We start from the raw sequence: 42,022 nt of genomic DNA, 5'->3' as shown, positions 1-42,022 counted from the left end.
TCATCGCCCTGCGCGTGCTCCAGGGGGCGAGCGCGGGGGCGGCGACGATCGTCTCCCGTGTGATGGTCCGCGACATGTTCGCCGGGCGCGAGGCCCAGCGGCTGATGGCCGAGATCATGATGATCTTCTCCGTCGCCCCTGCCCTCGCGCCGGTCCTCGGCGGCTGGATCCTGCTGCTGGGCACGTGGCGGTTCGTGTTCGCGGCACTGGCCGTCTACGCCGCGCTCCTCATCGTCCTGACGGCCCGCCTGCCCGAGACCCTTCCGCCGGATGGCCGCATCCCCCTGCGGGTCCGGGCGATCCTCGGGGCGCTGGCCCGCGCGGGCCGGTCGTGGACGCTGTGGCGCCTGGCCCTGGCCAACGCGTTCGGCTTCGCGGCGCAGTTCGTGTTCATCGCCTCGGCGGCGATCTTCGTGACCGATCTGCTGCACCTCGGGGAGCAGGACTTCTGGGTGATGTTCGTGCCGCTCATCGTCGGGATGATGTCCGGCTCCTGGATCACCGGCCATGTGGCCGTCGACCGTCGCCGCCTCATCACCATCGGCTTCCTCGGCACCGTCGTGATGTGCCTGGTGAACCTCGCGCTCGTGGCGCTGGCGCCGACGCCGACGGGGGAGCTGGGCTGGCCCGTGGCCGCGGCCGTCATCGGCCCCGCGCTCATCGCCTTCACCGTCGCCCTGCTGTTCTCGCCCATCCAGCTCGAGGTGCTCGACGCCTTCCCGCACGAGCGCGGCTCCGCGTCGTCGCTGGCCACGTTCGTGCAGCTGGCGATGAACACGCTGCTCGCCGGCGTCGTGGCCCCGCTCGCGACCGCGAGCCTGACGACGTTCGCGCTGACCGCCCTCGGCTTCGCCGTCGTCGGGACGGTGCTGTGGGCATGGGACGCCCTGGCGACCGAACGGCCCGCCGCGAGCGCGTGAGTTCACGGAGATGGGGGCGGCCCGCTGATGAGGTGCGACGGCGCGGCCTACCGACGAGGCTCGCGTCAGGCGCGCCGACCGGTCCGGGCGAGAACGCGCTGCTGCGTGCTCGCATCTGCCCCCACCTCGAGGGCCGGGGCGAAGATGCCGGGAAGATACGCGGCGTCCCCGTAGCCGTCGATCGCGTCCTCCATCTCGACGAGCTCCTCGGCCGTGAACTCAACGTCCTCACCCTGCGAGCGTGCGAGGTCCCAGCGATGGACGAGCAGGTCGAAGCCGTAGAAGCGCAGCAGAGTCTCGCCGATCGTCGTCGGCCCGAAGAACCCGTCGAACACGGTTCCGATGAGCGCATCGTCCTCGATCACCCGGTCCATCGCCGCAGCGTGCTCGGCCCAGCGCGGCGTCGGATCCTCGGCCGAGATCGGGGCGAGGGGATGCCCATGATCGCTCAGGACGTCGCGCTGGGTGCCGATCACGTGCTCGAGGACATCCCGAGCGGACCAGCCCTCGCACGGGCTGGCTGCCTCCCAGTCGGTCACGATGGCGACGGTCTCGGTGAACGGTCGGATCTGTCGGAGCCAGGTCTGCTGGACGGTGCTCATGGGGTGCTCCCGGGTCGAAGGGACGATGCGCCGACGACGCTAGAACCGTGACCCACGGGCGGTCTTGTACTTTCCCGACAGCTACCCTGCGACGCATGGGGACCCGACCGACCGACGACATCGAGCCCGCACATCTCCGCGACGCCGCGGATCGCACGTTCTCGATCGCACGGTACGAGGCGCCGCCGCACCTGTCTGCCTGGTTGCGCCGCTTCTGGATCCCGGTCTGGGATGTGCCCGAGCAGCGCTCCTCCGTGCAGTCCGTGCTGCAGCATCCCGTGTGCATCGCCGTCACCACGCCCGCCTACTCGCGTCTGGCTGGACCCGACCGGGGGATCTCCCGCACCGAGCTGCGCGGTCGCTCGTGGGCCCTCGGCCTGCTGTTCGCGCCTGCCGCTGGCGTCCACCTCGCGGGAGGACCGGTCGGCGCCCTCACCGATGGATGGCGAGATCTCGATGATGTGCCGATCGCGACCGGCCTGACATCGCAGGTCCGGGATCTGATGACGGACGATCCGCTGGATGAGCAGCGCCACGCGCGGGTCAGGAGCCTGTGGGAGGAGCGTCTCGAACGCCTCGGCGATCCCGACGAGGAGTCCCTGTTCGTCAACGAGATCGTCGGCATCATCGAGACCGACCGGACCATCCGCTCGGTCGCGGCGCTGAGTCGTCGCCTCGACATCTCCGAGAGGTCGCTGCAGCGCCTGACGGTGCGTCGGCTCGGCCTGAGCCCGGCCTGGCTCGTGCGCCGCCGCCGACTGCATGAGGCCTCTGCCCGCCTCCGTTGGGGCAGCGAGTCGCTCGCGGAGATCGCCGCAGAGCTCGGCTACGCCGATCAGGCCCACTTCTCCCGGGACATCAGGACGGTCACCGGCATGACTCCCCGGCAGATCATGCGCCGGGGCAGAGCCGACCAGCAGACGGCGACCGAACGGCCTGCTGCGAGGGCGTAGGCTCTGCGGTGAGCACGGGAGCCCGGTGAGCCGGGCTGAGAGGGAGTTCTCCAACTCCGACCGTAGAACCTGACCCGGATCATGCCGGCGGAGGGAGCTTCGCCGGGCGATCGCCGCCCGCGCCCGTGCCGCCGCATGGAAGGCACCGCGTGGCCCCCGAACCCCGCCAGGAACAGGGCGCTCCCCGCCCCGAGCAGACTGACACTCGCTCCGAGCAGGGCGCTCCCGCGCCTGCTGACCCGACCTCCCAGCCCCTGACGTTCGGCGTGGGTGCCCGCGTGACCGCCTCGGTCATGGCCGACGACTACGTCTCCGTGATCCTCGGAGCCCTCGCCGACATCGACACCGCCGACCTCGTGATCGAGACCGGCGACGTGTCCACGTACGTCGGCGGCTCCGAGGCCGACCTGCTGCGGTACCTCACCGATCTCGGCGCGGGCCTCGGCGCGAGCGGCCGCCACGTGTCCCTCGCGGTCGCCCTGTCCCGCGGCTGCCCCGGCGAGGTCGTGTGCGCGCTGCCCGGCGGCGCCGGCCTCCGCGTGGTCGAGCCGCCCGCGGCCCGCCCCACCGGGATCCGCGCGAGCGCCGAGTGGGCGCTGTACCCGCTGGCCGATCCGGTCCCGGGCGCGAACGGTCCCGACCCGGACCACATGCGCGACATCTACGCCGCGATCGACCAGGCGAAGGACCGCGGCACGTTCCGGAAATCGGAGCACTTCGTGACCCGTCTGGAGGGCGACCTCGGCGATGTCCTGGCCACCGTCGTCGCCGGCTGGGTGCTCGCAGGCCGCAGCGTCCAGCACGTCACCAGCCACGTGACGATCTCCCTGAACAGCCCGTCGTGGGCCGATGCCGCCGCCACCTCGACCGATCCCCAGGAGCAGACCCGATGAGCACCGACCCCACCGCCACCGCGGGCGGCCCCGCCACCACCGATGCCGTCGCGACCGACGAGCGCCCCGCCCGCCGTCCCCTCGGGATGAAGGACATCGTCCTCATGGTGGTCCTCGGCGTCGTCTTCGGCTTCCTGTACTGGGTGTTCGTGCAAGCCTGGACGGCCCTGTCGGTCGCGATGGGCCCCGCCGGAGACTTCGCCCAGCACCTCCTGGCCGGCTCGTGGCTGCTGGTCGCGCCCATCGCGATCGCGATCCTGCGGCGCCCGTTCGTCGGGATCATCGCGGAGATCCTCGCCGCCGTGATCGAGGTCGTGTTCCTCGGCAGCCCCGTCGGCCCCCTCTTGCTGATCTCCGCGTTCCTGCAGGGCCTCGGCTCCGAGATCCCCTTCGCACTGGGTCGCTACCGCCGCTTCGGGTGGGCGCGCTACGCGCTCTCCGGCCTGCTCGGCGCCACCCTCGTGTTCTTCTGGTCCGCATTCCGCTTCGGCTGGTTCGGCCAGGACATCCTCATGCTGCGCCTGGTGGTGCAGGCGATCTCGGGCCTCGTGCTCGGTGGCGTCCTGGCCAAGGTGATCGTCGACGCTCTGGCCCGCACCGGGGTGCTCGCGAACTTCGCGATCGGGGACGACGGGACGCGCGTCGCGCGCCGTGAGCGCTGAGAGCGGAGCCGGCGCGACGGTCCGTTGCGAGGCGGCGGCCCCGGGCACGGGTACGACGACGATCCGCGCCCAGGCGCTCGAGATCGTCCTGCCCGGCGGGGATGGCGTGGGGCCCTGGACAGCGACCGTCGAGGCGGGGGAGTCGCTGCTGGTGGTCGCCCCGTCCGGGGCGGGAAAGTCCACGCTGCTGCGCGCGCTCGCCGGGGCGATCCCGCAGCATGTCCGCGGCCGCGTCACCGGGAGCCTGCACGTCGCGGCGGCGGACGGGACCGGCATCGACCCCGTCGCCGAGGGCGTCGCCGCGACCGCCCGTGCTGTCGCGATGCTCGGCCAGGATCCCGCCACCGGCGTGTGCCTGCCGACCGTCGCCGACGACCTCGCCCTCCCGCTCGAGTCCCGCGCCATGGACCCAGCGCTCATCGGCTCCGCGATCGCCAGCGCCCTGCGGGCGGTCGGAGCCGAGCACCTCCGCGACCGTGAGGCGGCGACCCTGTCCGGTGGGGAGTTGCAGCGTGTGGCCCTCGCGGGCGCGCTCATCGGCGAGCCGTCCGTGCTGCTGCTCGACGAGCCCACGGCGATGCTCGACGGGCACGGGATCGCCGCCGTCCGCTCGGCGCTCGCGGCGGTCCCGCCGCAGGTCGCCACCGTTCTCGTCGAGCATCGGCTCGATGAGTGGGGCGCCGATGACCTCCCCGGCCGCACGCTCGTCCTGGACCGCTCCGGGCGGGTGCTGGCCGATGGGCCGACCGCCGACATCCTCGCCGAGCACGGCGCTGGCCTCGTCGCCGAGGGCTGCTGGGTGCCTGTTGCCGACGAGCTCGCGGCCGTCGCGCCCGAGCTGCTGGAGGCCAGCGCCGACGGGGCGACCGGGGCCGGTGCCCGCGGCGCGGTCGACGGTGCAGGTGGCGGTGCGGGTGGCGATGGCGTGCCGGTTCCCGCCCGCGCTGATGCTCCGGTCGCGGGCGCGGCCGCAGCGCCGGCGGATCGTGCTCCGTCAGCGCCCTTGCTGTTGTGCGCCCGCGACCTGACGCTTGCTCGTGGCGGATGCGGCGCCCGTGGCGGCCGTGGCGGTCACGATGACCGTGGCGGCCGTGGCGGCCGTGGCGGCCGTGGCGGCCGTGGCGCCCGTGGCGCCCGTGACGTCCTGACCGGCGTCGACCTCGACCTCCGCGCCGGGGAGGTGCTCGCGATCATCGGCTGCAACGGCGCGGGCAAGTCCACGCTGCTCACGGCGCTGGCCGGACTCGAGGCCCCGCGCACCGGCACGGTGACGGGGGAGCGGGCCGGGTTCGTGCCGCAGAACCCCGAGCATCTGTTCATCGGACGCACCGTCCGCGATGAGGTCGCGATCGGCGACCCGGCCGCGACCGATGCCGCCCTCGCGCGCGTGCGCCTCGCCGACCTCGCCGACCGCAGCCCCTTCACCCTGTCCGGCGGTCAGCAGCGTCGCCTCGCGATCGCCGCGATGCTCGCCCACTCCCGCCGCGTTCTCCTGGCCGATGAGCCCACCATCGGCCTCGACCGTGCCGCCACGGCCCAGGTCATCGCGATGCTCCGCGGCGTCGCCGCCGACGGAGGGGCGGTCGCCATGACGAGCCACGACCTGCGGGCCGTCACCGCGTGCGCCGACCGCGCGGCCGTCCTCGCCGAGGGACGCCTGCAGGCCGTCGTCCCCCTCGAGGAGCTCGTGCGCGACCCCTGCCTGCTGGCCCTGGCCGGGATGCGGATTCCGCCGCTCGTCGCGCGCGTGATGGCCGCGGACCTTCCGCTGCGCGGCACCCTCGAGGACCTCGGACGCCGCGGGGCGAGGGCATGAGCGCCGCGCCCGCACATCGGAGGCACGGGCGGGCATCTGAGGCGCCGCTGCCACCCGCTGCCGCCGGTGCGCGAGGGGAGAGGGGACATGACTCGTGGCTGGGCCGACGCTGCCCGACCGTGGTCCTCGCCCTGCTCGTCGTGCTCTCGGCAGCGACTCTGCTCGTCCTCGACCCCGTGCCCCTCGCCGTCCTGTATGCGGCGCTTCTGGCCGGGATCCTCGCGACCGCCCGCATCGGGCCGCTGCGCCTCGCGCGCGCCCAGATCCCGTTCCTCCTGTTCGGCATCGGCGTCGTCCTCGTCAACGCGTTCACCCGCCCGGGCGTGGAGCCGTGGCCGCAGCTGCCCGTCCGCGTCACCGCCGAAGGGCTCGTGATCGGCAGCGCGCTCGCCCTGCGCACCCTCGTGATCGGGGCCGGTGCCGTCGCGTTCGCGCACGTCACCGAGCCGCGGCGCCTCATGGTCTCCCTCATCCGCCACGCCCGCCTGAGCCCCCGCTACGCCTACGCCCTGCTGGCCGGGCACCGCATGCTGCAGGACCTCCCCGCGCAGTGGCGCCAGCTCACCCGAGCCCGCATCATGCGCCGCCCTGAGCCCGCGCCGCTGCGGCGCGGCCGGTACCGCCTCACGCTGCGCGAGCAGGCGTCGTGCGCGTTCGCCCTGCTCGTCGGCGCGATCCGGGCCTCCGAGCGCATCGCCTTCGCCCTCGAATCGCGCGCCCTGGCCTCAGGGCCGCGCACCCTGTGGCGCCCTGTGCCGGTCACCTGGCGCGACGGGGCGCTCGCCGTCGTCGTGCTCGGGACGATCGTCGCGGTGCTCCTCGGCGGGGTGCTGTGTGCCTGAGCGTCAGCGGTACACATCGGCGCGGTGGTCGATCGCGATGATCGTGACCGTCTCGTCGATCCGGTAGATGATCCGGAAATCCCCGCGGCGCGCACTGTGCAGGCCCTGGAGCTCGAACCGCAAGGGTTTGCCCACCCGCGGAGGGTTCTCCGCCAGGGGACCGTAGATCACTTCGGTCACCGCGGTCGCGACCTTCTCGGGCAGGCGCTGCAGTGAGCGTTTCGCGGTCGGTGTCCAGGCGATCGCCCAGGCCATTGGCGTCAGTCCCGGAGCAGGGCGAGGGCGGCGTCCCGGTCGAGCACGCTCGCATCTCCGTCAGCGGCCTCGGCCGCCCCCGAACGAATGTCCTCGCACAGCCCCGGCCGGCTGAGAACGGCGAGAGTCTCCTCCAGTGAGGCGAGATCCTCGGGGCTGATGAGGACGGCAGATGGCCTGCCATGACGTGTGATCACGACACGATCATGCTCGCGCTCGACCTGGTCGACCACCTCGGAGAGGCGGTTGCGGACGTCGCGCAACGCCATGGATTCATCGATCGTCATGATGCCCACCCTATCGGTGTGGCCACAACTGTGGCTACAGAATCAGGCCGCCGCCTCGACCGCCGCCTTGAGCGACCCCGGGGTGTACAGGTCGTCGGCCTCATGGAGCTTCCCGTTGACCTCGATCGTCGGCGTGCCGTAGTCCTTGGCCTTCGCCTCGGGCTCGACGACATCTTCGAGGTAGGGGATGTAGGTGCCGTCGGTGATCTTCTGATCCACGGCGTCGGAGGCGCCCGCGGTGTGCGCGAGCTCGATGAGCTTCTCGTCGCTCAGCCCCTCCTCGCCCTCTCCGGGCTGGTTGGCGAACAGCTCCTCGTCCATCGCCCAGAACAGCTCCGGGTCCTCGTCGTACACGGCCAGCGCGGCGTTCGCGGCGCGGCCCGAGTAGCCCTGCGGCGAGCTCATCGTGTCGAGCATCGGGCGCACGTGCATGCGCACCGTGTACGCGTCGTCGTGCGCCATCGCCTTGAGGTCCTCGCCGTTGGCGTCGGAGAACTGCTTGCAGTAGGGGCAGAGGTAGTCGCTGTAGACGTCCACGATCGTGTCGGACTCCGCGCCGTCGCCGAACTGGATGTACGGCTGGCCTGCGGTGACGCCCGACGGGGTGGTGATGCCGCCCGCGGACTGCTCCTCGTGCTTGGCGAGGTTCGCGATCCCGGTCACCGCCAGGACCAGCGCGAGGATCGCGCCGAGGACGATCAGCAGGCAGCCGCAGCCCAGGACCCACGGCCACGGGGAGCGCTTCTTGGGCGCCGTGGCCGGTGCGGCGGGTGCCGAGCCCGGGGCGGGTGCGGCGGGCGCGGGGCTCTGCGCGGTGTCCGGGTGGGGGGCCGACGCCTGGGGCGCCTCCGCGTCGGAGTTCTCGGGCATCGGAGCAGGGCTGGTCGGGTCAGTCGACACGGGGTCTCCACGGGTCTCGATGGTCAGGTGGGCAAGCGCGTCGACGATTCCGGGCGAGAGCCGGAGGAGAGTTAGAGCCGACGGTGTGTCCGGACCCCATTGTCGCGGAGACACCGTCGGCGCGGTGCACCCGCCCCCGGGTGCGAACCTCTGCGGATGAATCTAGGGGCCCGGGGCCGGGCGTGCCCGGGACCAAGGTCTCGCGAGGTGTGCGATCGGTGCGCGACCAGGCCCGATGCCCCATGGATCGGTCGCCGGAACCTGTGGCGCGGGTGTCGGCAGCCCGATCCGGGGAGGGGGCGGCGGTGCGTTCGACGGTCTCGTCCGCGGCGCTCGGGGAATTAGCTTCTCGGGGGCGGTGCTCGGGGAGCGCGGCGGTGGGGTCGGCAGCCGGAGGCAGTCAGATGGGCGTGGCCGGCGGCGAGATCGTCGAAACGAACCAGAACGCGTCGCGAGACGCCCGAAACGAGCCACTTCCATGGCTCGTTTCAGGTGTCTCGCGGGGGAGGAGGGCGGGAACCGGACGCGGGCGGCAAGGGGCGGTCACCACTCACGGGCGGCAAGGGGCGGTCACCACTCACGGGTGAGGACGTCCCAGGAGTCGCCCGTCACGGCTCAGAAGCGACCGGAGAAGCCCGACGGGCGGTCCCCACCTGCGCCGTCGGCACCCGTGCGCCCGGCATCGTCCGTCCCCGGGCGCTTCAGTCCGACCCCCTTCGCCGCGGCGTCCTTGAGCCGGGCCGTCTTCGACGCTGTCCCCTCCGTCCCTTCCCCCGTCGACTCCGCAGCCCCTCGGGCCGCCCCCATGCGGGGTGCGTTCTTCGCCAGGCTCTTCCGCAGCGCCCGTACGGCCCCGGCGATGTCGCCGGCGGGTGCGGGGCCGCCGCCGGTCGGATCCGCGGAGCTCGGCGCTGGCGCGGACGCATTCCCGGCGGCAGAAGCATCGTTGTGCACGGTCGCGTCGGCGGCGTCGGCGGTTGCATCGTCCTGCCCGGACGAATCCCCGGCGTCGCCGCCTGCATCGTCCTTCGCGGGTGCCCCCGGGACGGCACGCGCCGCTTCCTGGACAGCGGCACCCGTGTCGGGAGCTACGGCGGTCGACGCCTCAGGGGCGACGGGGCGGTCGGCGGTGTCGGACATCGGAGTCTCCTTCCGGCCGACGGCGGCGTCGGCGCTCTCGGGGCCAGTCTCCCACCTGCGCCCCGCCTCCGTCAGTACCCGTACGCCCCGAACTCCGCCTCGATGCGCTCGCCCTCCGCGCCGTCGGCCAGGAGCACCTGCAGCAGCAGGCGGGCGGCGTGCGGCGAGAGGGCCCCGGCCATCACGCAGCCGTTGCGGATCAGATCCACCTCGCTGCCGGGGTAGTCGTAGTGGTTCATCGACGTCCCGCCGCTGACCACCCGGGTGGCGATGACCACCGGCACCCCGGCATCGGTGAGGCGGCGCAGGCGCGCGACCGCGAGCTCGGGCACGTGCCCCATGCCCACGCCCTCGATCACGAGGCCGTCGAACGCGCCCGCCGGGAGCAGGTCGAGGAGCTCGGCATCATCGCCCTGTCCGAGCGCGAGCACCGGCACGCGCGGCAGCGTCTCCGGGAGGTCGCCGCCGATCAGCGCGGAGCGCTCGGTGGGCCGGTAGACCAGGCGGATGTCGTCCTCGCCGACGATCGCGACCGGGCCCGACGGCTCCGAGGCGAAGGCGTCGACGCTGCGCGAGCTCACCTTCGACACGCGATCGGCCAGGTGCACGAGCCCGTCGAACACGACGAGCGCCCCGAGCCCGCGGGCCGACGGCGCGATCGCGGTGCGCACCGCGTCGTGGAGGTTCGCGGGCCCGTCGGCGCCGGGCGCGTTGGACGGGCGCATCGCCCCGGTCAGGACGATGGGTGCCTCCAGGTCCCAGCAGCGGTTGAGCAGGAACGCCGATTCCTCGAGCGTGTCCGTGCCGTGGGTGACGACCACGCCCGCGAATCCGTCGGCCACGGCCTCGCGCGCGAGGCGGAGCACGGTGGCGAGGTGAGCGGTGCGGATCGACGGCGAGCCCACGTTCGCGACCGCGCGGTGCGTGGCCGCCGCTCCCGCGAGCGACGTGGTGACGACGTCCGCGCCCGCCTGCGAGGTGGGGGTGGCGCGCAGGCCGGCCTCGTCCTGGGACATGGCGATGGTGCCGCCGAGGGAGAGGACCAGGACGCGCGGGGCGCCGGGGGCGGGTGAGGTCTCGGCAGGGCTCATGCGGGGCTCCCGATGCGGGTCAGGCGCACGACGACCTCGTCGTGGCGGGTGTGGGGGAACATGTCGACCAGGCGCGCCCGGTCGATCCGGTACGACGGCATCGCCGCGAGGTCGCGGGCGAGCGTGCGCGGGTTGCAGCTGGAGTAGACGACGTCCGGGACGCCCGACGCCTCGATCCACGCGGCGAGCTCGGCGGAGATCCCGCGGCGCGGCGGGTTCACGATCACCACGTCCGGCGCGCCGGTGCGCTCGGCCTCGGCGATCGCCCAGGCGGTCGCATCCTGGGCGTGGAACGTCGCGATGACGCCCGCGGCCTCGGCGGCCTCGCGGGCGGCGATGATGGCCTGCTCGGAGATCTCGACGCCGACGACCTCGCGGACAGGTGGTGCCGATGCGGGAGACGCGGCGTCCGTGTCCGTGTCCGTGTCCGTGTCCGGGCCCGTGCCTACGTCCAAGCCTGTGCCCGTGCGTGTGCTCGCGGGGCGCCCGGCGCAGGCGAGGGCGAAGCCGCCGACCCCGCAGTACAGGTCCCAGATGCGCAGAGGGTCGTCGCGCGGGGCATCGTTCTCGGCGACCTCGTCGACCCAGTCCGCGACCTGCGCGTACAGGCCGCCCGCGACCGCGGTGTTCGTCTGCAGGAACGACCGCGGGCGAGCGTGTAGCGTCACCGGGCCCATCGTCACCGGCAGGAACTCATCGCCCGCCAGGTGGATCTCCTGCTCGCCCTCGAGGGTGGCGACGTGCTCGGGGTGGATGTTGGCGGAGACGACGGCGACCTGCGGCTGCGCCTCCAGCAGGCGGGGGAGGTGCTCGCGGATGCGGTCGAGCGCGCGCTCGCTGCGCAGGACGAGACGCAGCATCATGCGGTCGTCGGCCCCGACGGTCACGTGCACGAAGCGGATCTCCCCGCGGTGCCGGGCCGCGTCGTACGGCGGGACCTGGGCGCGGCGGATGAGGGTGCGCACATGCTCGAGGAGCTCCTCGACACCCGGCGGGTACAGGGGGCAGTCGGCGAGGTCCTCGGTGCCCAGGAGGGCCGGGTCGGCGCCGACCTGCCCCTGCCCCTGGATGCCGAGGATCGGGGCGTTCGCGGTGCCCGTGACCACCATCTTCGCGCGGTTGCGGAAACCGGCGTCGGCGCTGGTCAGCGGTGCGCACCAAACGTCGTCGCGGGCGCGGTCGGCCTGGCGCGGCAGGACATCGGCGTCGGTCGCGACACGGGTGCGGTCCTCGGGGCGCCCGCTGCTGTCCCTGGTGCGCCCGCTGCTGTCCCCGTCACGCACGATGAGGAACGGCGCCAGGAGCTCTCGCAGCGCGGCATCGGCGTCGCGCACCTGCTCCCCGTGGGGCAGGTCGAGGAGCGTGCAGGACCGGCAGGTCCCGGCATCGAAGTGGTGGCAGCGCACGCGCCGAGTCTAGGGGGAGGGGTGCCGGACGCCGCGTCCCCCACTTGAGGAATTCCCCAGTCGGGGATATCGTCGCGCCATGACCCACGACGACCAGGAAGCGCGCCCTGCTGATCCCCGCGGTGCGCCTTCCGACGACGCGCCCTCCAGCGACGCGTCCTCCAGCGACGCGTCCTCCGACGACGCGCCCTCCGACGACGCGCATTCCCGTGGCCCCCGTTCCCGCCCCGCACGCCCCCAGGGCGCACCGCGCGACGCAGCGGGAGGCGCCCCGGCACCCCGCCCCACCGGACGACGACCCGGCGAGAGCGGCACCCGCGAGGCGATCCTCGACGCCGCCCTCGACCTGTTCGCCGCCAACGGCATCGACGCCACCTCGATGCGCGCCATCGCGGCCCGCGCCGGCGTCGACCCCGCCCTCGTCCGCCACTACCACCGCGACAAGGAATCACTGTTCGCCCAGGCCGTGGCCGACCGTCTCGAGCTCGCCCCCCGCGTGCGCGGCGCCCTCGCGGGTGATCCCGCCGGGCGCGGCGAGCGCGTCGCCGCCCTCTACCTCGGACTCTGGGAGGACCCCGACGTGCGCCCCGTGCTGCTCGCGCTCGTCCGCTCGGCCACCACCTCGGAGCACGCCGCAGAGATGTTCATGCAGACCATGGCCGCGCGCATCGGCCCCGCGGGCAGCCCGCCGATGACCGCGCAGCGCGGCATGATGCTCGCGGTCAGCCACCTGATCGGCGTCGCGATCGGCCGGCACATCATCCGCATGCCCGCCCTCGTGGACGCCCCGCTCGACGAGCTCGTGCAGGAGATCGCCCCCGCGATCCAGCACTACCTGGACGCCACCCTCGCCGACCACCCCACCGCCCGGACCGAGGCCCCGTCATGACCCATCGCCCCACCCACCGGCGCGACATCGAGGCCGACGCGGCCCCCGCCGCCGAGCCCGTCATCGAGACGCGCGCCCTGACCAAGAGCTTCGGCCGCTCCCCGGCGCTGCGCGGCCTCGACCTCGAGGTCGCCCGCGGCGAGGTCCACGGCTTCCTCGGCCCCAACGGCGCGGGGAAGTCCACCGCCATCCGCGTGCTGCTCGGACTGCTCAAGGCCGACGGCGGCACCGCCCGTCTGCTCGGCGGCGACCCCTGGAAGGACGTCGTCGCCCTCCACCGCCGTCTCGCCTACGTGCCCGGCGACGTCTCGCTGTGGCCGACGATGAGCGGCGGCGAGGCCATCGACCTGCTAGGCGGCCTGCGCGGCGGCCTCGACCCCGCCCGTCGCGCCGAGCTGATCGAGCGCTTCGAGCTGGACCCCACCAAGCGCGGGCGCCAGTACTCCAAGGGCAACCGGCAGATGGTCGCGCTCGTGGCCGCCCTCGCCTCCGACGCCGAGCTGCTGATCCTCGACGAGCCCACCAGCGGCCTCGACCCGCTCATGGAGAACGTGTTCCAGGAGGTCGTCGGCGAGGCGAAGGACCGCGGCGCGACCGTGCTGCTGTCCAGCCACATCCTCGCCGAGGTCGAGACCCTCGCCGACCGCCTGAGCGTCATCCGCGACGGCCGCATCGTCCGCACCGGCACCATCGCCCAGATGCGCGGCACCGCCCGCACGCACATCACCGCGACGCTGGACCGCGAAGCCTCGGCGGAGGCGCTCGCGCTGCTCGACGACGTGCGTCTCGACGGTCGTGCGCTCGCGGCGAGCATCCCCTCCGACCGGATCGGGGAGGCCATGGCCGCCCTCGCGCCGTCCCGCCTGAGCGACCTCGTCGTCTCCCCGCCCACGCTGGAGAGCATGTTCCTGCGCCTGTACGAGGACGCCGATGGGAGCGCGAGCGCGGAGGAGGGTGCGGACGCGGGCGACGCGCCCTCGCGGGCGGCCGAGCCCGACGTGCGACAGCGGGCCGTTGAGCCCGACGCGCCCTCGCGGGTGGCCGAGCCCGGCACGCGACAGCGGACTGCCGAGCCCGACGCGCGTTCGCGGACTGCCGAGCCCGACGTGCGCTCGCGGGTGACCGGGCCTGACGCACGTTCGCGGGCGGTCGAGCCCGACGCACTCTCGCAGGCGGCCGAGCCCGACGGGTCCGTCCGATGAGCGCCCCGCTCACGGGCGTCGGCCCCCTGCTCCGCGCCTCCCTCACGCACGACGGCCGTCGCTTCGCCCCCTGGGTCGCGATCGTGACGCTGCTGTCGGCGTCCTCGGTGCTGCTGTACCCATGGCTGTTCCCCGACACGGTCGACCGCATGGGCTTCGCGGCGGCGGTCGGCTCCAATCCCGCGATCAGCCTGATCTTCGGGCCCGCAGAGGACCTGCTGAGCACCGACGGCTTCAACGCCTGGCGCAGCCTGTCGCTCGGCGGCTTCGTCACCGCGCTCGGCGCGATCCTCGCGGTGGTGCGGGCCAGCCGCGCCCAGGAGGACTCCGGGCAGGCCGAGCTGCTGGCCTCCTCGGTCATCTCGCGCTCCGGGCGGTTGATCGTCGGCGTGCTCGTCGCGATGATCGGCTCCCTCGCCGTCGGGGTCGTCGCGGGCCTGGTCACCTGGGCCTGCGGCGGCGAGCCCGGGCCCACCGCCCTGCTGTGCGCGACGTTCGTGGTGACCGGCTGGATGTTCGCGGCGCTCGCCGCCGTGGCCGCGCAGCTCGGCGCCGAGACCCGCACCGCCACGTCGATCGCCGTCGGCGCCCTGGGCGTCGCCTTCATCGCCCGCGGTTTCCTCTACGCGATCGACGCGCCCGACTGGCTCGTCTGGCTGGACCCGCTCGCCTGGATGACGGAGACCTGGCCGACGGTGGAGGACCGCTGGTGGCCCCTCCCGCTCGGGCTCGGACTGACCGTCGTGCTGCTGGCGGTCGCGTTCGTCCTGCAGGCGCGGCGCGATTTCGGCGGCGGCGCGATCGGCCCGCGCCCCGGCCCGGCGACCGGCCGCATCCGCGGCGTCGCAGGTCTCGTGCTGCGAGCGCACCGCGGCGCGATCATCACCTGGCTGTGCGTGGCCGCGGGCCTCGGCATCGTCTTCGGCTACCTCGCCACATCGGTGAGCGACATCCTCGCGGGCGACTCCGCCGTCCAGCAGGTGCTCGCGGCGGGCGCCGCCACCCCCGATCAGCTCATCGGCCGCTTCCTCGTGACGATCCTGAGCCTCGTGGGCATCATCCTCGCGATTCCCGGCGTGCAGATCATGCTCGCCGTGCGCTCCGAGGAGCTGGCCGACCGGGCCGAGCCGGTGCTCGCCGCCGCCGTCGCCCGGCCCCGCTACTGGGGCGCGAGCGCGCTGCTGGCTCTGACCGTGACCGCCGCGTGCACGCTCATGGCGGGCACGGAGATCGCCCTGCTGGCTTCCTCCGCGGACATCGGCGCCGAGCTGGGCGACACCCTGCTGCAGGCGGTCGTGACCGTGCCCGCCGTGTGGGCCGTGGTCGCGGTGTCGATGCTGGTGGTCGGCGCACGGCCGCGCGTGCTGCCGGCCGCCTGGGTCGGCGTGATCGCCTCTTTCGGCCTCACGCTGCTGGGGCCCTCGTTCAAGCTGCCCGACTGGGCGCTCGGCATCAGCCCGTTCTGGCACGTGCCGTCGATCGCGGGCGACGAGGACGGATGGGGGCTGCTCGGCGTCGCCGCGGTGGCCCTGCTGCTCGCGGTCATCGGCCTGGGGGGCTTCCGGCGGCGGGACCTCGCGACGCGCTGACGGGCTCGGCCTGGTCCCGTTGCCGCCGCGCCCGCCCCCAGTCCTTCCCCGCGCCCTCCCGCTGTTCTGGTCAGTCGTGGTCGCTATCGGGCGTGGATGACGACAACGAGTGACCAGAACGCGGAAGAGGGCGCGCCCTCGAGCGGCCACTCGTGACCAAAACGCACCGGGGCCCTCAGCCCCCGTATCCCTGCGCGCCCGCGACGCCGCACACCTCATGGGCCAGACGCGTTCCCGCCCGGGCGGCGTCCCGCAGCGATGCCCCGGCGGCCAGGGCCGCGGCGGTCGCACCGACGAACGCGTCGCCCGCACCGGTCGTGTCCACGACGTCGGTGGGGATCGCGGGGACGGTCTCGGAGCCGTCGACATCGAGCACCACGCTGCCCTGCCCGCCGAGCGTGACCACCACATCGCAGCCGTGCATTTCGTGGAGACGGCGGGCCGGGTCCTCCGCGCGATCGCCGAGCAGCATCTCGGCCTCGGTCTCGTTGACCACCAGCACGTCCACGAGCGGCAGCAGGGCCGAGGCGTCGGCGGCCGGGGCCGCGTTGAGGATCGTGCGAGCGCCCTGCTCACGAGCCACGGCGAAGCCGGCCGCGATCGCGTCCTGCGGGATCTCGAGCTGCGCGACCACCACATCGCCTTCGCGGCACGGGGCCAGGGCCGCCGTCGCGTCCTCGGGGCCGACGGTGCCGTTGGCGCCCTCGAGGATCACGATGGAGTTCTCCCCGGCCGCGTCGAGCTGGATGATCGCGGTGCCGGTGTCGACGCCCTCGCGCCGGACGACCGCCGATCCCACGCCCCGCCGCTCGAGGGTCGCGGCGAGCATCGCCCCGCGGTCGTCGTCGCCGACGGCACCGATCATGACCGTCCGGGCCCCGGAGTGCGCGGCGGCGACGGCCTGGTTCATGCCCTTGCCGCCGGGCGACAGGGTGCTCGACGTCGCCGACAGCGTCTCGCCCGGGCGCACGATCCACGGCACCGCGAGGGTCATGTCGGCGTTGAGGGAGCCCAGCACCCAGACTCTCGGGGCTCCCTCGGCGGGCGGGGTGATCTGCGTGTCCGAAGCCGAGACCGAGTCCGGGACCGGGGCCGCATCTGAGGATGGAGCCGGAGCCGGAGCCGGAGCCGCGTCCGAGACCGAGACCGGGGCCGCGTCCGGAGATGGAGCGGGGGCCTCGCCGGGCGCCTGGGCGGTGGGGGTGGCAGAAGCGGCGGGAGCGGTGTCGTCGGAGCGCATGGGCGCGTCCTCCTCGTCATCGAGCGGAGCGGGGCGCCCGGCGTCGGTCGGGACGACGGGCGTCGGCCGGGACGACGGGCGGATCACCCGAGGCTACTGCCGTGCAGGGGCCGGCGGCAGGGACTCCCGGCGCCCGCCTCCTCGCCGGTCTCCGGTCGGAAGGACGCGTGTTCTGGTCAGCCGTGGCCGTCACGCACGGCGCATGGCGGCCACGGCTGACCAGAACACGCTGTGCAGCCCGGCTCTCCTCACCGCCGGGGCCGCGTCACCCGCGCCGTCGCCGGGGCCGTCCACGGGTCCTCGGGCCACGGGTGCTTGGGGTAGCGGCCCCGCATCTCGGAGCGGACCTGCTGGTACGGGCCCGACCAGAAGGAACGGAGGTCGTCCGTCACGGCCAGCGGCCGCCGCGCGGGGGAGAGCAGGTGGAACAGGACGCTCACGCGCCCGTCGACCAGGCGCGGCGTCTCGGCCAGGCCGAAGCACTCCTGCAGCTTGACCGCGACGACGGGCCTGCCCGCGGGATCGTCGAGGGCCGGGTACTCGATCCGGATCGCGGACCCGGACGGGACGGCCAGGCGCTCAGGGGCCAGCTCGTCGAGGCGCGCCGCCTCCGGCCACGGCAACAGGCGCCGCAGCGCGCTCACGACGTCGATCCGGTCCAGGCGGTCGCTCGGACGCATACGGGCCAGGTCCCCTCCCAGCCACTCCTCGAGGCGCTCCAGCAGGGCGGCATCGTCCATCGCGGGCCACGGCGCGCCCAGCTCCCGGTGGATCAGGGCGAGCCGGCCCCGGAGTGCTAGGGCGGCATCGGACCAGGTCAGGGCGGCCAGGCCGTTCTCCCGCAGATGCGCCGCGAGAGCAGGGCCGACGTCGGCGGGCTCGGCGGCGACCGGTGTGGAGGCCAGGGTGATGGCGCCGAGGGAGCGCTCGGCGCGCACGCTGATCCGGCCGGCATCGACGCGCGCTCGGCGCCGCTCGGAGGCGAGCGGCGCTCCCAGGCGCAGGGCCGTCTCCTCGTCGAGCGGTGCGGCGGCGCGGATCACGGCGCCGGTCCCGTCGGCGGCGCGCCCCTCGGCCCGTTGCACCTCCCAGACCGCCAGCCATGTGCTCTCGCGCAGCGGCGAGCCCTCGGGTAGGGCCGCGCGCGTGCCCGATGCCAGCAGGTAGGAGCGGGAGGCGTCGCCGGTGCGACGGGCGATCCGCTCGGGACGCGCCAGGGCGATGAGCGTCCCGGCGGCGTGCTCGAGCACGTCGTGCTCCCGTCGGGACGGCATGGACGCACGGTTCGCCGCGCCGGAGCCCTCCCGCCGACCGGGCGTGCCGGGTGGGCGCCCGCCCTCCGCGCTCATGCCCCCTGTCGGGAGCCCGGTCTCCTGCCCGCGCGCGATCCGCGCCAGGCGCTGGACCTCCCGCCGCCAGCGCTCCGCCCCCGGGGCGCGCCCGGACCGCAGGGCGACCAGCAGCGACGGCACGTCCGCCCCGTCGGCGCGATGATCGTCGGACAGCGCCGCGACCACCTCGGCCGCCCGCTGCGCGTCGCCCAGCTCCCGCGTCCCCGCGAGCAGGGCGCGGGCCTCGCGTACCCCGATCGGGAGCGTCGAGACCGCCCGCCCCTCCGCGGTCGCGCGGCCCTCCGCATCGACCAGCCCGAGGCTGCGCAGCGTCGCCTCGGCGTCGGCGATCGAGGCGGCGGGCGGCGGCGTCAGCAGGGGCAGGCCCTCGCCGCGCGGCGTGCCCCAGCAGGCCAGCAGCAGGGCGGCATCGGTGAGGTCGGCGGCCGTGATCTCCGGCGGGGCGCTCGGGGCCATGCGCGCCACGTCGGTCTCCGAGCACGCGCGCACCGCCGTGCCCGGTCCCTGGCGGGCGGCGCGCCCGGCCCGCTGCTCGATGCTCGCCCGTGAGGCGCTCACCGTGACCAGGCCCGTCATGCCCCGCGCGCGGTCGCGACGCACCTCCCGGGACAGGCAGGCGTCGATCACCAGGCGCACGCCGGGGACGGTCAGCGAGCTCTCCGCGAGCGCCGTCGACACCACGATCCGCGGCCCCTCGCCCTCGCGCCGGCCCGACGTCGCCCGGTCCTGCTCGCGGGCGGGCAGCCGCCCGTGCAGGGGGAGCACCTCGGCATCGGTGAGGGAGCGCAGGCGCCGCACCGTCTCGTCGACCTCGCGGGCACCGGGGACGAACACGAGCGCGTCGACGTCCCCGGCGTCGCGGTGCTCGCGGGCGGCGGTGCGAGCCAGGTGATCGAGGTAGTCGCGGGAGACGCCGCGGGCATCCAGACGGGGCCCGGCGGGCGGGGCATACCGGATCTCGAGGGGATGCAGATCGGAGGGCACGTCCACGATCGGCGCCGGCGCGCCGCCGTCCCCGCCGAGCACGGCGGCGACCGCCTGCGCGTCGAGCGTCGCGGACATGGCCGTGACCTGCAGGTCCTCCCGCAGCTGGCGGGCATCGGCGAGCATGCCCAGCAGCAGATCGGTGTCGAGGGAGCGCTCGTGGACCTCGTCGAGGACCACGCACGCGACGTCGTCGAGGCCCGGATCCGCCAGCAGGCGCCGCAGCAGCACGCCGGGCGTCATCACCTCCAGCACCGTCGCGGGGCTCACGTGCCGCTCCCCGCGCACCGTGTATCCGACGGCCTCGCCGATCGCGGACCCGTCGAGCTGTGCGATGCGCCGGGCCGCCGCGCGGACAGCGACCCGGCGCGGCTGGACCAGCAGCGTCGTCCCGCCCAGCGCCTGCCCCGCGAGATTCGCCAGCAGCGGCGGCACGAACGTCGTCTTGCCCGTGCCCGGGGGAGCGGTCACCACCATCGCTCCCGCGGCGGCGGCCCGGCGCAGATCGCCCTCGGCGCGCGCGACCACGAGCGCGCGGCCGAGCGCCGCGAGGTCGAAGGCGTGGCGCGAGGTCATGCCGCCATCCTCGCAGGGCGCTCCGACCGACGAGCAGCGGTCCTGCTCCGCGGCCCTGCTCCATGCCTGCGCCATGTCGCCTACGCTGGCCGGACGCGCCCGGCCCGGCGCGACGGCGACCGTGCAGAGGGGAGGGGGCAGATGGCGAAGCGACGGACAGGCTCCGGTCCCGGCCCGCGCGCTGCCCGTGCCAACGGAGCCGATCCCCGCCCCGCCGCGCCTGATCCGTCCACCACCCGCCCGAACGGCGCCGATTCCCACTCTGCCGCTCCCCACTCTGCCGATCGCCGCCCTGCCGCGCCCCCGACGGCACCCCGCCCGACGCCCGGACGCCTCGCCGGCACGACGGACCCGGCGCGTCGTGTGCGACCGGTCGACTGGACGGCGACGGGCGCCGCTCCTGCGGCCTCGGACGAGGCGGCGAGCGGTGGCGCGGATGCGGCAGATGCGCGGCAGGATCAGCGGTCCGCGGAAGGACCCGGGGACCGCCTGCCCCGTCTGCGCCGCCGGACCCTCGAGCTCCCGCGCCCACTGCCCGCACCGCCGGCCGCGGCGCTGCACACCCTGGGGCCCGATGACGAGCGCGATGCTCCCCGTCCGCTGCGCATCGACGAGGCGGCGATCCGCCTCGTGGGCATCGGCATCGACGACCTGGCGCGCGACGACCTGGTCGAAGCCGTCGCCGACCCCGAGGACGCCTGGACCTCGGACAACGGCATCTCCGACCACTTCCTGCGCGGTCGCCTGGTGGTGCAGGTGCGCCGGGCCGACAACCTGGTGATCGGCGCTTTCGCGCGCGGGTACGCGCTCGCGGTGCGGCCCGAGGGCGCCCGCACGCTGGACGATCTCGCCGAGCGCGCGGCCGGTGCCGCGGGGCGCTCGGTGCGTCGGGGGCCTGGGACGCGGGTGCCGACGACGCGCCGCGAGCTGCTGGACCGCCTCGAGCGCGAGGGCTTCGTGGTGACGCCGGGATCCGGGCACGGCCGCGTGACGCATCCGGAGCATCCGGGGCTGTTCGTGCCGATGGCCTCGACGCCCTCGGACGTGCGCTTCACGCGCTATGCGGTCTCGCAGATCCGTCGCGTGTTCGGCGTCGACCTGCGCGACTGAGCCGCGGTCACCGAACGGCGGACGATGCCCGCGCGGTCGTCGCGGTGCGCGCGGTCGTTCCGGGGCGAGGGCAGTGGCGGTGCACGGGCGGTGCGAAGGGCAGGAGTGCTGCGAGCAGGCGGCGCGCGGATAGGCGAGCCGCAGGCAGACGAGCTATGGGCAGGAGAGCCGCGAGCGGGCGAGCTACGGGCTGGACAAAGCCCCGCAGAAGGGCCATGCAGAAGTGCCCTGAACAGGAAAGCGCCCCGGCTCGTCCCCACGAGCCGGGGCCATCCCTTTCCCCCGCATCGAGGGCTTCAATGGGCCCTGCCCCCTCCTCAGTGGGCGGGCCTCCCGTCGATGCGTTGGTAGTACTCAACCGCCCCTCCCGGTGATATCGCTGTGCCGCACCTAGCAGTTCCCTGGGAAGGGTGCTCGTTTCCTCCCCATGCACCGCTTCTCCACACCGCCGACAGGCCGCTGGCCTGGACGGATGCCCTCGGCGGAGGCTGGGTCCGAGGCCCCGGATCGGGCCCGTGGAGGAGGTGTGAAAGATGTTCCTGGGATGCGACCCCGAGCAGCTGAGACGGTTCGCCGCACAGCTCGCGAGCATGAGCGCCGGGTTGGACGGGGCCCGTGACGCGCTCGCACACGGCATCGCCGCGGTCGAGTGGGACGGGGAGGACGCTGAGCGCTTCCGCGCTGACGTCGCATCCGGTCTGCTGCCCGGCTTCTCGGGCATGGCGGAGGCGATGCGGCATGCCGCCTCGTCGGCGAGCGAGGAGGCCGCGCAGCAGGACGCCGCGAGCGCCTCCGAGCAGGCGGGAGCAGTCGGCGGGTCCGTCGGCGCGTCGATCAGGGCGACGGCGCCTGGGCGCTCGACGGCGCAGGCCGTCGCGGCATCGACCGGGTCCGGTGCGCGCGCGGCCGCCGACGATGCGGCGCCGCCCCACGACCTGGTGGCGGGAATCCCCGGCATCGGATGGGGCGCCGCCGACCCGGGGCCCGACTCCGATGTGTTCGGTCCGATCCCGGCGGGTCCCTCCCGCGGCATGCTTCGGGACGCCCTCGGGGAGACCTCCGGGCCGCGTGCGGAGCAGTCATGGCTCGACGCGACGGACCTCGGTGCGGCGGCCAGTGCCAAGGCCGGCCCTGTCCCCGCTGTCGCGGCGATCATGGTGGACGCGGTCAACGGGCAGATGGCGCAGTACGAGATGCTCAACGGGGTGCGCGACGGGGACGCGACGGCGATCGTCGACGGGCTCGTGACCGCCCACCTCACGGGGAACGACGCCATGTTCAACGCCCTGGAGCTGACGCCGATCGCACCGGTCGGGGTGATCGGATCGCACGTCTCCGGTCCGCTGCTGGGGAGGTGGAACGCGCTGCGGCGCGAGGCGATCGCCGACGAGGCGGCGGGAGGGCCGAGCCAGGGCTCGCCCGTGCGCTACGTGCTGCAAGCGCCCGTCCGGTACAACGAGGAGATGATCCAGCCGTGGGCCGACGCGCATCCCGGGGCGGTGGGCGATGCGGTCGGCGATATCGGCGACGGTGCGGCCAGGGCCGAGCGCGAGGTCGAGCAGGCGCAGGACGAGACCGTGGCCTGGGTCCGAGACCAGATCTATTGCGTGCCCGGCGCGGAGGAGGCACTGGCTCTCCCGCGCCAGATGGCCGACGTTCCGAGGAGGTACATCCCGGGGCTCCGCGATGAGTGAGCCCTATCGCCCCGCGGCACTCCGCACCCCGCCATCGCACGCCCCGCTGCACCGTGCGCCCGGCGTACCGCGCGCACCCCGTGCGCCCCGCGCATCGGGCCGTGCCCCTGGACCGGACGATGATGCGCCCGGGACGGCCGTGGCCGCAGGAGAACGGATCTCGCCCGGGCACGATCGTCCCGGGGCGGTGCGGGGTTCCCGATCAGGCGGCGTCAGCGCCCTGGGGCGAGGCGGTGCGGCGTGCGTCGCTGCGCCGGTAGATCGACGCGAGCAGGGCACCGGAGAGGTTGTGCCAGATCGAGAACACGGCGGCGGGGAGCGCGGCGGCCGGGGAGAAGTACTGCGCCGCCAGGCCCGCGGCCAGACCCGAATTCTGCATACCCACCTCGATCGACACGGTGCGGGCGGCGCGGACCGGCTGGCGCAGCACGCGCGCGGCGCCGTAGCCCAGGGCGTAGCCCAGGCCGTTGTGCAGCACGACGGCGAGCAGCACCAGCAGGCCGGCCTCCATGACTTTGTCGGCGCTCTTGCCCACGACGGCGGCGACGACGCACGAGATCGCGAGCACGGAGATCCACGGCAGCGCCGGGAGGATCCGGTCGATCACGCGCGAGAAGGCGAGACGCACGATGAGACCGGCGATCACCGGCAGCAGCACGATCTTGACGATGGACATGGCCATGTCCCCGCCGTCGACCGGCATGTACTGGCCTGCGAGCAGCAGGGTCAGGGCGGGGGTGAGCAGTGGTGCGATCAGCGTCGAGATCGACGTCATCGTCACGGACAGCGCGGTGTCCGCGCGGGCCAGGTAGGAGATGACGTTCGAGGACGTGCCGCCGGGGGCGCAGCCCACGAGGATCACGCCGGCGGCGAGCTCGGGCGGCAGCTGCAGGGCCATCGAGATCCCGAGACCCACGAGCGGCATGATCACGTACTGGGCGACCACGCCGATCAGCACGGGCAGGGGGCGCCGTGCCACGAGCGCGAAATCGGGGAGGGTGAGCGTCAGCCCCATCCCGAACATGATGATGCCGAGCAGGACGTTGACCCACGGGGCCATCTGGGACGCGACGCCGGGCACGGCGAAACCGAAGGCGGCCGCACCCAGCACGAGCAGCGGGAAGACGGTGACGGCCACGCGCGCCGAGCTGTCCTCCTTCGCGGAGGCGACGACGTGGGCGTCATCGCCGGAAGTTCCCGGGGACTCGGGATCCGACGGGCTCGAGGATGATGCGGAGGACGGGGAGGGGGAGGAGGGCGTCATCGCATGAGGGTATCGAGACCGTATCGACGACCGAGACGCCGTGACCGCAATGCGAGACGTGACGATGGGGTATGCCGTGGCGCGAGGCCTCGCACGGTCGGACTGCCCGCTTCGCTGTCGCCGGGCTCAGGCCCCTGCGGGCCGATCGGGGAGGGGCCATTCGTGTACGGGGCGGCCCGATGCCTGGCCCTCCCGGTACCGCCTTGTCATCGCCGCGAGCGCCGCCCGGCGGTCCATGCCCGACCGCTCCAGCGCCGCGACCGTGTCGATCTGCCAGCGGGCACCGGTGCGCCGCGTCGCCGCGCGCCCCTGGAGCACCTCCTCGCAGCGCTCGACCACGTCGGCATCCGCGCCGATGTCCCGCAGCCCCTCCATCGCACGGGGGATCAGCTGCTGGACCAGCAGGTCCGAGACGGGAACCGAGCCCAGGCGCGGCCACCGCACGCGGGTGTCGATGCCGCGCCGCGCGCACGCCTCGAACGCCTCGCGGGCGCCCTCGAAGGACATGCGCGACCACAGCGGGCGCCGCTCGGACATGAGGAAGTGCACGGAGCCGTAGAAGAACGCCGCGTCGGCGGCCATGTCGATGGGCGACGGGCCGCCCGGCAGCAGGCGGTTCTCCAGGCGCAGGTGCGGCAGGTCCGTGCCGGGGTCGTAGATCGGCCGGTTCCACCGCCACACGGTCCCGTTGTGGAGCATCAGCTCGTGCAGACGCGGCGCGGCGCCCTCGGTGAGCAGCGGCTCCTCGGCCATCTCGCGGGATTCCGGGATGATCGCCGGGAAGTAGCGGACGTTCTCCTCGAAGAGGTCGAACATTGAGGTGATCCAGCGCTCGCCGAACCACACCCGCGGGCGCACGCCCTGGGCCGCGTACTCCGGGGGTCGTGAGTCGATGGCCTGCTGGAACGCGGGGATCCGGGTCTCGTGCCACAGGCGCTTGCCCAGGAGGAACGGCGAGTTGGCGGCGAGCGCCGCCTGCGGCCCGGCGATCGCCTGCGCCGCGTTCCACGCGGCCGCGAACGATTCCGGCGCCATCTGCAGGTGCAGCTGCATCGACGTGCACGCGGCCTCCGGGGCGACGGAGTCGAACTCGGCGTCGATCCCGCCGCTCTCGCCGTCGATCCGCAGATGCACGGGCTCTCCGCGTGCGTCGAGGACGGCCGCATCGAGCACCTCGTAGCGGCTGCCGGGGGCGCGCCATGACGGGTCGTTCAGCAGCTCCTCGTCGAGGGTGGGGAGGTGGCCGACGGCCACGACGTGGGTGCCGTGCGCGCTCGCGGCCGCCTCCGCGCGCGCCAGACGGGCGGCCAGGTCGTCCTCGAGGCGGCGCAGGCCGTCGCCCTCGAGGGACATGACCGGCAGGTTGGTCTCGAGGTTGAAGGCGCCGATCTCGTGCACCCACTCCTCGTCGTCGAGGGTGGCGAGCACCTGCTCGGCCGTGAGCGCGGGGCGCTCGTCGGCATCGACCAGGCTCATCTCGAGCTCGACGCCGATCGTGCCCTCGTCCCGGAACTCCGCGTGGTCGAGGTACGTCTCGAACACGTCCAGGTGGCGCCGCAGCTCCCGTCGATAGCGGGTGCGCTGGCTGCGGGTGTACTCCGTGCGGCCGACCTCTCGTCCCACGGCGGTCCTCCGATGCTCGGGTGCGTGTGCTCGCGTGCTTGTGCTCGTTGCCTGCTCAGATGCATGCCGGCCTCGAGGACGGGTCGGCGGGCCCGCAGTGTAGCGATGCGGCCTGCAGGGCAGCCCGTCTCGCGCGCGGCGGCCGGAGACAGGCCTCAGCCCCGGTCTGCTCGGGACTCGGCGTGGCCCGGGGCAGCGTGAGCCTAGGGACGGTGCGGACCTGGGACGGTGCGGACCTCGGACGGTGCGGGCCTGGGGCGGTGCGAGCCTGGGGGACGGTACGGGCCTCGGGACTATGCGGGTCTCAGGACGGTGCGCGCCCCGGGGCAGCGCGAGCCTCGGAGCGGCGCGGTTCTCGGAGCGGCGCGAGCCCCGGGGCAGCGCGGGTCCTCGGAGCGGCGCGGATCTCGGGAGAGTGGGCGCCGCCATCATCCGGTCCTGCGTCGCGGTCTCTCGGGAACCCGCGTCCGCCGCTCCGGCGTGTGCCACGATGAGCGCATGTCCACGCGCTCCCGCCTCCCCTGGCCCGATGCGGCCCCCGTCCTCCCGGTCGAGCCGCTGCGCGGCGTGCTCGAGGCGTTCTCCTCGCTGGCCCTGCGCCATCCTGAGGATGTCACGCTCCTGCCGCCCCTCGTCGACGAGGACGGGAACGCCGACGAGTTCGCGGACCCGCCGCCCGCGCTCGAGCAGATCGTCGAGGAGTTCGGCGGCATCGAGGTCCGCGGCCGCGTGCGCCTGAACCTGCTGACCGACGACCGCACGGACCTCGGGCCGTACACGCTGCTGGGCGATCCGACCACCTTCTACCCGCTCATCGAGGGCGACGACGTCGCGGTGATCCTCACGATCGACGAGGACGGCGCCCCCGGCGCCGTGTACGGGATCGGCGAGGACCTCTCGCTCACCCTCGCGGCGCGCTCGCTGGGCCATTTCCTCGAGCGCTACCTGCACGCCCTCACCGAGACCCTGGAGGGTCTGGACGCCGAGGCGGAGCGGGCGAGCGCCGGAGCGGGCGACAGCGGAGAGGCCGGGAACGGTGCCGGAGCCGGGAATACCGCCGCGTCGGATCGGAGCGCCGCGCCGGATGGTGCGCCCACGCGCGCCGAGTCGGCCGTCGAGCTCATGAAGGCCCATATGCTCTCCTCGATCCTGGGGCTGCTGCCCGAGGAGGAGCGCGCCGCGGTGCCGTTCGAGAGCGTCGCGGACTCTGGCTTCGAGGCCGACGACCTGCCCGAGGGGACGGTCGCGGTCGCGGATCTGCGCGACGTCGACGGCGACGCGAGCGTGCACGTGATGGACGCCGATCTGCCGGGCGATCCGCTCGAGTGCCGCATCGCCTTCAGCCACGGCGGCCTCGTGGTGTCGATCGTCGACGAGGAGGCGGGGGAGGAGTGACCGGGGCCGACGGGGTGGACAATGGCGCGATGACCACCGCTTCCTCGCCCTCCGATCACGCTGCTGCGGCTCCCGCTGCTCCCGAAGCCGCCGTCCCGTCCGCAGCTCCCGCGCCGGGCACGACCACCTCGTCGGACGCCCCTGTCGCCTCTGCGGCCCCCGTCCTCCTGCTCGTCCCCGGGATCATCGGCCCGTCCGCGCTCGGAGCGGGCGAGGAGCCGATCGTCCTGGCGGACGGGACCGCCCCGCAGCTGCGGGTGACGGACCTGGGCGTGACGCGCGGCGAGGGCGCTTTCGAGACCATCGGCGTGTTCGACGGGCGCATCATGGCGCTGGCTCCCCACCTCGAGCGCCTGCAGCGCTCCGCGACGATGATGGAGCTGCCCGAGCTCGACCTCGACGTCCTCGCGCAGGCGGTGCGGCGTGCCGTCGACGAGCACGCGGATGTCCCCGAGCTGCTCGTGCGGATCTTCGTGTCCTCCGGCCCCGAGGGCGGCGCCCCCGGCACCGCGCGCCTCACCGCCTGGATCCACGCCAAGGCCGCGCCCGACTACTCGGGCGAGCGGGCCGGGATCCGCGTCGTCGCCCTCGACCGCGGCATCCCCTCGACCGCCCCGCAGACGAGCCCCTGGTTGCTGGCCGGCGCCAAGACCATGAGCTACGCGATCAACATGGCGATGATCCGCGAGGCAGAGCGCCGCGACGCGCAGGACGCCCTGTTCGTCTCCTCCGACGGCTACGCCCTCGAGGGGCCGACGTCGACGCTGCTGGTGCGCCGCGGGGACACGTTCACCACCACCCCGGCGAGCGCGGGCGTGCTGCCCGGGACGAGCCTGGGCTCGGTCGTCGCCGGGCTGCGGGCCGGGGGGCTCGACTGCACCGAGGAGCTGCTGACGCCTGCCGAGGTCGCGGCGTCCGACGGCGCGTGGCTGCTCTCCAGCGGGCGCCTGGCCGCACCGATCACGCATCTGGACGGGATCGCGCTCCCGGTCGACATGGAGCTCAGCCGGCGCTTCTGCGATCTCATCGCGGGGCGCGCGCAGGCCTGAGGCGCGCCGCGCTCAGTCCCCGGTCAGCACCGCCCGCGCGAGGTCCGCGTCGAGCACCATCGTGTCGATGACGCCCGAGCGGAGCACGCCGCTCACGCCCGGGGCCTTCTCCGCCCCGGCGGCGACGGCCAGCACCTCGGGGATGCGCGCGAGCTGCGGGAACGTCACCGCGAGCACCCGATCGGAGGTGGGCGGCCCCAGCGGGGTGCCGTCGGCGGCCACGAAGCGCCCGCACACATCGCCCACCGGATGCCGGGCCTCGAGGCGGCGTCGCTCCTCCACGGACAGGCGCATCCCCTCGAGCAGGTGCGGGGAGGAGTGCAGCCCCGTCGAGCCGATGCCGACGAGGGCCAGCTCCACGCCCGCCGCGCTCGCGAGCGCGCGCGAGATGCTGGTCTCGCGCAGGAGCGTGCGCACGGCCTCCGCGGACTCGAGCAGGGCCGGCGCGTAGAGCGGCTCGGCGCGGGCGCCCAGGCGCTCGGCGAGCACCCGCTGCACCGAGTCCCCGGAGTCGGTCTGGTCGAGCATCGACAGGCCCCCGACCAGCGGCAGCACGCGCGGGGCGGGCCGCAGACGCTGGGCGGGCAGCTCGGACACGACCTGCTGGACCGTCTGCCCCCAGGAGACGCCGATCGAGCGGACGGCCGGTGCGCGGTCGGCCACCAGAGCGGCCCCCGCGCGGGCGACGGTCGTCAGCGCGTCCCCGCGGCCGCCGTCGACCACCACGGCCGCCGTCAGGGAGAAGCGGGCGATGATCGCGGCCTCGAGCGCGGCGTCCCGGGTCGGGGGCGCGTCGGGATCGTGGATGGTGATCTCGACGACCCCGCGCTCGCGGGCCTGGGCGAGGATGCGCGAGACGTTGGAGCGGGACAGGCCGAGGTCCGCGGCGATCTCCGACTGCGACAGCCCCTGCTCGTAGTGGAGGCGTGCGGCCCGGACGATGATCGCGGTCTCGCGGGGTGCGGGCATGCGGCCTCCTTCGGTCGCGGCCACTGTAGCCCGCAGGAACCGGGTGCCCGGTTGCCCGGGCGGGTGCTCGGGCGAGTGCTCAGGTGGGTACTCAGGTGGGTGCTCGGGCGGGAGCTCGCGCCGAGTGTCACGCTGCGACTCAGGATCGGCCGCAAACGAGTCCCAGCGTGGCGCTCGACGACGGGGCAGGTCAGGGGACAGCGCGGGGCGGTGCTCAGCGGCGCCGGGGGACTCCCGCCGTCACGACCGCCGCGACGAGGGTGAGCGCCGCGCCCAGCAGCGTCGTCGTCGACAGGTGCGCCCCGGCGGCGGGCGCGAGCGCGTCCAGGGTCACGGACCCGATGATCTGCCCGGCGATCGTCGCCATCGCCAGCACGAGCACCCCGAGGGGCTGGGCGAGGTGCGCGGCCATCGCGATGAACGCGACGCCGATCGCCCCGCCGAGGTAGAGCACGGGGTTCGTCGGCAGCGCGCGGGGGCCGTCGCCCGTGGCGAGCGCGTGGATCAGGGTGATGATCCCCAGCCCGATCGTGCCGACCACGAAGTTCGCGAGCGTCGCGATGAGGAAGTGCCCGCTGTACTGGGACACCCGCCCGTTCACGGCCTGCTGCAGCCCCATGGCGATGCCCGCGATTATCGGCAGCGCGAGCAGCGGCCACGGCGCATCGGTCGTCACGCCGCCGGACATCGCGAACGCGACCGCGGCGACCATGAGCGCGGCGCCCGCGGCGCGGGGGAGGGTGAGGGTGCGCACGCCGCCGGGTCCCAGGCCGATGCGGTCCACGACCAGCCCGGTGACCGTCTGCCCGGCGACGACGCACACGATGAACAGCGCCACCCCGAGCAGACCGACCGACAGGGTCTGGCCCAGCACGAAGGTGGCTCCGCCCAGCCCGCCGAGGGCGAGCGGCCAGGCGAACGCGCCCGAGCGCAGGTCGCGGCCGAAGGCGGCGGCCCGGGCCCGCAGCGGGGCCGACAGCGCGAAGACCACGAGCAGGATCAGCAGGCCCGTGCCGAAGGAGATGGTGGCGGCGGTGAAGCCGTCGTTGACCTCCGCGGCCAGGCGCGCGTTGATGCGCGACTGCACGGCGCCCATCATGCCGCCGAGCAGCGCGGCCGGCAGTGCCCAGGCGGGGGCATGGGGCGTCGGAGGCGCGGCGGGGCTCAGCGGTTCATCGGTCACGAGGGACCACTGTAGGAGCGGGTGCGCTCGGACGCCGCGGAGGCCCGGTCCGTAGACTGCGCCGCGACGGGGGCGGCGCCCGAGCCGGGGCCGCCCTGGACCGACAGAGGATCGAGGAGGAGCTCATGAGCATCGACGACATCGACGACAACGGCAGCGGCGGGTTCGACCAGGCCGGTGACACCCTGCCCGAGACCGGCGGGATGACGACGGCGGAGGACACCGCGACGGACCGCCCGCACGCTGAGGAGTCCAGCCCCGAGTCCGCCGGGGACGACCCCGAGACCGGAGACCCGGAGGGTGCTGAACCCGAATCTGGGCTGGAGCCCGCGCCCGGGGCGGCGGCGCCCGTCGGATCGGGCGTCGAGGGCGCCGATGACCTCCTCGAGGCCGATCGCGAGCCCTCCGCCCAGGACGCCCCCGTCGGCGCTGTCGGGACTCTCCCCGGCCAGGCAGGGCAGGACGACGCGACCGCCGCCGAGCAGGGCAACCGCGACGAGGACCGCATGGTCGCCGCGGACGCGGATGAGCTGGCCGAGGTCGACGGCCTCACGGCCGAGCACCTCGATCCCGGCGCCATCGAGCAGGTCGTCGGCGACGACGAGCCGGGGCCCGTGTGAGCACCGAGACCGAGGCGCAGGCAGCAGAGGAGCAGGCGGCCGAGGCGCAGGGGTCCGGCGCGCCTGACCAGGACGCATCGACGCCCGGCCAGGGCGCATCGGCGTCCGAGGCCGCGAGCGCGCTGCCCGTCGTCGACGGCTCCGACCCGCCGCCCGTCGTCGACGGCTCCGACTCCTCGCCCTTGCTGGTGCGGCCCCGCATCGGCGTGCGCGCCGCGGTGGTCCGTGACGGCGAGATCCTCCTGAACCGCTACCGGGGCCCGGACGGCGACCTGTTCGACCTCCCCGGCGGCGGCCAGGAGCACGGCGAGACCCAGGACGACGCCCTCGTGCGAGAGGTGCTCGAGGAGACCGGCGCGCGCGTGCGGCCCTTCGGTCTGGCCTGCTCATACGAGGTGATGCTCCGCGAGGCCGCCCGCACGGGCTCGCCGATCCGCCTGTTCCACCAGCTCAACATCGTGCGCTGGTGCGGCCTCGAGCCCGGCGAGGAGCCGAGCCTCGGTCCCGCGCCCGACGGCCGGCAGATCGGCGTCGCCTGGCTCCCGATCGCCGAGCTCGACCGCCACGACGTGCGCCCGCGCGAGCTCGCGCAGTGGCTCATGGGCGACCCGTCCGTGCGGCCCACCTGGATCGGCACCCTCGGCGCCTGACGCCCTCATCGCCGGCCCGTCGGTCCTCCGACCCGTCGGCCCCCGGCGGGCCCCGAGAGCATGACGGCCCGCGGCCGGAGAGGCTGCGGGCCGTCGCGCTGTCCGGACCGGCACCGCTGTGCCCGAGGCGCACGTCGCGCCTGGAGCAGTCGGAGCCGGCCCCGGGGATCAGAGCGCCTGGATGTCGTGCGGCTCCTCGGCGCCGGGCTCGTTGTCGCGGACCACGATGCGGATCGGCTCGAGCCGCGCCCAGAGGAGGAACGCGGCGGCGACGGCGAGCATCACCAGCCCGCTCCACAGGTTGGCGTTGACGCCGCCGGTCTTGGCGGCCTCCGCCGCGGTGAACGCGACCAGGCCCAGGACCGTCAGGATCGCGCCGAACAGGCCGATCAGGGCGCCGATCATCGTGCGGATGTCGAAGGCGCCAACGGTCTCGACGTGCGCGCCGTCACCCGCGCCGTCGCCGCCCGCGCCCTCGAGCGACGCGGGCTCGGACGGCGCGGTCGCCCGGGGCTCCACCACGGGCGCCTCGGCGGTGCGGTCCTCGGGGGCGCGGCCACCGGGAACAGGCGCATCGGGGCTGTGCGTCTCGGAGGCGCGGTCGCCGGGGGCGGTGTCGGCCCGGTGGGTTCCGCGGCGGTGCTCGGGTGCGGGGGACATGCCTTCTCCTTCTCGGGCGGTCATGCGAAGACCACGTTCAGGGCGATGACGAGGACCATGCCGATCGCGGCCATCGGCACGGGGCGGCGGTAGAACGGCAGCTCGGCCTCATCGGGATCCACGAGGGAGGCCCTGGGGGTCTCGGAGTAGACGAGGCCGCGCAGCTCATGGGCGGGCTTGGGCGCCGTGAAGCGGGTGACCACCACGGACACGAGGATGTCGACGACGAACGCGGTGGCCGCCGAGACGAAGGCGAGGCCCTGACCGGGCAGGGTGAACAGCCCGCCGAACTCCGAGGAGCTCCACAGCACGACCGCCGACAGCGTTCCCGCCACGAGGCCCGTCCAGCCGGCCGCCGGGGTCATGCGGCGCCAGAACATGCCCAGGATGAACGTCGCGAACAGAGGCGCGTTGAAGAAGCCGAACAGGGTCTGCAGGTAGTCCATCAGGTTGGAGAAGTTGCCGGCGATCAGCGCGGTGAAGATCGCGATCACGCAGGCGGCGACGGTCGCGATGCGACCCGCCTTCAGGTAGTGCTCATCGGCCTGGCCCGGCTTCACGTACTGCTGGTACAGGTCGTAGCTGACCACCGTGTTGAAGGCGGAGATGTTCGCGGCCATGCCCGCCATGAACGCGGCCAGCAGGCCCGCGATCGCGACGCCCAGCAGTCCGTTGGGGAGCACGTCCCGCATCAGCAGGAGCATCGCGTCGTTGTAGGTGACGCCGGTGGCGGAGGCCCCCGCGGCGTCGCCGGCGACCGTGAGGCGCTTGAACTCGGTGAGGTCCGAGACCAGCACGGCGGCGATCATGCCCGGCAGGATCACGATGAACGGGATGAGCATCTTGGGGAAGGCGCCGATGATCGGCGTCATCCGCGCCGCCGTGATCGACTTCGACGCCAGCGCGCGCTGGACCTCCACGAAGTTGGTGGTCCAGTAGCCGAAGGACAGCACGAAGCCCAGGCCGAAGACGATCCCGATGACCGACAGCACGGGGGAGTCGAAGCCCGACAGCGCCTGCCCGGGCCAGGTGTGCAGCTGCTCGGCGCCGAGCATGCCGTCGCCGCTGACCTTCTCGATCAGCCCCTTCCAGCCTCCCACGCGGTGCAGGCCGATCAGCGTCAGCGGCAGCAGGGCCGCGACGATCACGAAGAACTGCAGCACCTCGTTGTAGATCGCGGCGGAGAGCCCGCCGACGGTGATGTAGAACAGCACGAACGCGGCGGCGACCACGAGGCCCACCCACTGCGGCCAGCCCAGCAGGCGGTTGACGATCGAGGCCAGCAGGTACAGGTTCACGCCCGCGATGAGCAGCTGGGCCACGGCGAAGCTGATCGAGTTGACCAGGTGCGCGGCCGGGCCGAAGCGCATCCGCATGAACTCCGGGACGGAGCGCACCTTCGAGCCGTAGTAGAAGGGCATCATCACCACGCCCAGGAACAGCATCGCGGGCACGGCGCCGATCCAGAAGTAGTGCATGGTCGGGAAGCCGTACTGCGCGCCGGTGGCGGACATGCCCATGATCTCGACGGCGCCGAGGTTCGCGGAGATGAATGCGAGGCCTGTGACCCACGCGGGCAGCGATCGCCCGGAGAGGAAGAACTCGATCGAGCTGGACACCCCCCGCTTCGCGAACCAGCCGACGCCGAGGACGAAGGCGAAGTAGAGGGCGACGATCACGTAGTCGATCCAGGTGGCATCCAAGCGGATGTCCATGGCGGCTCCCGGGGAGGTGAGGGGACGGGGAAGGGCTCGGAGGGCCCCGCGGCCTCGCCTCCGGGGCGACGATCCGGACGACCGGGGAGGAGTCCGGCGCTGCGCGACCGGTGGCGAAGCGGCCATCGACGCTACACCCGAGCGGGCGCGGGTCCGCTCTCGGGAAGGCGAGCGCATCCCACGGAGGACCTTCGGTGCCTGCTTCGTCACATCGGCGGTGTACCGTTCTGACGTCCCATTTCCCCCGGTCACTGTCGCCCAGGAGGGCCTCGTGTCACCTTCCCATCCCGAGGACGAGCCGACCGGCTCGCCCGATCAGGCCGCCGCCTCCTCCACCGCGGCCACCGACCTCGCCGATCCGCCGCCGCCCGCGGCCGTCGACCCGGAGGAGGTCGCGCGGCACAACCGCTGGACCCCCGCCCGCATCGCGATCTGGGCGCTCATCGCCCTGCTCGGCGGCATCGGCTGGTTCATGGTCGCCATCGCCCGCGGCGAGACCGTCAACGGCCTCTGGTTCGTGTTCGCCGCGGTCTGCAGCTACCTCATCGCCTACCGCTTCTACGCCCGTTTCGTCGAGGCCCGCCTGGTGCGGCCCGACGACCGCCGTGCCACCCCGGCCGAGTACTCCTACGACGGCAAGGACTTCGTCCCCACCGACCGTCGCATCCTCTTCGGCCACCACTTCGCGGCCATCGCCGGCGCGGGCCCCCTCGTGGGTCCTGTGCTCGCCGCGCAGATGGGCTACCTGCCCGGCACCATCTGGATCGTCGTCGGCGCGATCTTCGCCGGCGCGGTCCAGGACTACCTGGTGCTGGTCATCTCCACCCGCCGCAACGGCCGCTCGCTGGGCAAGATGGCCCGCGACGAGCTGGGCCTGATCGGCGGCATCGCCGCGTTCATCGCGACCCTGTCGATCATGCTGATCATCATCGCGATCCTCGCGATGGTCGTCGTCAACTCCCTCGGCGAGAGCGCCTGGGGCGTCTACTCGGTGGGCCTGACCATCCCGATCGCCATCTTCATGGGCATCTACCTGCGCTACCTGCGCCCGGGCAAGGTGTTCGAGGTGTCGATGATCGGCGTCGCGCTGCTGCTGTTCGCGATCGCCTCGGGCCGCTGGGTCTCCGAGTCCGACTGGGGCCAGGCCCTGTTCCACCTCGACCGCCCGACCCTGGCGATCATCGTCATCGTCTACGGCTTCCTCGCCGCGGTGCTGCCCGTGTGGGTGCTGCTCGCGCCCCGCGACTACCTGTCGACGTTCATGAAGATCGGCACCATCGCGATGCTCGCGATCGCCATCGTCGTCGTCCAGCCCGTCATCACCTCGCCCGCCGTCTCCGAGTTCGCCTCGCGCGATGACGGCCCCGTGTTCACCGGCTCGCTGTTCCCGTTCCTCTTCGTCACCATCGCCTGCGGCGCCCTCTCCGGCTTCCACGCGATGATCGGCTCGGGCACCACGCCCAAGCTGGTCGAGAAGGAATCGCAGATGCGCATGATCGGCTACGGCGGCATGCTCATGGAGTCCTTCGTGGCGATCATGGCGCTCGTCGCGGCCGTCTCCATCGACCGCGGCATCTACTTCGCGATGAACTCCGCGGCTACCGCCACCGGCGGCACCCCCGAGGGCGCCGCGGCGTTCGTCAACTCCCTCGGGCTCACCGGCGTGCACGTGGACGCCGCGACCATCGAGCAGACCGCGCAGGCCGTGGGCGAGGAGTCGATCGTCTCCCGCACCGGCGGCGCTCCCACCCTGGCCGTGGGCCTCGCCGGGATCATGCACAAGCTCGTCGGCGGTGCCGGGATGATGGCGTTCTGGTACCACTTCGCGATCATGTTCGAGGCGCTGTTCATCCTCACCTCGGTCGACGCCGGCACCCGCGTGGCCCGCTTCATGCTCGCCGACCTCCTGGGCGGTGTGCACGAGCGCTTCCACGACCCGTCGTGGCGCGTGGGCGCCTGGCTGACCACGGGCCTCATGGTCCTGGGCTGGGGCTCGATCCTCTACATGGGCGTCAACGACCCGCTGGGCGGCATCAACACCCTGTTCCCGCTGTTCGGCATCGCCAACCAGCTGCTCGCGGCGATCGCCCTGTCGATCTGCATGGTCGTGTTCGCCCGCAAGGGCCGCACCTGGAGCCTGCTGATCATCGTCGTGCCGCTCGTGTTCACGGCGGCCGTGACGCTGACGGGCTCCTACCAGAAGATCTTCTCGTCCAACCCGAAGATCGGCTACTGGGCCAACCATGCGGCCTTCAAGGAGGCCCTCGCCGCCGGCAAGACGTCGCTGGGCCTGGCCAAGGACGTCGACGCCATGAACGCGGTCGTGTTCAACACCTTCGTCCAGGGATCGCTGTCGATCCTGTTCGTAGTCTGCACGATCATCGTCCTGGTCGTCGCCTCCTGGCGCACGATCCAGGCGCTGATGGGCCGCAACATCATCGACACCGAGGCGCCGTACGTGGAGTCCGAGTTCTTCGCGCCGACGGCCATGCTGCCGACGCCCGCGGAGAAGGAGCTCGGCGCCCAGTGGCGCGAGTGGCTGGATCGCCACCCCGAGAAGGACCTCGAGGCGGCGGGGCACCACTAATGAGCGTCCCTGCTCGCGCCGCGGCGAAGCTGCCGGATCTCCTGCGGGAGGTCCGGCGCTTCGCCCGCGGGATCCTCGGCTCCGACGCGTACGACAAGTACCTGGCCCACCACCGGGTGACCGGGTGCGTGCATGCGCCGATGACCGAGCGCGAGTTCTGGCGCTGGAAGTACGCCCAGCAGGACGCCAGCCCCGAGGGGCGGTGCTGCTGACGGCGGTGCGTGCGACATGCGTGCCGTGAGGGGCGGGGATGCGAGAGCGTCCCCGCCCCTCGTGCGTTGTCGGCGTCTTCCGTTCGTGCCGGTGCTGAGGCGCTGGTGATGGCCTGAGGCGGGGCCCTCAGCGAATGATCTCCCACGTCGCGCGGGGGTCGCGTGCGGACTTGCCGTTCCAGGTGATGAGTCCGGCGCTCTCCAGCGCGGTCAGCACGTGCCGAACCCAAGGCCGCGACCGCCCCGTCATCTCCAGGATCTCGCCGGTGCCCAGAGGACGGTTCTGCTCGCGGAGCACGGTCAGGACGTCCGCAGCTCCTCGAGGAAGCGCCGCGCTGAGACGGGGATCGAGGCGACTGGAAGCTCGCAGGATGAGTCTGACGCTGCCGCTGGTCTGCTCGTACGTCGGGTCGGTCAGGCCAGCGGTCCGCATCTCTTCGAAGATCCGTCGGATTCCCTCGCCTCGCTCGAGCGTGATGCCGAGGTCGGCGCAGACGCGAGCGATACGGGGATTGCGTGCGTACCGTGCGATCTCCAGGGGGCGGTTCGGATCAGCGAGGCCGGGGAAGCGTCCAGGGCTCTCGATCTCCACTCGTCCGGGGAACAGGCTGACGCGGACGTGGTCTCCGGCGAGAGAGTAGCTGCGATGGACCACCGCATTCACCAGTCCCTCGAGCCATGCCGGTCCCGGGACGATGGGGACGTCGGTGAATCTCCCGCTCGCGTCCAGTGCCCGATGGGCAGGCAGCCAGTCCCCGATGCACTTGCTGGCCCGCGACAGCGCCTCGGGAACGGTTCCTTCGAAGCGCGCGTCCTTTCCGGCCTCGAGCCGCTGACGTGAACCGGTGCCGGGGTCGTCGTCCGTGAAGCGCAGGACGCGGATGAAGGCATGGGGAAGCCACTGCTGGGGGTGCTGTCCGAGCAGGAGGAGCCCGGCGTGGTTGATCCCTCCGTCCCGTGTCGTCAGTGAGCGCGCCCGAAGCGCGGTGAGGTCATCAGCGGTACTGCCGACAGCGGCTCGGTAGGTGCGGAGGGCCCCGCTCGACAGGTCGTTCAGCGTGGCATCCGCGGCCGGCTCTCCTTCGAAGTGGACTGCGCCCCTGTCGTAGTCGAGCTCACGCCGCTGGGTATAGGTGAGTCGCTTCGATTCATCGCCGACCCGGAGATAGGCGTCGCCGGTGTTGGTCTCGTGCACGTGCTCGCTGACGGGGACGTCGATGCGCAGAACCGAGCGCCCGTCACCGATGTCGAGGCGGGCAGCGGTATTGCGCACGGGTGGGCGCGCGAAGTCCATTCCCGCCTGCCGGAGAGCGTTCTCCCGTTCTGTCGTCAGGGAGGAACCGTCGAAGGCGCCATCGTGCAGGCCGATGATGATGGAACCGCCTTCGGCATTCGCGAAAGCTACGAGTGAGCGAGCGAGGTCTTTGGGTGCGATCCGCGCCGACTTCCTCTCGAACCACTGATCCTCCGGGCGCCGCAGCAGGGCGTCGAGCCGTTCATGCGGCGGTCGAGTCTCGAGCTCGGAGAGCGGAGCATGGGTCGTGCATCTACTCTAAACGCTTGAGAGAACACGGATCCGAGTTGCATCATCCCTGGTGGGAAGGGTGTTGTGGGTTTACCGAAGGCGTGGGCTCGAAGCTACTCGAAACGCTACTCGAAACGCAGAATTGCGAGTAGCTTCGAGCATCGCGCGAAGCGTCCTGCCCTCCCCGGCGGCCCAGGCCGCGTGCTCGGGATGAGCGCCCCCGACGAGGATCACGCCACAGGATGACGCCCCCGTGCCGCACGGCCTGAGACAGTAGGCCCCATGCCCGATCCGATCATCGCCGCGACCACCGATATGAGCTGGTTGCAGACCATCGTGCTGGCCATCGTCCAGGGCCTCACCGAGTTCCTCCCCGTGTCCTCCTCGGGGCACCTGCGGATCATCTCGTCCCTGTTCTGGGGGCAGGACGCCGGCGCGTCGTACACCGCGGTGATCCAGCTGGGCACCGAGGCCGCCGTGCTCGTGTTCTTCGCCAAGGACATCTGGAACATCGCCCGCGGCTGGCTGCGCGGCCTGGTCGACAAGGCCCAGCGCGCCACCCTCGAGTACCGCATGGGCTGGATGGTCATCGTCGGCACGCTCCCGGTGAGCATCATCGGCTTCCTCGCCAAGGACTACATCCGCGAGGCCCTGCGCAACCTGTGGTTCACCGCGGGCATGCTGATCCTGTTCTCCTTCGTGTTCATCGCCGCCGAGCGCTGGGGCCGCCGCGAGCGCCAGACCGAGGAGCTGACCATGCGCGATGCCGTGATCATGGGCTTCGCCCAGTGCCTCGCGCTCATCCCGGGCGTCTCCCGCTCCGGTGCGACCGTCTCCGCCGGCCTGTTCCTGAACCAGGACCGCGCCGCGGCCACCCGCTTCTCGTTCTTCCTGGCGATCCCCGCCGTGCTCGCCTCGGGCCTGTTCTCCCTGCCCGACGCCTTCGCCCCGCAGGCCGGTCAGGCCGCCTCGGGCGCGCAGCTGCTGGTGGGCGCCGGCATCGCGTTCGTGCTGGGCTACGCCTCGATCGCGTGGCTGCTGAGGTTCGTCTCCCACCACTCCTTCGCGTGGTTCGCCGCGTGGCGCATCCCCGTGGGCCTGGGCGTCATGGGGCTGCTGGCGGCAGGCGTACTGACGGCCTGAGCCGACGGGGCCGCGCGGCCTCAGCCAGCCCCGAGCACCGCCCCCACCACCAGCGCCGCCGTCCACGCGAGCGGCGCGACCGAGGCAGGGGCCCCATCGGCCAGCACTTTCTCGGGCAGCGATCCGGCCGCGGTGCGATGCGCCCTGAGCCACCGCAGCAGCGCGGCCGCTCCCTCGGCATCGCCGAGCGCGGCCCTGGTCTGCGCGAACATGGCCGTCTGCGGGGTCCACGAGACGCCGTCGCGCCGCCACAGCGCACCAGGGGCGACGCCTCCCGCGGGTCGGGCCGCTGCGGTGCGGGCCGCCTCGACGTGCCGCGCGACGTCGTCATCGACGCTCCGCGCGTACGGCGGCAGCAGGAACAGCATCCCCGCATCCGCCCCGACACGGCCCGGGTAGCGCCCGTAGCCGGTGGCCGCGAAGGCCTCGGCGATGCGGTCGCGCAGTGCATCGGCCGCTGAGGCCGCGGCGTCCGCGAGGGCCGCCTCGGGCACGACGCCGACGGCCCGCTCGAGCCCTGCCGCGACCAGCGCGCAGGTCGCGATCGTCGGCGATGTCTCGGGCCGCTCCCAGTAGTCGGGGGAGGCCGGGGGCAGGGCCGCGCCCCCGCGCGTGATCTCCACCAGCAGACGGGCCGTGCGGGAGGCGGCGTCGAGCACGTCGGCGTCGTCCAGGAGCGTCGGATCGAGAGCGGCCACCTCGTCGAGCGCCCACAGGAACCAGCCGGAGCCGTCGAGCTGACGCTCCCGGGCATCGGGCGCGCGGTGCGACCCGGGCCTGTACCGGGCCTCGAACCAGCCGGCGTCCTCGCCCGCGCCGCAGAGCCGGGCGAGCTCGCGCACGATCCCGCTCGCGCGACCGACGAGCCCGAAGCGCGCGAGGGCGACGGCCACGTGCGCGCTGTCGCGGGGCCACACGTATCGCCAGTTCGGAGCCCAGGAGGCGACCGGCGCGGCGAGCCCGACCGACAGGACGTGCAGGTCCAGGGCCGCCGACGTCAGGAGATCGGCGGTGCCCTCGGATGCGGTGAGCGCCCCTGCCGGGACCGCATCCGCCGGGGTCGAGGCCGAGGCCGAATCCGTCGAGGCCGCATCCACCGAGGTCGGGCCGGCTGCGGCGCTGCGCACCGACAGGGCGGCACCTGCCGCGGAGCGGACGGCGGCCTCATCGGCCAGGAGCTGCTCGAGGTCGTCGGCGCCGTCGATGATCCGCGTCCCCGGGATCACGGCGTCGACGTCCGGCCGTACCAGCGCCTGCTCCCCGGGCGCGGCCAGCGCGACCGTCTGCGAGATGAGCGGCAGGTGCGCGTGCCAGGTGCCGTCGTCCCCGGCGAGGGCGGCCGTGCCGACCAGCGCCGTCGCCCCGGCGCCGAGGCGCAGGGCGGTGCGGCGCGAGGGGGACGACGGGCCGCGTGCGCTCACGCGCCGGCGCGCACGAACTCGCGCAGGTGCTCGGACAGGGCCAGGCGCGAGGGCTCGTGGCAGTACATCATGTGGCCCGCCTCGTAATAGGCGATGCGGATGCGCTCCTCGTACTCCTCGCGGCTGATCCCCAGGTGCGCGAGCACGTGCTCGGAGGCGTGGAACGGCGTGGCCGCGTCGTGGTACCCGTGGGCGACGAACACGCGCAGCGCGGGGATCTTCCGCATCGTGCGGGACAGGTCCGTGGCGACCTCGACGGCGCGGTTCTCGAACTCCTTGTACGACCACGGGTGCACCCGCGCGGTCATCGCCTCGTACACCACGTCCGAGGAGAAGCGCAGGTCCACGCGCAGGTAGTGGTTGATCGCGGCCGTGTACGCCGGGGCGAGCAGGTCGATCGACGGGTCGGTCTCCATCTGCGCCGCCAGGCCGTCTCCCGCCGGGGCCGAGAAGCGCCCGTCGATGCGGCCGACGATCCGGCGCTCCTCGCGCAGCAGCTCGGCCAGGAAGGCCATGTGCTCGGGCCGCAGGTCGCAGCGCTCCACCCAGGTCGGGTCTGTGCCGATCAGGCCGCCGATGCGCTCGGCCGCCTCCCGCCGCTCCTCCTCCGACAGCCGCAGGCCGCGGGCCAGGAGCGCCGGGTACTCCTCCTCCGCGAAGGCCTCGGCCTCGTCGACCACCTGCTCGAGGCTGAGCCCCGGATGCTTCCCGTGCGCGTGGGCGATCGCCGCGTACGTGGGCAGGAAGTGGATGTACGGCGCGTCGTTGCCGGGGGTGAAATCGAGCGTGGCGAAGTCCAGCACGGGGGACAGCAGCATGAGGCCGTTCAGGGCGACGAAGTGCCGGTCCATGAGCTGCGCGGCGATCGCGGCCGCGCGCGTGGTCCCGTACGACTCGCCCAGCAGATGCTTGGGGGACAGCCAGCGGTCGTTGCGGGTCAGCCACTGCATGATGAACGCGACCAGCAGGTCCCGGTCGGCGGCGAAGCCGTGGAGGCGATCGGGCTTGGCCCCGGGCGCGGGGCGCGAGTAGCCCGTGGTCATCGCGTCGATGCACACGACGTCGGCGTCGATCAGCAGCGTCTCGAGGTTGTCGGTCATCCCGTACGGCGGCGCCGCGGGGCAGTCGGCGTCGCCCGAGACGACGCGGCGGGGGCCGAGCAGCCCCAGGTGCAGCCACACGGTCGACGAGCCGGGACCGCCGTTGAACGCGAAGACGACGGGGCGGGGATTCGGGGCGGCGGAGGCGCGCGATGGGCGGTCGTCCTCGGTCGACCTCCGTCGGGTGGTACCGGGGTTCGTGGTGCCCGAGTCCGTGGCGCTAGGGGTAGTGGCCTCGTGGACGATGCCGCCCCGCTCGGCGACGTACGAGACGGCGAAGACCTCGGCGTAGGCGCTGGCCCGGGCGTAGGCATCTCCCTCGGGCTCCTCGCGGATCACGTACGTCCCGGTGGTCGCGGTGTAGCGCAGAGGACCGTCGGGAAGCTCGAGCACGTGTTTGGTGACGCTCAGGCGGTCCTGCGGCTCGGCGGTGGTCGACGCGGCGGCGGACTCGGCGGTGGGCTCGGCGGCGGGCGATGCGGTGGCGGTGGGCGGCTGGGAGG

35 protein-coding genes, 1 pseudogene and 1 riboswitch are annotated in these 42,022 nt (G+C 73.4%); of the genes and pseudogenes, 18 read left to right on the top strand and 18 right to left on the bottom strand.

What is annotated here, in order from left to right; genetic code table 11:
- A partial coding sequence (locus FM110_RS00615; RefSeq protein WP_143276192.1) for an MFS transporter occupies positions 1-920 on the top strand: 920 nt, incomplete at its 5' end.
- Positions 921-985: 65 nt separating this feature from the next.
- On the opposite strand, the gene FM110_RS00610 is transcribed toward FM110_RS00615, so the two are convergent.
- Complete coding sequence (locus tag FM110_RS00610; protein ID WP_087101662.1) at positions 986-1,522, bottom strand: maleylpyruvate isomerase N-terminal domain-containing protein; 537 nt, start codon at positions 1,520-1,522, stop codon at positions 986-988.
- A 95-nt stretch (positions 1,523-1,617) separates the two neighbouring features.
- On the opposite strand from FM110_RS00610, the gene FM110_RS00605 reads away from it, so the two are divergent.
- The 5 genes from FM110_RS00605 (at position 1,618) to FM110_RS00585 (ending at position 6,688) form a co-directional block, all read left to right on the top strand.
- Positions 1,618-2,475, top strand: coding sequence for a helix-turn-helix domain-containing protein (locus tag FM110_RS00605; RefSeq protein ID WP_200810130.1), 858 nt, complete (start codon positions 1,618-1,620; stop codon positions 2,473-2,475).
- A gap of 4 nt (positions 2,476-2,479) precedes the next feature.
- A riboswitch (TPP riboswitch) is annotated at positions 2,480-2,588 on the top strand.
- A gap of 165 nt (positions 2,589-2,753) precedes the next feature.
- Positions 2,754-3,368: a YkoF family thiamine/hydroxymethylpyrimidine-binding protein gene (locus FM110_RS00600; RefSeq protein WP_268802179.1), complete on the top strand. Its 615-nt coding sequence runs from the start codon at positions 2,754-2,756 to the stop codon at positions 3,366-3,368.
- Positions 3,365-4,030, top strand: coding sequence for an ECF transporter S component (locus tag FM110_RS00595; RefSeq protein WP_159457937.1), 666 nt, complete (start codon positions 3,365-3,367; stop codon positions 4,028-4,030). Before FM110_RS00600 ends, FM110_RS00595 begins: the two co-directional genes overlap by 4 nt.
- Positions 4,020-5,846 carry an ABC transporter ATP-binding protein gene (locus FM110_RS00590; protein WP_087101660.1) on the top strand — a complete coding sequence of 609 codons (1,827 nt, stop codon included), beginning with the start codon at positions 4,020-4,022 and terminating at the stop codon, positions 5,844-5,846. The genes FM110_RS00595 and FM110_RS00590 overlap by 11 nt, the downstream gene beginning before the upstream one ends.
- Positions 5,847-5,893: 47 nt before the next feature.
- Positions 5,894-6,688, top strand: a complete 795-nt coding sequence (locus FM110_RS00585; RefSeq protein ID WP_268802180.1) for an energy-coupling factor transporter transmembrane component T family protein — start codon at positions 5,894-5,896, stop codon at positions 6,686-6,688.
- A gap of 3 nt (positions 6,689-6,691) precedes the next feature.
- Here the strand turns inward: FM110_RS00585 and FM110_RS00580 are convergent, their stop codons facing one another.
- The 6 genes from FM110_RS00580 to FM110_RS00555 all read right to left on the bottom strand — a co-directional run bounded on the left by FM110_RS00580 (position 6,692) and on the right by FM110_RS00555 (position 11,767).
- A complete protein-coding gene (locus tag FM110_RS00580) occupies positions 6,692-6,943 on the bottom strand; it encodes a type II toxin-antitoxin system RelE family toxin (RefSeq protein WP_087101656.1) in 252 nt (83 codons plus the stop codon).
- Between the two features lie 5 nt (positions 6,944-6,948).
- Positions 6,949-7,230 (bottom strand): type II toxin-antitoxin system Phd/YefM family antitoxin, encoded by a 282-nt coding sequence (locus FM110_RS00575; RefSeq protein WP_200810133.1) that lies wholly within the window; start codon positions 7,228-7,230, stop codon positions 6,949-6,951.
- Between the two features lie 42 nt (positions 7,231-7,272).
- Positions 7,273-8,100 (bottom strand): DsbA family protein, encoded by an 828-nt coding sequence (locus tag FM110_RS00570; protein ID WP_087101653.1) that lies wholly within the window; start codon positions 8,098-8,100, stop codon positions 7,273-7,275.
- A 645-nt stretch (positions 8,101-8,745) separates the two neighbouring features.
- Positions 8,746-9,270: a hypothetical protein gene (locus tag FM110_RS00565; protein ID WP_087101651.1), complete on the bottom strand. Its 525-nt coding sequence runs from the start codon at positions 9,268-9,270 to the stop codon at positions 8,746-8,748.
- Between the two features lie 71 nt (positions 9,271-9,341).
- Positions 9,342-10,361 (bottom strand): asparaginase, encoded by a 1,020-nt coding sequence (locus FM110_RS00560; RefSeq protein WP_087101649.1) that lies wholly within the window; start codon positions 10,359-10,361, stop codon positions 9,342-9,344.
- Positions 10,358-11,767, bottom strand: a complete 1,410-nt coding sequence (locus tag FM110_RS00555; protein ID WP_234991804.1) for a methyltransferase domain-containing protein — start codon at positions 11,765-11,767, stop codon at positions 10,358-10,360. Before FM110_RS00555 ends, FM110_RS00560 begins: the two co-directional genes overlap by 4 nt.
- Positions 11,768-11,846: 79 nt before the next feature.
- Between FM110_RS00555 and FM110_RS00550 the strand changes: the two genes are divergently transcribed.
- The 3 genes and pseudogenes from FM110_RS00550 to FM110_RS00540 all read left to right on the top strand — a co-directional run bounded on the left by FM110_RS00550 (position 11,847) and on the right by FM110_RS00540 (position 15,447).
- Positions 11,847-12,656: a TetR/AcrR family transcriptional regulator gene (locus FM110_RS00550; protein ID WP_087101647.1), complete on the top strand. Its 810-nt coding sequence runs from the start codon at positions 11,847-11,849 to the stop codon at positions 12,654-12,656.
- Positions 12,653-13,609: pseudogene (locus FM110_RS00545) on the top strand (ABC transporter ATP-binding protein); the annotation flags it as partial. The gene FM110_RS00550 and the pseudogene FM110_RS00545, both read left to right, overlap by 4 nt.
- A 245-nt stretch (positions 13,610-13,854) precedes the next feature.
- On the top strand, positions 13,855-15,447 hold the full coding sequence (locus FM110_RS00540) for an ABC transporter permease (RefSeq protein WP_087101643.1): 1,593 nt from the start codon (positions 13,855-13,857) through the stop codon (positions 15,445-15,447).
- A 175-nt stretch (positions 15,448-15,622) separates the two neighbouring features.
- Here the strand turns inward: FM110_RS00540 and FM110_RS00535 are convergent, their stop codons facing one another.
- Positions 15,623-16,774: a ribokinase gene (locus tag FM110_RS00535; protein ID WP_087101641.1), complete on the bottom strand. Its 1,152-nt coding sequence runs from the start codon at positions 16,772-16,774 to the stop codon at positions 15,623-15,625.
- 161 nt (positions 16,775-16,935) lie between these two features.
- On the bottom strand, positions 16,936-19,599 hold the full coding sequence (locus FM110_RS00530; protein ID WP_087101639.1) for an ATP-dependent RNA helicase: 2,664 nt from the start codon (positions 19,597-19,599) through the stop codon (positions 16,936-16,938).
- Between the two features lie 363 nt (positions 19,600-19,962).
- Between FM110_RS00530 and FM110_RS00525 the strand changes: the two genes are divergently transcribed.
- The gene (locus FM110_RS00525) at positions 19,963-20,709 is read left to right on the top strand and encodes a hypothetical protein (protein WP_200810129.1); all 747 of its coding nucleotides are present in this window, start codon (positions 19,963-19,965) and stop codon (positions 20,707-20,709) included.
- Positions 20,710-21,242: 533 nt separating this feature from the next.
- A complete protein-coding gene (locus FM110_RS00520) occupies positions 21,243-22,403 on the top strand; it encodes a hypothetical protein (protein ID WP_087101637.1) in 1,161 nt (386 codons plus the stop codon).
- A gap of 202 nt (positions 22,404-22,605) precedes the next feature.
- Here the strand turns inward: FM110_RS00520 and FM110_RS00515 are convergent, their stop codons facing one another.
- Complete coding sequence (locus FM110_RS00515; RefSeq protein ID WP_087101635.1) at positions 22,606-23,667, bottom strand: bile acid:sodium symporter family protein; 1,062 nt, start codon at positions 23,665-23,667, stop codon at positions 22,606-22,608.
- Positions 23,668-23,793: 126 nt separating this feature from the next.
- Positions 23,794-25,290 carry a glutamate--cysteine ligase gene (locus FM110_RS00510; protein ID WP_087101631.1) on the bottom strand — a complete coding sequence of 499 codons (1,497 nt, stop codon included), beginning with the start codon at positions 25,288-25,290 and terminating at the stop codon, positions 23,794-23,796.
- Between the two features lie 498 nt (positions 25,291-25,788).
- Between FM110_RS00510 and FM110_RS00505 the strand changes: the two genes are divergently transcribed.
- Positions 25,789-26,685: a hypothetical protein gene (locus FM110_RS00505; protein WP_087101629.1), complete on the top strand. Its 897-nt coding sequence runs from the start codon at positions 25,789-25,791 to the stop codon at positions 26,683-26,685.
- Between the two features lie 29 nt (positions 26,686-26,714).
- Positions 26,715-27,734: an aminotransferase class IV gene (locus FM110_RS00500; protein WP_087101677.1), complete on the top strand. Its 1,020-nt coding sequence runs from the start codon at positions 26,715-26,717 to the stop codon at positions 27,732-27,734.
- 12 nt (positions 27,735-27,746) lie between these two features.
- Here FM110_RS00500 and FM110_RS00495 read toward each other — a convergent pair whose 3' ends face one another.
- Together FM110_RS00495 and FM110_RS00490 are read right to left on the bottom strand one after the other, a co-directional pair.
- Entirely contained in the window at positions 27,747-28,703 is a 957-nt protein-coding gene (locus FM110_RS00495) for a sugar-binding transcriptional regulator (RefSeq protein ID WP_087101627.1), read from the bottom strand.
- A gap of 214 nt (positions 28,704-28,917) precedes the next feature.
- Positions 28,918-29,886: a DMT family transporter gene (locus tag FM110_RS00490; protein ID WP_234991803.1), complete on the bottom strand. Its 969-nt coding sequence runs from the start codon at positions 29,884-29,886 to the stop codon at positions 28,918-28,920.
- 125 nt (positions 29,887-30,011) lie between these two features.
- Here FM110_RS00490 and FM110_RS00485 point away from each other — a divergent pair, with 125 nt between their 5' ends.
- Together FM110_RS00485 and FM110_RS00480 are read left to right on the top strand one after the other, a co-directional pair.
- Positions 30,012-30,506, top strand: coding sequence for a hypothetical protein (locus tag FM110_RS00485; RefSeq protein WP_087101626.1), 495 nt, complete (start codon positions 30,012-30,014; stop codon positions 30,504-30,506).
- Positions 30,503-31,156, top strand: a complete 654-nt coding sequence (locus FM110_RS00480) for an NUDIX domain-containing protein (protein WP_234991802.1) — start codon at positions 30,503-30,505, stop codon at positions 31,154-31,156. Before FM110_RS00485 ends, FM110_RS00480 begins: the two co-directional genes overlap by 4 nt.
- A gap of 168 nt (positions 31,157-31,324) precedes the next feature.
- On the opposite strand, the gene FM110_RS00475 is transcribed toward FM110_RS00480, so the two are convergent.
- Positions 31,325-31,816 carry a hypothetical protein gene (locus FM110_RS00475; RefSeq protein WP_234991801.1) on the bottom strand — a complete coding sequence of 164 codons (492 nt, stop codon included), beginning with the start codon at positions 31,814-31,816 and terminating at the stop codon, positions 31,325-31,327.
- 20 nt (positions 31,817-31,836) lie between these two features.
- Positions 31,837-33,531 (bottom strand): sodium:solute symporter family protein, encoded by a 1,695-nt coding sequence (locus FM110_RS00470; RefSeq protein ID WP_087101624.1) that lies wholly within the window; start codon positions 33,529-33,531, stop codon positions 31,837-31,839.
- 271 nt (positions 33,532-33,802) lie between these two features.
- Here FM110_RS00470 and FM110_RS00465 point away from each other — a divergent pair, with 271 nt between their 5' ends.
- Together FM110_RS00465 and FM110_RS00460 are read left to right on the top strand one after the other, a co-directional pair.
- Complete coding sequence (locus tag FM110_RS00465) at positions 33,803-36,118, top strand: carbon starvation CstA family protein (RefSeq protein WP_234991800.1); 2,316 nt, start codon at positions 33,803-33,805, stop codon at positions 36,116-36,118.
- Positions 36,118-36,330, top strand: a complete 213-nt coding sequence (locus FM110_RS00460) for a YbdD/YjiX family protein (protein ID WP_087101622.1) — start codon at positions 36,118-36,120, stop codon at positions 36,328-36,330. Before FM110_RS00465 ends, FM110_RS00460 begins: the two co-directional genes overlap by 1 nt.
- A 127-nt stretch (positions 36,331-36,457) precedes the next feature.
- Here FM110_RS00460 and FM110_RS00455 read toward each other — a convergent pair whose 3' ends face one another.
- Complete coding sequence (locus tag FM110_RS00455) at positions 36,458-37,810, bottom strand: ATP-binding protein (protein WP_234991806.1); 1,353 nt, start codon at positions 37,808-37,810, stop codon at positions 36,458-36,460.
- Positions 37,811-38,137: 327 nt separating this feature from the next.
- Between FM110_RS00455 and FM110_RS00450 the strand changes: the two genes are divergently transcribed.
- On the top strand, positions 38,138-38,998 hold the full coding sequence (locus FM110_RS00450; RefSeq protein WP_087101617.1) for an undecaprenyl-diphosphate phosphatase: 861 nt from the start codon (positions 38,138-38,140) through the stop codon (positions 38,996-38,998).
- 20 nt (positions 38,999-39,018) lie between these two features.
- Here FM110_RS00450 and FM110_RS00445 read toward each other — a convergent pair whose 3' ends face one another.
- Positions 39,019-40,419 carry a glycoside hydrolase family 15 protein gene (locus FM110_RS00445; RefSeq protein ID WP_087101615.1) on the bottom strand — a complete coding sequence of 467 codons (1,401 nt, stop codon included), beginning with the start codon at positions 40,417-40,419 and terminating at the stop codon, positions 39,019-39,021.
- Positions 40,416-42,022: S10 family peptidase (locus tag FM110_RS00440; protein WP_234991799.1), on the bottom strand; the 1,607-nt coding region annotated here is incomplete at its 5' end. The genes FM110_RS00440 and FM110_RS00445, both read right to left, overlap by 4 nt.

The sequence above is a fragment of the Brachybacterium nesterenkovii genome (assembly GCF_900163655.1).
Taxonomy (GTDB): domain Bacteria; phylum Actinomycetota; class Actinomycetes; order Actinomycetales; family Dermabacteraceae; genus Brachybacterium; species Brachybacterium nesterenkovii.
This window is presented reverse-complemented; position numbering and strand designations above follow the sequence as displayed.

Bases quoted from the DNA above. Each gene is read 5' to 3' on its own strand.
- FM110_RS00575 (WP_200810133.1), bottom strand. From the start codon at position 7,230: ATGACGATCGATGAATCCATGGCGTTGCGCGACGTCCGCAACCGCCTC.
- FM110_RS00610 (WP_087101662.1), bottom strand. From the start codon at position 1,522: ATGAGCACCGTCCAGCAGACCTGGCTCCGACAGATCCGACCGTTCACC.
- FM110_RS00605 (WP_200810130.1), top strand. From the start codon at position 1,618: ATGGGGACCCGACCGACCGACGACATCGAGCCCGCACATCTCCGCGAC.
- FM110_RS00515 (WP_087101635.1), bottom strand. From the start codon at position 23,667: ATGACGCCCTCCTCCCCCTCCCCGTCCTCCGCATCATCCTCGAGCCCG.
- FM110_RS00520 (WP_087101637.1), top strand. From the start codon at position 21,243: ATGTTCCTGGGATGCGACCCCGAGCAGCTGAGACGGTTCGCCGCACAG.
- FM110_RS00460 (WP_087101622.1), top strand. From the start codon at position 36,118: ATGAGCGTCCCTGCTCGCGCCGCGGCGAAGCTGCCGGATCTCCTGCGG.
- FM110_RS00565 (WP_087101651.1), bottom strand. From the start codon at position 9,270: ATGTCCGACACCGCCGACCGCCCCGTCGCCCCTGAGGCGTCGACCGCC.
- FM110_RS00595 (WP_159457937.1), top strand. From the start codon at position 3,365: ATGAGCACCGACCCCACCGCCACCGCGGGCGGCCCCGCCACCACCGAT.
- FM110_RS00540 (WP_087101643.1), top strand. From the start codon at position 13,855: ATGAGCGCCCCGCTCACGGGCGTCGGCCCCCTGCTCCGCGCCTCCCTC.
- FM110_RS00470 (WP_087101624.1), bottom strand. From the start codon at position 33,531: ATGGACATCCGCTTGGATGCCACCTGGATCGACTACGTGATCGTCGCC.
- FM110_RS00500 (WP_087101677.1), top strand. From the start codon at position 26,715: ATGACCACCGCTTCCTCGCCCTCCGATCACGCTGCTGCGGCTCCCGCT.
- FM110_RS00570 (WP_087101653.1), bottom strand. From the start codon at position 8,100: ATGCCCGAGAACTCCGACGCGGAGGCGCCCCAGGCGTCGGCCCCCCAC.
- FM110_RS00485 (WP_087101626.1), top strand. From the start codon at position 30,012: ATGAGCATCGACGACATCGACGACAACGGCAGCGGCGGGTTCGACCAG.
- FM110_RS00505 (WP_087101629.1), top strand. From the start codon at position 25,789: ATGTCCACGCGCTCCCGCCTCCCCTGGCCCGATGCGGCCCCCGTCCTC.
- FM110_RS00560 (WP_087101649.1), bottom strand. From the start codon at position 10,361: ATGAGCCCTGCCGAGACCTCACCCGCCCCCGGCGCCCCGCGCGTCCTG.
- FM110_RS00580 (WP_087101656.1), bottom strand. From the start codon at position 6,943: ATGGCCTGGGCGATCGCCTGGACACCGACCGCGAAACGCTCACTGCAG.
- FM110_RS00530 (WP_087101639.1), bottom strand. From the start codon at position 19,599: ATGACCTCGCGCCACGCCTTCGACCTCGCGGCGCTCGGCCGCGCGCTC.
- FM110_RS00550 (WP_087101647.1), top strand. From the start codon at position 11,847: ATGACCCACGACGACCAGGAAGCGCGCCCTGCTGATCCCCGCGGTGCG.
- FM110_RS00450 (WP_087101617.1), top strand. From the start codon at position 38,138: ATGCCCGATCCGATCATCGCCGCGACCACCGATATGAGCTGGTTGCAG.
- FM110_RS00475 (WP_234991801.1), bottom strand. From the start codon at position 31,816: ATGTCCCCCGCACCCGAGCACCGCCGCGGAACCCACCGGGCCGACACC.
- FM110_RS00495 (WP_087101627.1), bottom strand. From the start codon at position 28,703: ATGCCCGCACCCCGCGAGACCGCGATCATCGTCCGGGCCGCACGCCTC.